Here is a 53,316-nt window from a genome sequence, read left to right as displayed (position 1 = left end):
AGCCCTGGGCGTTGCCGCAGCGGGATCCAGAGCAGCAGCACCACCGCGCCGACCGCGATGGTCACGGTGCCGAACGACAGGCCGGTCTGCCGGGACAGCCCCTGGTGGAAGACGTCCCACGGGTCCAGTCCGAGCCCGGAACGGATCATCATGGCCATGCTGACCCCGTAGAGGACCAGCCCGGCGTAGAGCTGGGTGAGCCGGCGGCCGGGTCGGTGCCGGAGATTGCCAATCGGAGCCATGCATGCCACCCTAGGGTCCAATATCGCCCACTGAAGAGCCAATTCCGAAGGGGTGGCCGTGACCAGCCAGGTGCGAGGGGTCCAATTGGCGCGGTTGCTCGGGCAGTGGCACGCCCTGCCCGGTCGCCGCCGCAGCCCCGACTACGCCGCGCTCGCCGCCGCCGTCCGGGGCCTGCTCGCCGACGGCCGGCTCCCCCTGGGGGTACGCCTGCCGGCCGAACGGGAGTTGGCCGAGGCGCTGCGGATCAGCCGTACCACGGTCACCGCCGCGTACCGGCAGTTGCGGGAGACCGGCCACCTGGCCAGCCGGCGCGGCGCGGGAAGCTGGACCATGCTCCCCGGCACCCACCGGGTCGCCAGCACCGGCCTGTGGACCCCGCTGGACGACCGCGACATGATCGACCTCGGGGTGGCCGCGCTGGCCGCGCCGCCCGAACTGGTCCCGGCCGCCCGGGCCGCGGTGGAGGACCTGCCCCGGTACCTGTCCGGCGCGGGCTACCACCCGACCGGCATCATCGAGCTGCGCGAGGCGGTCGCCCGGGCGTACACCGAGCGGGGGCTGCCGACCAGCGCCGAGCAGATCATGGTGACCAGCGGCACCCAGCACGCGTTGGACCTGGTGCTGCGGCTGGCCCTGGTGCCCGGCGGGAACGTCCTGGTCGAGTCGCCCACCTATCCGAACGCGCTCGCCGCGCTGGCCGCCCGGCGGGCCCGGATCACCACCCACGGCCTCGCCGTCGACGGGATCGGGTGGGACGCCGACCTGCTGCTGGGCAGCGTCCGGCAGACCCGGCCGAAACTGGCCTACCTGATCCCCGAGTTCCACAACCCGACCGGGCACCTGATGGCCGCCGAGCTGCGGGAGCGGCTGGTCGCCACCGCCCACGCCGCCGGCACCGACCTGGTCGTCGACGAGTCCTTCGTGGACCTGCCGCTGGACGGCACGCCGCTGCCCCCACCGATGGCCGTGTTCGACAGGCACTCCCGGGTGATCTCCATCGGCGGGATGAGCAAGCCGTACTGGGGCGGCCTGCGGATCGGCTGGGTCCGCGCCTCCGCCCCGCAGGTGCAGCGGCTCGCCGCCGCCCGGGTCGGGGTGGACATGGCCAGCCCGGTGCTCGACCAACTGGTGGCGGTGCACCTGCTCGCCCAGGCCCCGGCCATCGTCGCGGCCCGCCGGGCACAACTGGTCACCCAGCGCGACGCGCTGCTCGCCGTGCTCGCCGAACGGCTGCCGGACTGGCGTTTCGACGTCCCCCGGGGCGGCGTCACGCTCTGGGTCGAGCTGGACGGCCCGATCTCCAGCGCGCTGGCCCGCGCGGCCGAGGAGGTCGGCGTACGGCTGGCGCCCGGTCCCCGCTTCGGCCTGGACGGCACCCTGGAGCGGTTCCTCCGGCTGCCGTTCACGCTGCCCGTCGCCGACCTGGTGGAGGCGGTCGGCCGGCTGGCCGCGATCCGCTACGACCTCGACCGGGGCGCGGGTCGCCCGCGCTGGCGGGAACCAGCAGTCATCGCCTGACCCGGCCAGGACGGTCCCGACCGGGCCTGCGCCGCACGGGCGACGCGTCGCCGTCGGACGGCCGCGTCGCCGGTCGGGGCGAACCGGCCTGACCGGGCGGCCCCGGCTGGGAGACTGCCGGTGTGGGTGGCCCGGGACGGTGGCACGGGATCCGGCCCGGTGCGCCCGGCTCCCGGACCACCCGGCTGGAACTCTTCTACGACCTGGTCTTCGTCTTCGCGTTCTTCACCGTCACCGCGCTGACCTCGCAGGAGCCCACCGGGGCCAACCTGCTGCGCTGCCTGCTGGTGCTGGGCCTGCTGTGGTGGTGCTGGACCGGTTTCGCGGGTCTGGGCAACGCGGTCCGCGCCGACCAGGGGCCGCTGCCACTGCTCGGCTTCCTCACCGTCACCGCCACCTTCCTGCTGGCGCTGAGCATGCCGGGGGCGTTCGTCGACGAGCCGGGCGGGCTGAACGGCCCACTGGTCTTCGCCGGCTGCTACTTCCTCGTCCGGGCCTGCCAACTGGCCGTCTTCGGCGTGCTGGCCCGGGACGACCCGGCCCGGTGGCGGCAGTGGACCCGGCTCGCGCTGCTGCCGGTGGCCGCCACGGCGCTGCTGGTCGCCTCCGCTCTGCTGCCCCACCGGGTCGCCGCCGACGGCACCGCGACCGTCCTGCAACTCACCCTCTGGACGCTGGCCCTGCTGCTGGAGTACGTGGCCGGGATCCGCCTCGGCGGGACCTACTGGGCGGTGCTCTCCGCCGGGCACTGGGCCGAACGGCACGCCCTGATGGTGCTGATCGCGCTCGGCGAGTCGATCATCGCGCTCGGCGTCGGCCCGAAGTTCGTCACCGGCCTGCCGCTGACCTGGCCGGTGGTGATCGCCGCGGTGTTCGGCATCGCCGTCGCGTCGGTGCTGTGGTGGGCCTACTTCGACACCCTGGCGCTCGCCCTGGAACAGGCGTTGCACGGCAGCCGCGATCCGGTGGGCAGGGCCCGGCTGGCCCGCGACGCCTACACCTACCTGCACCTGCCGATCATCGCCGGGGTGATCTTCTTCGCCCTCGGCCTCAAGGACCTGCTGGCCGAGGTGGCCGACCCGGACACCCCGACCTGGGGGGTGCCGCTGGGGGGCTTCTGGGTGCTGGTGCTCTGGGGCGGGGTGGGCCTCTACCTGCTCAGCCTCGTGGCCTGCGAGCTGCGGGCGACCCGGGTGCTGCGCTGGCCGCCGGTGCTGGCGGTGCTGGCGCTGGCGGCGCTCGCCCCGGCCGGGGCCCGGGTGCCCGAGGTGGGGGCGCTGGCCCTGCTGGCGCTGGTCTGCGTGGCGTTGGCCGCGGTGCAGACCCGCAGCCAGGGCGGCCGTCGGCGGCAGGTGCGCCGGCTGGCCCTGGCGCAGGAGGAGGCCGTCGAGGAGGCACAGAGCCGGTGGCGTCACGAGCACCTGTGACCGGCCGGCGGCCGTGTCCCGGGACGGGAGGACACGGACGCCGGCCGGTCGGCGGGGATCAGATCTCGGCCAGGCTGCCCTCGTACATCCGGTCGATCTCGGCGGCGAAGTTGCTCTCCACACCGCGCCGCTTGATCTTCAGCGACGGGGTCATCTCGCCGTCCTCGATGGTCAGGTCGCGGGGCAGGACCGTCACCTTCTTGATCGTCTCCCAGCGGTTGAGCCTGGTGTTGAGCTGGGCGACGTGCTCCTCGACCATCGCGTGGGCCTCGGGCGAGGCGACGATCTCGGCGTAGTCACGCCCCTCCAACGGGCCACCCGCCGCCCAGCCCCGGATCGCGTCCGGGTCCAGACTGACCAGCATGGTGCAGTAGTTGCGGGCCTGGCCGATGACGATCGCCTGCGAGGTGTACGGGCAGATGGCCTTGAACATGCCCTCGATGTGCGACGGCGCGACGTACTTGCCGCCGGAGGTCTTGACCAGGTCCTTCTTGCGGTCGGTGATGCGCAGGTAGCCGTCGTCGTCGAGGCTGCCGATGTCACCGGTCCGGAAGAAGCCGTCCTCGGTGAACGCGGCGGCCGTCTCCTCGGGCAGGTTGTGGTAGCCGCGCATCACCGGCCGGCCGCGTACCAGGATCTCCCCGTCGGTGTCGATCCGGCACTCCAGGTCGCCCATCGCCCGGCCGACAGTGCCGATCCGCAGCCCGTCGGGCGGGTTGACGAAGTTGCCGGCGCTGGTCTCGGTCAGGCCGTACCCCTCGGAGATCGGCAGGTTGGCCGCGGCGAAGAAGGTGGCGATCTCGGCGCTCAGCGGGGCCGCGCCCGAGACGAGCACCCGGATCCGGCCGCCGAGGCGGGCCTGGAGCTTGCTGAACACGAGCTTCTCGGCCACCGCGTACTTGGCCTTCAGCATGCCCGGCACCGGTCGGCCGGCCTGCTCCAGGGCGACCTTCCGCTTACCGACCTCGACCCCCCAGGCGAAGATCTTCGCCTTGGCGCCCCCGGCGTCCTGCGCGGTGGTGACCGCCTTGTTGTAGACCTTCTCGTAGACCCGGGGCGCCCCGCACATCAGCGTCGGCCGGATCACCCCGAGCAGCTCGACGAGCTTGTCCACCCGGCCGTCGACGTAGGTGGGCAGGCCGACGTGCGTCGAGCCGCAGAGCAGCGTCTTGCCGAACGAGTGCGACAGCGGCAACCACAGGTACTGCACGTCGTCGTCGCGCAGCAGGCCCGTCTCGGCCTGCACCACCCCCTCCCAGCACCAGCCACCGTGCAGCAGCTCGACCCCCTTCGGCCGGCCGGTGGTGCCCGAGGTGTAGATCAGCGTGGCCAGGTGCTCGGGACCGACGGGGGCGATCAGCCGGTCCACCAGGCCGGGGTCGGCGGCGAGCGCCCGCGCGCCCTGCTCCTCCAGCTCGGCCAGGGTGAGCTGGGGCACGGCGGCGGTCGGGTCGGGGGTGCCGTCGAAGAGCACCACGTGGGTCAGCGCGGGCAGCTGCGCGCCGGACACCTTCGCCGCCTGGGCCGGGTTCTCGGCGAACAGCACCCGGGAGCCGGAGTCGGCGATGATGTACGTCGCGTCCTGCGGCTCGGTGGTGGGGTAGACGGTGGTGGTCGCGCCGCCCGCGCACATGATGCCGAAGTCGGCGATGATCCAGTCCAGTCGGGTGTTGGCCAGGATCGCCACCGGGTCCTCCAGCCCGACCCCGAGCCCGTGCAGGCCGGCGGCGACCGCGTCGGCCCGCCGGCCGACCTGCGCCCAGGTCAACCAGACCGGCCCGGAGTCGTCCGCCGCCGGGTGGGCGAAGGCGCGCTGGTCGGGGGTGGCGGCCACCCGCTTGCGGAACATATCGGGGATGGAACGGTATGGGACATCGAGAGCCATCGAGGTTGCCGCCTTCGGGGGTGGGTGACGTGACGGGGGTCACGTCGCTCTGCGGTTACCGAAGGGTATTGCCTGCACCCGGGCATCGGCTAGCCCTCGAACCTGTGAGGCGGCTGAGTCCCGCCGGGCGCGCCGGCCGGCCCGGCGTACCGGTCCGCCCGCCTCGACCAGTCGTAGGTGGCGCGCAGCCAGGCGCGGCGGGCTGCCAGGTAGGGCGTCACCGTCGGCCCGGCGTGCGCGACCAGGGCCGCCTCCCGCACCAGGTAGCCGGCCAGCCCGTCGTTGAACCATCCGGCGGCCAGTTGGAAAGCCGCCGCCTCGTCCCGCCCGTGCTGCACGGCGAGGACGGTCACCAGGTTGTGCGGGTCGGCCACCGCGTCCCGTTCCTTGCGGTAGGAGAACAGGTCGTTGCACCAGCAGACCAGGTCGACGGCGAGGTCGTCCAGGGCGAGCAGCGCCGGATCGGCCCGCCGCGCCGGGCCGGGCGGGCGGCCGTACGCCAGGTCGGTGAGGGTGAGGCTGGGGCGTACGCCGCCGGTGTGCCGGCGCATCTGGCGGTATTCGGCCAGCCCGGGGACCCGGCGGCGCTCCCGGTTGGCGGCCTCCCACAACAGTGCCAGCAGGTACTCCCGCAACTGGCTCACCAGGCGTAGCAGCAGCGTGGGCCGGCGCTGGTCGACCACCCGTCGACACAGGTCCGCCAGCGCGACGCCGAGCGCCCCGGCCGGCGTGTCCCGGTCGCCCGGGGGGACACCGTCGCCGACCGGCCGGCTCGGCCCGCCCCAGGCCCCGGTCGTTCCGCTCCGGCCGGTCCTTGCGCCGGCTGGTCCGCTCCGGCCGGTCCCCGCGCCGGCGTCGGTCGGCCCGCCGGGCCGGTCGAGCACGTCCAGCAGTGCGGCGACCGTCGGCGCGAGGGTGGCCGGCGCGCTGCCCAGGCCGTCGTCGTCGCAGACGTCGTCCATCACGAACAGCCAGGAGAGCAGGTCGGTGAGCAGTCGTAGCCGGGTCACCGGGGCCTGCGGGCAGGCGCGTCCGGCCAGTTCGGCCGCGCCGGCCCGGTGCAGCCGGGAGGTCGCCGGTCCGACCCCGACCAGACCCTGCCCCCGGGCCCACTCCAGGCTCTCCGCCGCCACCCGGTCGGTGGCGACGTGCCGGCGGCTGACGAACGGTGGCTCGTACAGTGCCGAGACGTCGAAGCTTCGCATGGCGTCCCCAGTCGGCCGCCCCCCACGAGCGGCGTCGCCGGAGAGTACGGCAAGGAGATCGACATCAGTCGTTGCGGAGGAGTCGGGGTGACCGAATCCACCCCTGTCGCGAACAGTGACGTCCTTCACTGCGCCAGGTGATCATCCGGCCGCGCAGGGTGTCCGCCGCAGCGGGGAGCCCGCCGACACCCCGGCCCGCGCGGCGGCGTCGCGGGGGCGGTGCCGGCGACCGGGCTCACAACCCCAGCGCTGCCGTCCGCAGCCGTTCGGTCAGCGCCGGTGGGCCGTCGAGCTGGACCCGGGCCACCCGCTGCCGGCCGGACAGGAAGAGCACCAGCTCACCGGGGGGCCCGACCAGCCGTACCCGGTCACCGCCCCGGCCGGCGGTCAACTCGCCGTGGCCGGGGGCCTGCACCAGCAGGTGCGCCGGGAAGCGTCGGGCCCGGGTCCGGGTCAGCAGGGACACCGGCTTCCACAGCCGGGCGGCCAGCCCCGCCGGGACGTCCCGGGGGTGCCAACCCGGGCGGGCCCGCCGGACGTCCTCGTGGTGGATGAAGAACTCCATCGTGTTGGCCAGCTCGTCGGTCAGCGGATTGCTGACCGGGCTCCATACCGGGGGCCGGCGCACCTGGTCGACCAGTTCCGGCCAGGGGCGGGCGGCGACCCGCAGCCGCACCCGCTCGGCGTACCCGTGAAGGGGCGGCAGCATGATGCCGCCGGCGGCGTCGGGGCGGCGCTCCCGCACCACCAGGTGGGCGGCGAGGTCCCGGGCGGTCCACCCCTCATTCAGCGTGGGGGCGTCCGGGCCCACTTCCAGCATCAGGTCGGCGAGCGCCTCGCGCTCCGCTCGGGCGTACCGCGGCATGCAGCGATCGTAGGTCGGCGGGGCGCCATCGGCGCGGCGGAGACCCGCCGCGACGGGCGCGGGCGGGACGTGACGGTGGACATACGTCGCCGGGCGGCGGCGGTGGCCGGGACCGGTAAGGATAAGGGAGATAATTGCGGCTTACGGCGGGGGAGAGCGTGGCGAGCGGGACGAGTCGGGACGTGATCCGCCGGGGGTTGTGGGTCCTCGGCCGGGCGATCCGGGAACAACCGCGCATCTTCGCGGTGGCGGTCGCCGGCAGCGTGCTCTTCGGCGGGTTGGTGATCGCCAGCGCGTACGTGGTCGGCGCGGTCGTCGGCGACGTGGTGGTGCCGGCGGTCGAGGCCGGTGAGGTCGGCACCGGCACGGTGGCCCTGGCCGCCGTGGCCCTGTTCGGGATCAGCGTGCTGCGGGTGGTCGGCATCTTCGGCCGGCGGCTCGGGGCCGGCTACATGCAGTTCCGCCTCCAGGCCGCCTACCGTCGCCGGGTCACCCGCCGCTACCTCGACCTGCCGCTGGCCTGGCACCACCGCAACGCCACCGGCACGCTGCTGTCCAACGCCAACTCCGACGTCGAGGCGGCCTGGTACCCGATCGCGCCGCTGCCGTTCGCGGTCGGCACGCTGGTGATGCTGGTCGGCGCGGTCGGCTCGCTGTTCGTCACGGACTGGGCGCTCGCCCTGGTCGGGCTGGCCGTGTTCCCCGCCCTGTTCGCACTCAACGTGGTCTACTCCCGCCGGATGGCCCCCCGCCAGGCCCGCGCCCAGCGGCTGCGGGCCGAGGTCAGCGGCATCGCCCACGAGAGCTTCGACGGCGCGCTGGTGGTCAAGACCATGGGCCGCGAGGCCCAGGAGACCGCCCGGTTCGCCGGCCGGGCCCGGGAGCTGCGGGACTCGCTGATCGCGGTCGGCCGGCTACGCGGCGTCTTCGACCCGCTGCTGGAGACGCTGCCCAGCCTCGGCACCCTGGCCGTGCTGGTGGTCGGCACGGTCCGGCTGCGGCAGGGCGCGATCACCGTCACCGAACTGGTCAGCGTCGCCTTCCTGTTCACCGTGCTGGCGTTCCCGGTGCGGGCGATCGGCTGGGTGCTCGCCGAGCTGCCGCGCAGCGTGGCCGGGTGGGACCGGGTCAGCCGGGTGCTCGACGCCACCGGCGAGATGCCCTACGGCGAGGTCACCCTCGACGAGGACGCCGGCCCGGCGACCCTCGCCTTCGACGGCGTCCACTTCGGCTACGAGCCCGCCGAGGCGCACCTGCCCGGGGCCCAGGTGCTCGGCGAGGTCGCCTTCACCGTGCCCGCCGGGCGGACGGTGGCGCTGGTCGGGCCGACCGGTGCCGGCAAGTCCACCATCGCCTCGCTGGCGGTCCGGCTGGTCGACCCGGACGCCGGCACGGTCACCCTCGACGGGGTGGACGTGCGCCGGCTCACCGCCGCGTCGCTCGCCTCGACCGCCGCGCTGGTCGCCCAGGTGCCGTTCGTCTTCGACGACACCGTCCGGGCCAACATCAGCCTGGACCGGCCGGGCATCGACGACGAGGACGTCTGGGCGGCGCTGCGGCTGGCCGAGGCGGACGGTTTCGTCGCCGCCCTCCCCGACGGGCTGGACACCATGGTCGGTGAGCGGGGCACCTCGCTCTCCGGGGGGCAGCGGCAGCGGCTCACCCTGGCCCGCGCCCTGGCCGGCCGGCCCCGGCTGCTGGTGCTCGACGACGCCACCAGCGCGGTCGACCCCCGGGTCGAGGCCGCCATCCTGGCCGGGCTGCGCGCCCCGGCCCCCGGGCAGCCGGCCGCCGCGTCGATCCTGGTGGTGGCGTACCGGCGGGCCACCATCGCGCTCGCCGACGAGGTGATCTACCTGGAGCAGGGCCGGGTGCTGGCCCGGGGCACCCACGCCGAGCTGCTGGCCACCGTGCCCGGCTACGTCGACCTGGTCACCGCCTACGAGCAGGCCGAGCAGGAACGCGCGGAGAACCGGACGTACGACGAGGTCGCCCCGCTGCCGACGGGCCTGGAGATCGAGGTGGACCGGTGAGCGCGAGGAGTGCAGCGCAGCGGAGCCCCGCAGCCGCGAGCGAGAGGTCGGCACCGGTGGGCGAGGGTGGCGGGGACGAGCCGGTCGAGCGGACCGAGGGGACCTGGCAGACGTTGCGGCGGGGGTTGGCGCTCTCGCCGGAGCTGCGTACCGGGCTGGCCGGCACGTTGGCGTTGGCACTGGTCTACATGGTCGGCCGGGTGGCCGTGCCGGTGGCGGTGCAGCGCGGCATCGACCAGGGGATCGCCGTCCCCGGCGGCCCGGATCTCGGGGTGATTCTCACGGTGGTCACCGCCACGGCGGCGGTGCTGGTGCTCACCACCGTCTGCGGTTACCTGATGATGCGGCGGCTGTTCACCGTCAGCGAGACCGCGCTGGCCAACGTCCGGACGAGGGCGTTCCGGCACGTGCACGACCTGTCGATGCTGCACCAGCAGTCGGAGCGGCGCGGGTCGCTGGTCTCCCGGGTGACCAGCGACGTCGACCAGATCACCCAGTTCCTCCAGTGGGGCGGGGTCATCCTCGTCGTCAACCTGGGTCAGCTCGCGGTCACCACGGCGGTGATGCTGGCGTACTCCTGGCAGTTGACGCTGGTGGTGCTGGTCGCCTTCGCGCCGGCGGTGCTGATCATCCGGTTGTTGCAGCGCCGGTTGGCCGGGGCGTACGGGGTGGTCCGGCAGCGGACGGGCACGCTGCTCGGCACGGTCGCCGAGAGCGTGGTGGGCGCGCCGGTGATCCGGGCGTACGGCGTCTCGGGGCGCACGGCCCGGCGGTTGGACGCGGCGATCGAGGGGCAGCGGTTGGCCCAGCAGCGGGCCATCCGGATCAGCATCATGGGCAGCTCGGTGGGGGAGCTGGCGGCCGGGGTGGCGTTGGCCGGGGTGGTGGTGGTCGGGGTGTCGCTGGGGGTGGACCGGACGCTGTCGGTCGGCCAGCTCACCGCGTTCCTGTTCCTGGTCACCCTGTTCATCCAGCCGGTGCAGATCGCCACCGAGGTGCTCAACGAGGCGCAGAACGCCATCGCCGGCTGGCGGCGGGTGCTCGACGTGCTGGACATCGCGCCGGACGTCGCCGATCCGGGGGAGCAGGGCCGGGACCTGCCGGCCGGCCCGCTGGACATCCGCTTCGCCGACGTGACGTTCGCCTATCCGGGTGGGCCGCCGGTGCTGCACGGCGTCACCCTGGACATCGCGGCGAAGAGCCGGGTGGCGGTGGTCGGTGAGACCGGCAGCGGCAAGACCACCTTCGCCAAGCTGCTCACCCGGCTGATGGACCCGACGCAGGGGCGGGTGCTGCTGTCCGGGGTGCCGCTTGATGAGGTGCGGTTCGACTCGCTGCGGTCCCGGGTGGTGATGGTGCCGCAGGACGGGTTCCTGTTCGACGCCACGGTCGGGGAGAACGTCCGCTTCGCCCGTCCCGAGCTGACCGATGCGGAGTTGACGGCCGCCTTCACCGAGCTGGGTCTGGCCGACTGGCTGGACGGCCTGCCGGCCGGACTGGCCACCCCGGTGGGGGAGCGGGGGGAGGCGTTGAGTGTCGGGGAGCGGCAGCTGGTGGCGCTGGCCCGGGCGTACGTGGCCGATCCGGACCTGCTGGTGCTGGACGAGGCGACCAGCGCGGTCGATCCGGCCACCGAGGTTCGTCTGCAGCGCACCCTGGACGCGGTGACCCGGGGGCGGACGACGCTGGCCATCGCGCACCGGTTGTCCACCGCGCAGGCCGCCGACGAGGTGGTGGTGGTGGACCGGGGTCGGATCGTCCAGCGGGGTCCGCACGAGGAACTGCTGCGTGATCCGGACTCGGTGTACGCCCTGCTCTACGCGTCGTGGTTGGAGCAGACCCGCTGATCCACGGGCTGCCCAACCGTGGGAATGGCGTCCGGTGGACGTGGTCGCCGCGGTGCTCTACTCTGCGGGTTAGGTAAGGCTAACCTTTTTCGGAGGTGCCCGTGGCTCCGACCCCTGCTGAGCTGATCCGTACCCTGGTGGCCGGTCGGTTACCCGGCCTGGTGCACCTCGCCCACCGCCCCGGTCCGTTCCACGTCCGGCACGCCACCGACGAGGAGGGACGGGTGCTGCTGCTCGTCCCGGTCTTCAGCGACCTCGCCGCCGAGTTGGACCCGGCCGCCGCGCGGGAGGTGGCCGTGGTGCTCGACGTGCTCGACCTGCCCCCGGCCGCCGGTGCGCCGTCGACCGGCCGGGCCTGGGTGTCCGGCTGGGCGGTGCCGCTGACCGGCGATCCGGCCCGCCGGGCGGCCGTCGAATTCGCCGCCGTGGACCCGACCGGCGACCTGCTCGACGTCGGGAGCCGGTTCCGGCTGCACCGCTTCGAGGTGGTCGAGGCCCGGCTGGAGACCGCCGGCGCGGTGCACCGGGTCGATCCGGGCGACTACGCCGCCGCCGAACCGGACCCGCTGCACGCCGCCGAGGCCGCCCTGCTGGCCGACCTCGCCGACCACCACGGGCCGCAGGTGACGGCGTACCTGCGCCGTCGGCTCGGCCTGACCGGCGGCGAGCCCCGGGTGGTCCGACTCGACCGGTACGGACTGGTCGTGGCGCTCGGCGGTCCCGGTGACAGGCGTCGCGCCCGCCTGCCGTTCCCGCAACCGGTGACCGACCTGTCGGAGCTGTCCCGGGCGCTGCACCCGCTGCTCTGCACCCGTTCCGCCGCCCACCCCCGCACCCCCCGCCACCCCGCCAACACCCGAACCGACCGCGACTAGCCCCGCCGCAACCCGTGGCCCCCCCAGCCACGGGCTGTCGCGCGCCCCACCCCGCGCACCCCACCCGTCCCGTCCCGGTCCCACCTTGCCCCGGTCCCGTCTCGCCCCGGTCCCGTCTCGCCTCGGTGATCAAGAGGTTCGCGTCAGGGCAGGCGATCGGCATGACGCGAACCTCTTGATCACCGAGCCGGAGCAGCGGGGGGTGGAGCGGCGGGCGGTGGGGTGGCGGGGGAGTGGGGGAGGGGGGCGGTGAGGTAGCGGTGGATGGTGGGGCCGAGGGTGGCGGCCAGGGTGTCGGCGGTGGCGGAGGCGACCGGCTCCAGCCGGATGACGTAGCGCGTCATGGCCAGCCCGATCATCTGGGTGGCGACCAGCCCGCCGCGCAGCGGCAGCTCCGCCGGGTCCAGGTCGAGGTGGTCGAGCACCCGGCGCAGCACCTGGGTGGTCAGGAACTCGCGCATCAGCCGGGCCCTCCACTCGCTGTTGGTCGCCGAGCGCAGCAGCGCCACCGCCGCCCCACCGGCCGGCGAGTCCCACACCCCGAGGAACGTGCGCACGAGCCGCTCCCCGATCCCGTCCGGGTCGCCGGCCAGCACGGCGGGCAGCAGCACGGCCGGGTCGATCGGGATGTCGACGGTGGCCCGGAACAGCTCCTCCTTGCTGCCGAAGTAGTGGTGCACCAGGGCCGGATCGACCCCGGCGGCGGTGGCGATCTGCCGGATCGAGGCCGTGTCGAAGCCCCGTTCGGCGAACGCCGACCGGGCGGCGGCGAGGATCGCCTCCCGGGTGTCCTGGTTGCCGGGGCGGCGGCCGGTGCGTCGGGCCACCGGGCTCACCCGCTGCGCCGGCGCAGGGTCGCCGCCGCCAGCACCAGGGCCAGCACCGCCGCGCCGGCCACGATCGACACGTCCCGCCACATCAGGCCGGTCGGTGCGGAATGCGCGCCGACCTCCTGCAGGGCCTCCACCGCGTACGACAGGGGCAGCGCGTCGCTGACCGCCTGGAGCCAGCCGGCCATCTGGTCGCGGGGTACGAACAGCCCGCACAGCAGCAGTTGCGGGGCGACCACGACCGGCATGAACTGCACCGCCTGGAACTCGGTGCGGGCGAAGGCGCTGCAGAACAGCCCCAGCGCGACGGCCAGCACCGCGTTGACCGCGGCGATCAGCACGACCAGCCCGGCGGACCCGGCGGTGGTCAACCCGAGCAGCCGGTACGCCGCCGCGGCGGCGACTGTCGACTGCACCACCCCGGCCAGCCCGAACGCGATGCCGTAGCCGAACAGCAGGTCGAGCTTGCCCAGCGGGGTGGTGAGCAGCCGCTCCAGCGTTCCGCTGGTGCGTTCCCGCAGCATCGCGATGCTCGTCACCAGGAACATGATGATGAACGGGAAGAAGCCCAGCATCACCAGGGCCACCCGGTCGAAGGGGGACGGCGCACCGGGCGGGGCCGGCTGGTCGGCGTACATGAAGTAGACCAGGGTGAGCAGCACCGTCGGCACCACCACCAGCAGCGCCACCGTACGCCGGTCGTGCCGTAGCTGACGCAGGATGCGCCCGGTGGTGGCGGCCAGGATCGTCGGGTTCACGCCGCCTCCCCGGTGCCCGTCGGCTCCGCCCCGGCGGCCCGGATCAGCCGTAGGAACGCCTCCTCCAGGTCGTCCACCCCGGTGTCGGCGCGGACCGCGTCCGGGGTGTCGTCGGCGATCAGCCGGCCGTGGCGGATCAGCAGCAGCCGGTCGCAGCGGGCCGCCTCGTCCATCACGTGGCTGGACACCAGCAGGGTGGTGCCGGCGGCGGCCAGGGCGTGGAACCGGGCCCACAGGTCGGCCCGCAGCACCGGGTCCTGCCCGACGGTGGGCTCGTCGAGGACGACCAGTTCCGGCTCGCCGACCAGCGCGCAGGCCAGCGATGCCCGGCTGCGTTGCCCGCCGGAGAGGGTGCCGACCAGTTGGCCGGCGGCGGCGGCCAGGCCGACGTCGGTGACCGCCGCGTCGGCGTCGGCGGCGCTGCGCCCCTGCAGGGTGGCGAAGTAGCGGGCGTTCTCCCGGACGGTCAGGTCGGCGTAGACGCTGGGCGCCTGGGTCAGGTAGCCGACCCGGTGGCGCAGTTCGGCAGTGCCGGCCGGGTGGCCGAGCACGGTGACCGTGCCGGAGCTGATCGTCTGCACCCCGACGACGGCCCGCATCAGGGTGGTCTTGCCGCTGCCGCTCGGGCCGAGCAGCCCGGTGACCGTGCCGCGCGGCACCGTGCAACCGATGCCGTCCAGCACCCGTCGTCGACCCCGGTCGACGACGAGGTCGCGGACGGCGATGGCGTCGTCCATCGCACCTCCCCCAAAAACTCATCACTTGTTGAAATCAACGCTAGATGAATTACCCGTCGGCGCGCAACGGTTGACTTCGAGCGCGCTCGAACTGAGAACCTGGGGCGCGTGGACATCAGCACGCGGGAGAGAGTCCTGTCGGTCGGCGAGGCGGCGGCCCGGGTCGGCCTGACCACCTACACACTGCGCTGGTACGAGCAGGAGGGGCTGGTCGCTCCGGTCGGCCGCGACTCGGCCGGCCGCCGCCGCTACACCGAGGACGACCTGAACTGGCTGGTGCTGCTCACCCGGCTGCGCCGCACCGGGATGCCGGTGCGCGACATGCGCCGGTACGCCGAACTGGCCCGCCAGGGCGACCGGACGCGGGCCGCCCGACGGGCGCTGTTCGAGGCCCACCGGGTCCGGGTACTGGCCCGGATGGCCGAACTGGAGGAGGACCTCAAGGTGCTCAACTACAAGATCGAAACCTACCGCTGCACGGAGGAGGAACGATGATCCGTCGACGGATCGGGGCCGGCGGTCCGGAGGTCTCCGCCATCGGACTGGGCTGCATGGGCATGAGCTTCGCCTACGGCGGGCAGGACGACGCCGAGTCGACGCGTACCCTGCACCGCGCCCTCGACCTGGGCGTGAACCATCTCGACACCGCCGACATGTACGGCTTCGGCGCCAACGAGCGGCTGCTCGCCCCGGTGGTGCGGGCCCGCCGCGACGAGGTCTTCCTGGCCACCAAGTTCGGCAACCGGCCCCACGCCGACGGCTCCGGAGCGTACGTCGACAGCAGCGCCGCCTGGGCCCGCGAGGCCTGCGACGCCTCCCTCGGCCGGCTCGGCGTGGACACCGTCGACCTGTACTACCTGCACCGGCGCGACCCGGGCACCCCGATCGAGGAGACCGTCACGGCGATGGCCGAACTGGTCGGGGCGGGCAAGGTGCGCCTGCTCGGCCTGTCCGAGGTCAGCCCGGCGACGCTGCGTACGGCCCACGCGGTGCACCCGATCGCGGCCGTGCAGATGGAGTACTCCCTGTTCACCCGGGACGTCGAGGGGGAGATGCTGGACACCTGCCGGGAACTGGGGGTGGCGCTGGTGGCGTACTCGCCGGTCGGGCGGGGACTGCTCACCGGGGCGATCACCGGCCGGGACCAGCTCACCGAGGGTGACTGGCGGGCGGCGGCACCCCGCTTCGCGGCGGACAGCCTCGACGCCAACCTGCGGCTGGTGGCCGCCGTGCGGGCGGTGGCCGAGGAGATCGGCTGCACGCCGGCCCAGGCCGCCCTGGCCTGGCTGCTCGCCCAGGGCGAGGACGTGCTGCCGATCCCCGGCACCAAGCGGGTCCGCTACCTGGAGGAGAACGCCGCCGCCGCCGACCTGCGGCTCACCGCCGACCAGCAGGCACGGCTGCGGGAGGCGGTCCCCGTCGACGCGGTGGCCGGCGACCGGTATCCGGCAGCCGGGATGCGGACGGTCGGGCACTAGCCGATCGATCGACATCTTCGGACACTTGGCTTCGGACCGGGCGTCAGCCTTCGGACCGGACAGGAAGTCCGCCTTCGGGCATTGCGCCCCGATCGGACCTACGGCACGATGGCGCGGTGGATCACGCTCCGTTGCCGGAGGCCGCCTTCCTGGCCGACTGGACCGACCGGCTGCGCGCGTCCGCCGAGCACCCGGTGGTCGGGATCCTGCTGCGTGGCAGCCACGCCCGGCGGGCCGCCACCGCGTACAGCGACGTCGACCTCGACGTCCTGGTGAGCACGACCGGGCCCATCCCGGCGACACCGCCGGACGGGCCCGGTCCGGGCCGCGCGTCGACCGCGCCCGTCGCACCCGGGCAGCCCCGTGCGGCGGGCCGGTCCGCGCCGGTGGGACCGCCGGGCCGGGCGGGCGGCACACGGCGCGGCGCGGCGACCGACCCGGTGGACCCACCGGGCGGGTCCGCGCGTGGCCGGTGGCCGACCGGCACGCCGTACGACGCCCGCCGGGCCTACCTCGCCGAGGTCGACGGGCGGATCGTGCACGTGTCGGTGGCCGCCCGGGACGTCCGCACCTGGGTCGACCGGCTCGGTGAACCCGCCGACTGGGCGTTCGGGCTGCCGGTGACCACCCCCACCCGGCTGCTCTGGGCCGACCCGACCTGGCGTCGCCGCATCGACCTGCCGGTGCTCTGCCAGCCCGCCGACCAGCCCCGCCTGGAGGAGCTGGTGGCCACCCTCGGCAAGGTGGCCGGGGCGCTGGCTGCCGACGACCCGCCCGGCGTCCGGCTGGCCGCCGCCGACCTGGCCCGGCTCTGCCCGTCCGTGCTGCGCCCGGCCAACCCGGGGGTACGGGTGGCGTCCCGCCGGGCCGCCTTCGCCGCCGCCCTGGACCTGCCGGTCGCACCGCCCGGCTACCGCGACGACATGCTGCTCTGCCTGGGGGCACGCCCCGGCGGCACCGTCGAGGTCGGTGTCGCCGCCGCCCGCCTGGTCAGCGGGGTGCTCCCGCTGGTGCGCCCGTACGCCGAACGGGTCGCCGAGACCGCCGGCCCGGACCTCGCCCGTGCCCTGTGCGACGGCCGGCTGGAGCGGTACGTCGCCCAGCTGTCCCGGGTGGTCGGGGACGGCCCGCAGGTGCCCGCGCCGCGTGCGGGACAATCGGTAACTGTGCCCGTACCTGACTCTTCCCCCCGCGACGGCGGACCCGGTGGCGCGGTCCGCCCCTCCCGTCTCGACCCGGCCGTCGCCGCCCGGCTGCGCCGCACCCCGGACGGCCTGGTCGCCGCGGTCGTGCGCCAGCACGACACCGGCGAGGTGCTGATGGTCGCCTGGATGGACGACGAGGCGCTGCACCGCACCCTCACCACCGGCCGGGCCACCTACTGGTCGCGCAGCCGGCAGGAGTACTGGGTCAAGGGCGCCACCTCCGGCCACCACCAGTACGTCCGCTCGGTGGCGCTGGACTGCGACGGCGACGCGCTGCTGGTCGGCGTGGACCAGGTCGGCGCGGCCTGCCACACCGGCGAGCGCACCTGCTTCTTCACCGAACTCCCGGTGGTGCAGGGGGTCCGACCGTGACCGACGGAGCGCTCAGCCCGGACCTGGCGGGCTTCGTCGAGGCGGCGGCCCGGTGGCGGGTGGTGCCGGTGACCCGGCGGTTGCTGGCCGACGCGGAGACCCCGGTGGGGGTCTACCGCAAGCTGGCCGGTGGGCCGGGCACCTTCCTGCTGGAGTCCGCCGAGCAGGGCGTCGGCTCGGCCGGCATGGCCTGGTCGCGCTACTCGTTCATCGGGGTGCGCAGCAGCGCCACTTTGGTCGAACGGGACGGCGTCGCGCAGTGGACCGGCACCCCGCCGGCCGGCGTACCGGTCTCCGGCGACCCGGTGCACGTGCTGCGGGAGACCGTCGCGGCGCTCGCCGGTGGGACGCCCGACCCGGCCGCCGGCCTGCCGCCGCTGACCGGCGGCATGGTGGGCTACCTGGGGTACGACCTGATCCGCCGGTTCGAGCGGCTGCCCGAGCTGACCGAGGACGACCTCGGCCTGCCGGAGCTGGGCATGATGCTCGCCACCGACCTGGTGGTGCTGGACCACTACGACGGGTCGGCGATCCTGGTCGCCAACGCGGTGCTGCCGCCGCTGGATGACCCGGACCGGGCCGAGCGGGTCACCGCCGCCTACCACCACGCGGTGGGACGGCTCGACGCGATGACCACCGCGCTGTCCCGACCGATTCCGCCCATGATCTCGACGGTGGGCCGGCCACCGGCCGGTGACGTGGTCAGCCGGACCCCGCACGGCGGGTACCCGAAGGCGGTCGAGGCGGCGAAGGAGGCGATCCGGGCCGGCGAGTGCTTCCAGATCGTGCTGGCCCAGCGGTTCGAGCGGGCCACCGACGCCGACCCGCTGGACGTCTACCGGGTGCTGCGCACGACCAACCCGAGCCCGTACATGTACCTGCTCCGCTTCGACGGGTTCGACATCGTCGGCTCGTCCCCGGAGGCGCACCTCAAGGTCAACACCGACACCGACGGGCAGCGCCGGGCGATGCTGCACCCGATCGCCGGGACCCGGCCGCGCGGGGCCACCCCGGTCGCCGACGCCCGGCTCGCCACCGAGCTGCTGGCCGACCCGAAGGAACGCGCCGAGCACGTGATGCTGGTCGACCTGGGCCGCAACGACCTGGGCCGGGTGTGCCGGCCGGGCACCGTGCAGGTGCCGGAGTTCGCCACCATCGAGCGCTACAGCCACGTGATGCACATCGTCTCCACGGTGGTGGGCACCCTGCGCGAGGACCGGACGGCGTTCGACGCGCTGGCCGCCACCTTCCCCGCCGGCACCCTGTCCGGGGCGCCGAAGGTGCGGGCCATGGAGATCATCGAAGGGTTGGAGCCGGTGCGCCGGGGCCTCTACGGCGGCACCGTGGGCTACTTCGGGTTCGGCGGCGACCTCGACATGGCGATCGCGATCCGGACCGCGCTGATCCGCGACGGCCGGGCGTACGTGCAGGCCGGGGCGGGGGTGGTGGCCGATTCCGATCCGGCCGCCGAGGACCAGGAGACCCGGAACAAGGCCGCCGCCGTGCTGGCCGCCATCGCCGCCGCCGAGACCCTGCGACCGGCGCGGTGAGCGGCACCCGGGCCACCGCGACGACGGCGGCCGACGGCCCGTCGACCGGTCGGCGCGAGCTGACGTACGCGGTGCTGCTCTGTCTGGCCGGCGCTGGTCTGGCGGCCTGGGCGGCGACCCGGACCTGGTCGGTGGAGGTGCTCGCCCGGGGGACGCTGCCGCCGAGCCGGCAGGAGCGGTCCGGGGCGGACCTGCTGCCGTGGCTGTCGGCGTTGGCGCTCGTCGCGTTGGCCGGCGGCGGCGCGGTGCTGGCCACCCGGGGGCTGCTCCGGCGACTGCTGGGTGGCCTGGTCGCCCTGCTCGGCCTGGCGGTGGCCGCCGGGGGCGGTTACGGGCTGGTCGCCACCGACGGCGTCGAGGTGCACCGGCAGTGGCCGGCGCTCTGCCTGCTCGGCGGACTGGTGGCGGCCGGCGGAGGGCTGCTCACCGCGCGGCGCGGCGCGGCCTGGCCGGCGATGGGCGCGCGTTACGAGCGGACGGTCCGCTCCGACGGGCCGGCCCGGCCGGGTGGCCGGTCGATCGCCGAGGGTGGCAACCGGGAGGCGTGGGACGCGCTCGACCGGGGTGAGGACCCGACGGTCAGCTGACCGGCTGCGGCGCGCGGGCGGCCTGCCGGTCCCGGGTCGCGGCCCGGCCGGCGGCCAGCTCGGCGACCAGGCGGTCCAGGGCGGCACGCTGGTCGGCGCGGGCCCGGTCGGCGCAGACCGCCTCCCAGGCGTTGCCCCGCGCGGTACGCACCCGGCCCTCGCCCACCACGACGCGTTCGACGGTGTGCACCACCTCGACGGCCAGCGCGGCGACGGTCCGGGAGATGGTGGTGAGTCCGATGCCGGCGTTCGGCCCCGCAGTGCTCATAGGTCACCCCGCACGATGAGATCCGATGGTGGGCAGGCGCATCGTCGAGTCTGCCCGACACCGATGCTGCCGGGCTCACGTTTCGCCCGGGTGACGGCCCGGTCAACGGCCCCCACCTGCGTCGCAGGGCCACCCTTGAGCTTGGTCACAGCCGTCGGGCCGGACCGGTCGAGCTGCGCGCCGGGCCCGGACGTGATCTCATAGCGTATGGGCATCGATCGATGGTCCGGGGTGGCTCGGACGACGGGTGTCGATGACACCCACCGACGGGCCCGGTGGCGCTGCGTGACATTCCGTTCACCGGAGGTCCGGCATCATGCCACAGCCCATCTCGTGAGGAGCGCCATACCCCCGGCGTCTGTCGCCAGGTGGCGCCCCCTAGCATCGGCCCATGACACCCGGAGAGGGGAGTCCGTTGGTGACTGCTGAGCATGCGCACGCAGAGGGGGACGGGGCCGGTTCGGCGGCGTCCGCAAGCGTGCTCGACGAGATCCTGGCCGGCGTCCGCGAGGACGTGGCCCGGCGGCAGGAGCAGCTTCCGCTGGAGCGGCTGCGCGAACTTGCCGCCGCCGCGCCGCCACCGCTGGACGCGTACGCGGCCCTGCGCAAGCCCGGCGTGGCCGTGATCGCCGAGGTGAAGCGTTCCTCGCCGAGCCGGGGACGGCTGGCCGAGATCGCCGATCCGGCCGAGCTGGCCGGCGAGTACGCCTCCGGCGGCGCCCGGGCGATCAGTGTGCTGACCGAGGGGCGCTGGTTCGGTGGTTCCCTCGACGACCTGGCGGCCGTCCGGGCCGCCGTGCAGGTGCCGGTCCTGCGCAAGGACTTCGTGGTCTCCAGCTACCAGGTGCACGAGGCGCGCGCGCACGGCGCCGACCTGGTGCTGCTGATCGTCGCCGCGCTGGAGCAGAACGCCCTGGTCGGGCTGCTGGAGCGGATCGAGTCGCTGGGCATGTGCGCGCTGGTCGAGGTGCACACCGAGGAGGAGGCCGACCGGGCCCTGGAGGCCGGCGCGCAGGTGATCGGGGTCAACGCCCGTGACCTGCGTACCCTGGAGGTCGACCGGTCGGTGTTCGAGCGGATCGCCCCCGGCCTGCCCAGCAGCGTCGTCAAGATCGCCGAGTCGGGGGTGCGGGGGCCGCACGACCTGATCCGGTACGCCTCGGCCGGCGCCGACGCCGTCCTGGTGGGCGAGGGGCTGGTCACCCAGAAGAGCCCCCGCGAGGCGGTCGCCGAGCTGGTCAACGCCGGGAACCACCCGGCCACGCCCCGCCCGGCGCGCTGACCCGACGGGCAGATCCGCGCAGCGAGAGGACATCGCGATGAGCGAGCGATTCGTCACCGGCGACGCGACGGTGCGTCGACGCGCGACCGGCCGGGGAGCGACGGCATGAGCGCCGGGGAAGCGGCCGAGCGGTTCCCCGACTCCGCCGGCCACTTCGGCCGCTTCGGCGGCCGGTTCGTCCCCGAGGCGCTGGTCGCGGCGCTCGACGAGCTGGACGCCGCGTACCGCAAGGCGATGACCGACGAGGAGTTCCGCGCCGAGTTCGACGCCCTGCTGCGCGACTACGCCGGCACCCCCTCGCTGCTCTACCCCGCCGAGCGGTTCTCCGCCAAGGTCGGCGCCCGGGTGCTGCTCAAGCGGGAGGACCTCAACCACACCGGCGCGCACAAGGTGCGCAACGTGCTGGGCCAGGCGCTGCTCACCCGGCGGATGGGCAAGCGCCGGGTGATCGCCGAGACCGGCGCCGGCCAGCACGGGGTGGCCACCGCCACCGCCGCCGCCCTGTTCGACCTCGAGTGCGTGGTCTACATGGGCGAGGTGGACACCGAGCGGCAGGCGCTCAACGTGGCCCGGATGCGGATGCTGGGGGCCACCGTGATCCCGGTGACCACCGGCTCGCGCACCCTCAAGGACGCGATGAACGAGGCGATGCGGGACTGGGTCGCCAACGTCGACGACACCCACTACCTGATCGGCACCGCCGCCGGGCCGCACCCGTTCCCGGAGCTGGTGCGGGACTTCGTGCGCGGCATCGGCGACGAGGCCCGCCGGCAGTGCATCGACCTGACCGGCGCGCTGCCCGACGCGGTGCTGGCCTGCGTCGGCGGCGGCTCCAACGCGCTGGGCATCTTCCACGCGTTCGTCCCCGACACCGACGTGCGGCTGTACGGCTTCGAGGCCGGCGGCGAGGGCGTGGAGACCGGCCGGCACGCGGCCAGCATCACCGGCGGCACCTCCGGGGTGCTGCACGGCACCCGCACCTACGTGCTGCAGAACGCCGACGGCCAGACCATCGAGTCGCACTCCATCTCCGCCGGCCTGGACTACCCCGGGGTCGGCCCGGAGCACGCCTGGCTGCACGACACCGGCCGGGCCCGCTACCGGCCGGTGACCGACGCCGAGGCGATGGCCGCGTTCGAGCTGCTCTGCCGTACCGAGGGGATCATCCCGGCGATCGAGAGCGCGCACGCCCTGGCCGGCGCGGTGCAGATCGCCCCGCAGCTCGCCGCCGAACTGGGCCGGGAACCGGTCCTGGTGGTCAACCTCTCCGGTCGGGGCGACAAGGACGTGCACACCGCCGGTGAATACTTCGGCATCCTCGACAAGGAGCAGTGAGACCGTGAGCCGGATCGGGGTGGCCTTCGACAAGGCCCGCGCCGACGGGCGGGCCGTCCTGGTCGGCTGCATGCCGGCCGGGTTCCCCACCGTCGACGGCAGCATCGCCGCGATGACCGCGATGGTCGAGGCCGGGGTGGACGTCATCGAGGTGGAGATCCCCTACTCCGATCCGGTGATGGACGGTCCGGTGATCCAGAAGGCCAGCGACATCGCCCTGGCCGGTGGCGTCCGCACCGCCGACACGCTGCGCATCATCGAGGCGGTCGCGGCCACCGGCGCCCCGGTGGTCACCATGACCTACTGGAACCCGATCGAGCAGTACGGGGTGGACGCGTTCGCCCGGGACCTGGCCGCCGCCGGGGGCACCGGCCTGATCACCCCGGACCTGATCCCCGAGGAGGCCGGCGAGTGGCTGGCCGCCTCGGACGCGTACGGCCTGGACCGGACGTTCCTGGTCTCCCCGTCGTCGACCGACGCCCGGCTGCGGATGACCGTCGAGCACTGCCGGGGCTTCGTCTACGCCACCGCCATCATGGGGGTCACCGGGGCCCGGTCGCAGACCTCCGACGCCGCACCGGTGCTGGTCTCCCGGGTGCGGGAGGCCAGCGAGCTGCCCGTCGGGGTGGGGCTCGGCGTCGGCACCGGTGCGCAGGCGGCCACCGTCGCCGGGTACGCCGACGGGGTGATCGTGGGCAGCGCGCTGATCCGCCGGCTGCTGGACGCGCCGGACCTCGACGCGGGACTGGCCGCCCTGCGTGCCCTCTCCGCCGAACTCGCCGAGGGCGTCCGCAACCCGGCCCGCTGACCCGCCCGCCCCGACGCCGCACGATCGCACCGGCGTGCCGACCGCTCTCCCGACGGCGGCGCACCGGCGTGCCGTGGGCCGCGACGACGCACGCGGATCACCGGGCCGGACGTGGCGGGGCCGGCTGGGCGGGGGCCCGACCGGACCGGGGTGCCACGGCGGGCGTCCGCAGCGGTAGCCTGTTCCCCCGTGACCCTCGTCTCGATGACGCCCCTGGCGGCGCTGCCCAGCCCGACCACCGCCGTCTGGCAGCTCGGGCCGGTCCCGCTGCGGGCGTACGCCCTCTGCATCGTCGCCGGCATCGTGATCGCCTGCCTGGTGACCGAGCATCGGCTGCGCCAGCGGGGCGTCGCGCCCGGCGCGGTGCTCGACATCGCGGTGTGGGCGGTCCCGACCGGCATCATCGGCGCCCGGATCTACCACGTCGTCACCTCACCCGAGAAGTACTTCGGCACCGGCGGCGACCCGTGGAAGGCGTTCGCCATCTGGGAGGGCGGTCTCGGCATCTGGGGGGCCGTGGCCGGTGGCGCGGTCGGCGCGTGGATCGCCGCCCGGCAGCTCGGCATCCCGCTGACGGTGGTGGCCGACGCCCTGGCCCCCGGCCTGCCGCTGGCCCAGGCGGTGGGCCGGCTCGGCAACTGGTTCAACAACGAGCTGTACGGCGGGCGGACCACCCTGCCGTGGGGCCTGGAGATCCACCGGATGGACCCGGACAACCCCGGGCACGCACTGCGCGACGACGCCAACCAGCCCATCCTGGAACCCGGCCTCTACCATCCGACGTTCGCCTACGAGGCGCTGTGGAACCTCGGCGTCGCCGGCCTGGTGTTCGCCCTGGACCGGCGGTTCAGGTTCGGGCGTGGCCGGGCCTTCGCGCTCTACGTGATGGGCTACACCGCCGGCCGGTTCTGGATCGAGCTGATGCGCACCGACGAGGCGAACCGCATCCTCGGCCTGCGGCTCAACGTGTGGACCGCCGGGTTGGTCTTCGTCGGCGCGTTGATCTACTTCCTGCGGGTACGGGGGCCCCGCGAGTACCTGATCCCGGTCCCCACCCCCGCCTCCGGACCCGCCGGGGACGGTGGCGACGTCTCCCAGGTCGACCTCTCCGCCACCGGGAAGGGGGCTCCGACGGCCACCCCGGCCGGGTACCGGGTGGTCGACGAGGAACAGTTCACCGCGTACCGGGAACGCGGGGTGCTGCCCGGCGCACCGGGCGCGCCGGCAGCCGACGACCGGTCAACCGGGCCGCAGGACGGTGACACCGACGACCGGACCACCGACACCGACGCCGACGACCGGCCTTCCGGGGCCGACAGCGGCGACGGGCCCGCCGGAGCCGACCGGTCTGCCGGTGCCGCCGGCCGGTCCACCGACCGGGACAGCTGAGCGGGCGCGGCGTGCGCAGCGCGGTGGTGGTCGGCGCGGGCCTCGGCGGTCTGGCGGTGGCCGGCGCGCTGGCCCGCTCCGGGTGGCGGGTCACCCTGCTGGAACGGGCCGACCGGGTGCGCCCCGAACCCACCGCCGTGGTGCTGTGGCCCAACGGGGTACGCGCGTTGCAGGTGCTCGGCGTCGGTGCCGGCCTGGACGCCATCGCGACCCCGCTGCCCGACGGCGGTATCCGCCGCCCCGACGGCCACTGGCTGGTGCAGCCCCGACCCACCCCGGCCGACCGGATGCCGGTGGTGGTGCACCGGGAGGATCTGCACGACGCGCTGATCGCCGGCCTCGGTGACCGGGTCGAGCTGCGTACCGGGGTCGCCGTGGACCACGTCCGGGCCGATGCCGCCGAGCGGCCCGGGGTGGGGTGGAACGGCCAGTTCGTCGAGGCGGACCTGGTCGTCGCCGCCGACGGCACGGACAGCGTGCTGCGCCGCCAGCTCGCCCCCGAGGCCACCGTGGTCAGCTCCGGCTGTGCCTCCTGGCGGGCGGTGATCCCCTGGTACCGGGCCCCCGTGCCGGCCGACCAGCCGGTCGGGGGTGAGGTGCTGGGCGCCGGCTACCGGTTCGTGGCCGCCTCGCTGGGGGAGCGCGGCTCCTCCGGGGCTTCCCGCCGGGGTGGCGTCTACTGGGTGGCCACCGCCGCCGGTGCGCCCCGGCCGGAGCCCCCGCAGACCCAGCTCGCCCTGCTGCAACGCTGGTACGCCGGCTGGCCCGCGCCGATCGGTGAGCTGCTGGCCGCCACCGAACCCGCCGACCTGGTGCAGCAGGAGATCCGGGAGCTGCGCCCGCTGCCCCGGGCGTACGGCTTCCCGGCCGGGCCGGGCGGGGTGGTGCTGCTCGGTGACGCCGCCCACGCCATGCCACCGCACCTCGGGCAGGGCGCCTGCCTGGCGTTCGAGGACGCGGCCACCCTGTCGTCGTTGCTGCGCGAGTCCCGGCTCCCCGACGCGGTGCTGGCGTACGACCGGGTGCGGCGGCCCCGCACGGCCACCGTGGTCCGGCAGACCCGGCGGATGTCGGCGGTGCTCCAGACCCGGGGTCGGCTGGCCCTGCGCGCCCGTGACGCGGCCCTCGGCACGATCACGCCCCGCCTGCTCTCCGGCGCCGCCGCCACCGCCGCCACCTGGCGTCCCCCCACCCCCTGACCCCCTCCCCCCGCGCCCCCGCCGCGCCCCCCGCCGCCCTTCGGGCGGTGGCCGCCTTCGGCCGGTGATCAAGAGGTTTGCGTCACGGTGAGCGGGCGGGGTGACGCAAACCTCTTGATCAACCCGCAAACCTCTTGATCACCGGGGGGCAGCGCCGGGTGGGGGCGGTGCCGGGGTGGGGTCAGATGAGGGCGGTGGGTTCGGCTATGCAGGCGGTGCCGATGCGGCGGAAGCCGACGCGTAGGTACACCCGGGCGACGTCCTCGCTGCCGGCGGAGAGGAAGACCAGGTCGGTGCCGGCGGCGCGCAGGGTGCGGGCCAGGGTGGCGGTGACCGCGGCGGCGAGCCCCCGGCGGCGGGCGGCCGGCAGGGTGGCCACTCCGGCGATCTCGGCGACGTCGTCGACCCGCATCGCCATCCCGCTGGCCAGCACCCCGTCCTGCGGCGTCCCGGCGACCGCCGACAGCCGGCGGCCGGCGGCGATCGCGGCCCGCTCCTCGTCCAGCGCGGCCACGTCCAGTTCGGTCATCGCGGCGTCCCGTTCGGCCGGGCCGGCGTCGCCGGGGACGGTGCCGGCGGCGGAGAACCCGACCGCGGCGACCGCGCGCCGGGCCGCCACGTCGAGCGCGAAGCCGGGCGCGTCCGGGTCCAGCACCCGCACCGGTACGTCGGTCAGCGTCGCCGCCTCGGGCGGGTCGGCCTGCGGGTCGAGGACCATCAGCGGGGCCTCCAGCACGCTCAGGCCGGCGGCCCGGGCGGTGGCGAGCAGGTCCGGGGTGGTCTCGTGCACCCACTCGAACGCCTCGGGCAGGCCCAGCTCCCGCTGCCGTTCCCGGACGGTGTGCAGGTCGGCCAGCGACGGTGGGGTGTCGGCGTCGAGGCGGGGACGGGCATAGAACGGCCAACCGGCCCCTTCCCGCGCGAACAGCACCAGACCGCCGTGTTCCTCGGCGCGGGCGGCGTCCCGGGGCACCGCGTCGTAGAAGCGTTCCAACCGGTCGAACAGGTCGCGGTGCGCAGGATCCACCGCGCGAGACTACACGTCCCAGAGTCTGGAAGGTGTGATCAATCCGCACTGGCCCTGCCCGGGTCGCCCTAACGTAGACTCAACAGACCGCCCAGGGCCGACGTCGTCCCGACCATGAAACAACCTGAGTGACGACAGGAGACCCGGTGGCCCTTCCGTACCCGCACAGCCCGCAGCCGGTCCCTTCCGCGACCGGTCTGTACGACCCGGCGCACGAGCACGACGCGTGCGGGGTGGCCTTCGTGGCCGACCTCTACGGGCGGCGCTCCCACGCGGTGGTGGCGAACGGCCTCGGCGCGCTCTGCCGGCTCGACCATCGTGGCGCCCGGGGCGCCGAGCAGAACACCGGCGACGGCGCGGGCATCATGATCCAGGTGCCGGACGCGTTCCTGCGCGCGGTGGTGGACTTCCCGCTGCCCCCGGCCGGCCAGTACGCCACCGGCCTGGTCTTCCTGCCCGACGACGACGGCGGCGAGGCCCGCGCCCGTCAGGTGGTGGAGAAGTACGCCCTCGTCGAGGGTGCCGAGGTGCTCGGCTGGCGCGACGTGCCGACCGACCCGAGCGGGCTGGGCGAGACCGCGCTGGCGGCGATGCCCCGCATCCGGCAGCTCTTCCTGGCCGCGCACCGGCTCACCGACACCCCGGCCGGCCCGGCCGGCTCCCCGCTGTCCGGCATCGACCTGGACCGGGTGGCGTTCTGCGTGCGCAAGCAGGCCGAGCGGGAGACCGCCGAGCGGGGGGTGACCGCCTACTTCCCGTCGCTGTCGGCGCGGACGATGACCTGGAAGGGCATGCTCACCCCCGACCAGCTGCCGGAGTACTTCCCGGAGCTGACCGACGAGCGGGTCGACAGCGCGATCGCGCTGGTGCACTCCCGGTTCTCCACCAACACGTTCCCGTCCTGGCCGCTGGCCCACCCGTACCGGTTCATCGCGCACAACGGCGAGATCAACACGATCCGCGGCAACCGGAACTGGATGCAGGCCCGTGAGGCGCTGCTGCGCAGCCCGCACCTGCCCGGCAACATCCGCCGGGTGTTCCCGGTCTGCACCCCGGCCGCCTCCGACTCGGCCAACTTCGACGAGGTGCTGGAGCTGCTGCACCTGGCCGGCCGGAGCCTGCCGCACGCGGTGCTGATGATGATCCCGGAGGCCTGGGAGAACGACCCGGCGATGCGCCCGGACAAGCGCGCGTTCTACCGGTTCCACGCCAGCCTGATGGAGCCGTGGGACGGGCCGGCGTCGGTCGCCTTCACCGACGGTGAGATCGTCGGGGCGGTGCTGGACCGCAACGGCCTGCGGCCGGGTCGCTGGTGGCGGACGGCCGACGGGCTGGTGGTGCTGGGCAGCGAGGCGGGCGTGCTCGACCTCGACCCGGCCACGGTGGTCGCCAAGGGTCGCCTCCAGCCGGGCCGGATGTTCCTGGTCGACACGGTCAACGGCCGGATCGTCTCGGACGACGAGATCAAGACCGAGCTGGCCGCCGCCCAGCCGTACGACGAGTGGCTGCACGCCGGCCTGATCGACCTCGGTGACCTGCCCGCCCGGGAGCACGTGGTCTACACCCACGACTCGGTGCGCCGCCGGCAGCAGACCTTCGGCTACACCGAGGAGGAGCTGAAGATCCTGCTCGCCCCGATGGCCCGTACCGGGGCGGAGCCACTGGGCTCGATGGGCACCGACACCCCGATCGCGCCGCTGTCGACCCGGCCCCGGCTGCTCTACGACTACTTCCACCAGCTTTTCGCCCAGGTCACCAACCCGCCGCTGGACGCGATCCGGGAGGAGTTGGTGACCAGCCTGGCGTCGACCATCGGCCCGGAGGGCAACCTGCTGGACCCGGGTGCGGCGAGCTGCCGGCAGATCGTGCTGCCCTACCCGGTGATCGACAACGACGAGCTGGCGAAGATCCTCTCCGTCGACGAGGACGGCGACCTGCCCGGCTTCAAGGCGGTCCGGGTCTCCGGGCTCTACCGCCTCCGTGACGGCGGGGCCGGCATCAAGGCCCGGCTGACCGAGATCTGCCGGCACGTCTCCGAGGCGATCGAGGACGGCGTCCGCATCCTGGTGCTGTCGGACCGGGACTCCAACGCCGACCTGGCGCCGATCCCGTCGCTGCTGTTGACCGCGGCGGTGCACCAGCACCTGGTGCGGGAGCAGACCCGGACCCAGGTCGCGCTGGTCGTGGAGTCCGGTGACTGCCGCGAGGTGCACCACGCGGCGGTGCTCATCGGGTACGGCGCGGCGGCGGTCAACCCCTACCTGGCCTTCGAGTCGGTGGAGGACATGATCGCCACCGGGGCGCTGGTCGGGGTGGAGCCGGCCAAGGCGGTCCGCAACTACGTCAAGGCGCTCGGCAAGGGCGTCCTCAAGATCATGTCGAAGATGGGCATCTCGACGGTGTCGTCGTACTGCGGCGCGCAGGTCTTCGAGGCCGTCGGCCTGGACACCCGCCTGGTCGACAGGTATTTCCGGGGCACCCCCAGCACCATCGGCGGGATCGGACTGGCCGAGATCCACACCGAGGTCGCCGCCCGGCACGGGCAGGCGTGGCCGACGCCCGGCACCGCCGGTTCCGCCCGGCTGGAGGTGGGTGGCGAGTACCAGTGGCGGCGCGAGGGTGAGCTGCACCTGTTCAACCCGGAGACGGTCTTCCTGCTCCAGCACGCCACCCGCAGCCGGCAGTACGACGTGTTCCGCCAGTACACCGCCAAGGTCGACGAGCTGGCCGCGCAGGCCGGTTCGCTGCGCGGGCTGTTCACCCTGCGCACCGGGCTGCGCCCGGCGGTGCCGATCGAGGAGGTCGAGCCGGCCACCGAGATCGTCAAGCGGTTCGCCACCGGCGCCATGTCGTACGGGTCGATCTCGGCGGAGGCGCACGAGACCCTCGCCATCGCGATGAACCGCCTCGGCGGCAAGTCCAACACCGGCGAGGGCGGCGAGGACGTCGACCGGCTGCACGACCCGGCCCGTCGCTCGGCGGTCAAGCAGATCGCCAGCGGACGCTTCGGGGTGACCAGCGAATACCTGGTCAACGCCGACGACCTCCAGATCAAGATGGCGCAGGGCGCGAAGCCCGGCGAGGGTGGGCAGCTGCCCGGCAACAAGGTGTGGCCGTGGATCGCCCGCACCCGGCACGCCACCCCCGGCGTCGGCCTGATCTCCCCGCCGCCGCACCACGACATCTACTCCATCGAGGACCTCGCCCAGCTCGTGCACGATCTCAAGTGCGTCAACCCGGCCGCCCGGGTGCACGTCAAGCTGGTCAGCGAGGTCGGCGTGGGCACCGTGGCGGCCGGGGTCGCCAAGCTCAAGGCCGACGTCATCCTGATCTCCGGGCACGACGGCGGCACCGGCGCGTCCCCGCTCAACTCGCTCAAGCACGCCGGCACCCCCTGGGAGCTGGGCCTGGCCGAGGCACAGCAGACGCTGCTGCTCAACAAGCTGCGCGACCGGGTCACCGTGCAGGTCGACGGGCAGCTCAAGACCGGCCGGGACGTGCTGGTCGCGGCGCTGCTCGGCGCGGAGGAGTTCGGCTTCGCCACCGCCCCGCTGATCGTCGAGGGCTGCGTGATGATGCGGGTCTGCCACCTCGACACCTGCCCGGTCGGCATCGCCACCCAGAACCCGGTGCTGCGCGAGCGTTTCACCGGCCGGCCGGAGTTCGTGGAGAACTTCTTCCTCTTCCTCGCCGAGGAGGTCCGGGGCTACCTGGCAGAGCTGGGCTTCCGCAGCATCGAAGAGGCGATCGGGCAGACCGAGGTGCTCGACGTCGTACCGGCGATCGACCACTGGAAGGGCCACGGCCTCGACCTGACCCGCGTGCTGCACACTCCGGAGCTGCCGGAGGGTGCCGCCCGGCGGGGCATCCGCGCCCAGGACCACGGCTTGGAGCAGGCCCTGGACAACGAGCTGATCGCACTGGCCGAGCCGGCGTTGCGCGACGGCAGCCCGGTCCGGGTGGAGGTGGCGGTGCGCAACGAGCACCGCAGCGTCGGCGCGATGCTCGGCGGCGAGGTGACCCGCCGGCACGGGGGCGCGGGCCTGCCCGACGACACCGTCGAGTTCGTGCTGCGCGGCACCGCCGGGCAGTCCTTCGGCGCGTTCCTGCCGCGCGGGGTGACCCTGCGACTGCACGGCGACGCCAACGACTACGTCGGCAAGGGGCTCTCCGGCGGCCGGATCGTGGTCCGCCCGGACGCCGCCGCGCCGTTCGTCGATCCCGAGGCCGCCACCGGGCAGCGCGCCGAGGACCAGATCATCGCCGGCAACACCATCCTGTACGGGGCCACCGGCGGCGAGTTGTTCCTGCGCGGCCGGGTGGGGGAGCGGTTCGCGGTCCGCAACTCCGGCGCGGTGACCGTCGTCGAGGGCGTCGGTGACCACGGCTGCGAGTACATGACCGGTGGCACGGTGGTGGTGCTCGGCGAGACCGGCCGCAACTTCGCCGCCGGCATGTCCGGCGGTACGGCGTACGTGCACCGGCTCGACACCGGGCGGGTCAACACGGAGCTGGTCGACCTGTCCCCGCTGCGTGACGCCGAGCGGGAGCTGCTGCACGACCTGGTGCAGCGGCACGTCGCCGAGACCGACTCGGCGGTCGGCGCGGAACTGCTCAAGCGCTGGCCGGAGGCGGTTCAGGAGTTCACGGCCGTGGTCCCGAGGGACTACCGCCGGGTGATGGAGATCATGAAGGCCGCCGAAGCCGCCGGCCGCGACGTCGACGACGCGGTCATGTCTGCGCTGACCGCGTCGGTGCCGCCCGTCCCGCGGGTGGTCGCCCAGGAGGTGGCTCGTGCCTGACCCGAACGGTTTCCTGCGCTACGAACGGCGGCTGCCGGCCCGTCGACCGGTGGCGGTGCGGATCACCGACTGGCGGGAGGTCTACCCGCCCGCCGGGGAGGAACTGATCCGCGAGCAGGCCACCAGGTGCATGGACTGCGGCATCCCGTTCTGCCACGACGGCTGTCCGCTGGGCAACCGCATCCCGGACTGGAACGACCTGGTCCGCACCGGCAGTTGGGACGCGGCGGTCGAGTCGTTGCACGCCACCAACAACTTCCCCGAGTTCACCGGCCGGCTCTGCCCGGCTCCGTGCGAGGCGGCCTGCGTGCTGGGCCTGGGCGGGCAGCAGCCGGTCACCATCAAGCAGGTCGAGGTGGAGATCGCCGACGCGGCGGTGGCCCGGGGCGGACTGAACCCCCGCCCGGTGCCGGCGTCGACCGGGCGGTCGGTCGCCGTGGTCGGCTCCGGGCCCGCCGGGCTCGCCGCCGCCCAGCAACTCGCCCGCGCCGGTCACGCCGTCACCGTGTACGAGCGGGACGACGCGATCGGCGGTCTGCTCCGCTACGGCATCCCCGACTTCAAGCTGGAGAAGCAGCACATCGACAGGCGGCTGGCCCAGCTCGCCGCCGAGGGGGTGCAGTTCCGCACCGGGGTGAACGTCGGCGTCGACGTGACCGCCGAGGAGCTGCGGGCCCGGCACGACGCGGTGCTGCTGGCGTGTGGCGCGCTCCAAGGGCGGGACACCCCGGAGACGCCAGGTCGGCCGCTGCGCGGCGTCCACCAGGCGATGACCCACCTGGTCGCGGCGAACCGGGTGGTGGCGGCGGCCGGGGACGGCCGGCCCGCCCCGGCGGTGCTGCCCGACGGTACGCCGATCGACGCGGCCGGCAAGCACGTGGTGATCATCGGTGGCGGCGACACCGCCGCCGACTGCCTGGGCGTGGCCCACCGGCAGGGTGCGGCCGGCGTCCACCAGCTCGACCTCTACCCCGAGCCGCCGCACGGCCGCGACGCCGAGCGGGACCCGTGGCCGACCTGGCCGTGGGTGCTGCGCAACTACCCGGCGCACGAGGAGGGCGGCGAGCGGGTCTTCGCGGTGGCCGTGCAGGAGTTCGTGGACGACGGGACCGGCCAGGTCAAGGGCGTCCGGATCGCCGAGGTGACGGTGGAGCGGCGCGACGGTCGACGGATCGTCACCGCGCTGCCCGGCTCCGAGCGGGAGCTCCCGGCCGACCTGGTGCTGCTGGCCATCGGCTTCGAGGGCACCGAGGAGCAGCCGCTGCTGGCCCAGTTCGGGGTGACCCGCAACGCCCGGGGCGCGGTCGACGCCCGCCCCGACTGGCAGACCGACGCCGACGGCGTCTTCGTCGCCGGGGACATGCACCGGGGGGCGTCGCTGATCGTCTGGGCGATCGCCGAGGGGCGGGCCGCCGCCGCGGCGATCCACTCCTACCTGGGTGGGGTGGGTGACCTGCCGGCTCCGGTCGATCCGGCCCGCCAGCCCCTCGCCGCCCGCTGACCCGCGCCCCTCGAACGGTGGCCGTCAGCCGACCTGGTTTCCGGGTCGGCTGACGGCTCGACCTTGTGGCCCGGCCACCGTTTCGCCCGCTGCGCCCTGCCGGCGCACACCCCTTCTGCGGCACCACCTGTCCCGGCCCTGCCGTCGTGGGTTACGGGGCGTCGGAGCCAGCCATCGAGAGCACATATCATCACGGAGAGTGATATGCCTGACGGGCATATTTATGACTGTCAGGCATATCGCTCTCCGGAACCATCGTTCCGGTCGGCTCGACGCTGCCCTGACCGGCGCCGACCCGGCCCAGAGCCGACGCCGGCCCGGACCAGCCCCCGAGCAGACCAGACCCGACCTCGGGCCGGGACCGAGTTCCGCCGGGACCGGCCCGGGTGCCGGAAGGTCACGGTCGCGGGCCGGTCCGGGCTGCCCGCGCCGGTGCCGGGGGCGGGCAGCCCGAACCGGGGTCGGTCAGCGCGCCAGCAACTGGTGCGCCGCCCGGATCTGGGTCCACGACTTCGGCTGGGCCGGTGCGGTCGTGGTGCGGGTGGCGGTGGCCGGAGCCGGCCGGCCGGGGGTGAACAGCCAGGTGGTGAAGACCGGGTCCAGGTCGAGGCCGGAGATCTGCTCGGCGAGGGCCTGGAACTCGGCGATGGTGCCGTTGCCGTACCGGTGGGCGGCGGTCCAGGCGGGCAGGATGCGGAAGAAGGCGTCGTCGCCGACGGCCAGCCGGAGCTGGTGCAGCGCCATCGCGCCCCGGTCGTAGACCGCGCCGTCGAACACCGCGCCGGCGCCCGGGTTGCCCGGCAGCACCTGCCAGAACGGGTCGTCGGCCGGGTAGTCGGCGTAGGTGAAGTCGAACAGTTCCTGCGCGGTGCCCTCACCCTGCGCCTCCGACCAGAGCCACTCGGCGTACGAGGCGAAGCCCTCGTTCAGCCAGATGTTGCTCCAGTTCGCCACCGAGACCGAGTCGCCGAACCACTGGTGGGCGTTCTCGTGCACCACCACGTACGCGTTGCTGCCGCGTCGCCAGAAGCCGGGCCCGTACACCGGGCGGGTCTGGGTCTCCAGGGCGAAGCCGAGGCTGTCGATCGGCGCGGCCACGCCCCCCTGCGCCTCGAACGGGTACGGCCCGAAGATGCCGCCGGCCCAGTCGACGATCTCGGCGGTGCGTTCGATGCTGGCCCGGGCGGCCGGCTTCCGGTCGCCCAGGGTGGTGCTGTAGGCGTTGATCACCGGCTGCCCGTTCGGGGCGGTGTCGGTGACGATGTCGTACTGGCCGATCGCCAGGAACGCCAGGTAGGTGGCACCGGGCCTGGTGCTGCGCCAGCCCCACCGCATCCGGTTGCCGGCCTCGGCCAGCGGGGGCCGGGGCTGCACGCCGTTGCTGATCACCTCGACGCCGTCGGGCACCGACACCGAGACGTCCCAGGTGGCCTTGTCCAGCGGGTGGTCGTTGGAGGGGAACCACCACCAGGCCGACTCGGGCTCGTTGACGGCGAGCGCGCCGTCGGCGGTGCGGGTCCACCCGGAGTAGCCGTTGACCAGGGTCTCCGACGGCACACCGGCGTAGGTGACCACGACGGTCATCGCCTGACCGGTGGTGAGGCCACGCGGCGCGGTCACCACCAGCTCGTGGTCGCCCTCCCGGGCGAACCGGGCGGTCCACCCGTTGACCCGCACCGACTCCACGTCGAGCAGGAAGTCGAGGTTGAACCGGGAGAGCTCCTGGGTGGCCGTGGCCAGGATGGTGGTGGTGCCGCTGAGCCGGTCGGTGGCCGGCTCGTAACGCAGCCTCACGTCGTAGTGGTCGACGTCGTAGCCGCCGTTGCCGTAGTCGGGGAAGTAGGGGTCGCCGAGGCCGGGGCTGCCGGGTTTCGGGGCGGCCGAGACCGCGACCGACCGGCTCTTGCCCGGTCGGGCGTCGGCCTGGCCGGGGGCACCGGTCACCAGGGTGCCGGCGGTGGTGACGGTCAGGGCGGCGATGGCCGCCGTGAAAACACGTCGCACGGGGTGGACTCCCTCCATCGGGGTGTTCGCACCGACAACCTAATCGACGGCGGTGGAAACGTGCGCCCCGGATGGCAGGGATCGACTGTTCTCATCCCGTCGATGTTTCGCTAGCATTACCGACTAGTAACAACGCCTCACCCCCCTGGCCACGCGCGCGGTCCAGAGGCTTCCCCCGTTGCTGCCCCTGGAGGATCCGTCATGCCCCACCGCGCCCTGCCGCGCCGCGCCCTGGTCCGGGCCGTCACCGCCCTGGCCGCCGTCCTCGCCACCGTCACCGGTGCCCTGCTCGTCCCGACCGCCGCCCAGGCCGCCACCGTCCACTACGTCGCGTTGGGCGACTCGTACTCCTCCGGTGTCGGCGCCGGCCCGTACGACCTGTCCACCTGCCTGCGCAGCCAGAAGTCGTACGCCCCGCTGTGGGCCGCCGCCAACGCGGTGACCAGCTTCGCCTTCCCCGCCTGTGGCGGCGCGGTGACCGCCGATGTGATCAACAAGCAGGTCGGCTCGCTGAGCGCCACCACCACCCTGGTCACCATCACCATCGGCGGCAACGACGCCGGCTTCGCCGACGTCATCACCAGCTGCCGGTTCGGCAGCACGGCGACCTGCACCGCCGCGGTCGACAAGGCCAAGAGCTTCGCCACCTCGACGCTGCCCGGCCGGCTCGACGCCACCTACACCGCGATCCGCGACCGGGCCCCGAACGCCCGGCTGGTGGTGCTCGGCTACCCCCGGCTCTTCGAGACCGGCTCCTGCGGCGTGCTCGCGATGAGCAGCTACAAGCGGACCATCCTCAACGAGGCCGCCGACGTGCTCGCCACGGTCACCGCCGCCCGGGCCGCCGCGGCCGGGGCCACCTTCGCCGACGCCCGCCCGTTCTTCACCGGGCACGGCGTCTGCGCCGCCGCCCCGTGGATCCGCGACGTCAGCGGCGTCATCGAGGCGTACCACCCGAACGCCGACGGCTACCGGTACGGCTACCTGCCGACGCTGACCGCCGCGCTGCGCTGACCCGCCCGGCCGGGTGACCGGCAGCAGCCCACCGGACACCCTCGGTTGCCTCCGTCGTCGACAATGGGAGCCCTTCCTGGTTCCCTGTCGGCGGCGGAGGTGCCCGTATGCGTGAACCGGTGACCCCGCCGCTGCCCCGGCCACCCACCGTGGACGGCAACCCGGTCGGCGGCACCGAACTGCTCGCCCTGCTCACCCGCCTGCTGCGCCGCCCGCGTCGGGGCGACCGCCGGCTGCCGGTGCTCTGGCTGGTCCGGGCCGCCACCGGCGGCGACCCGGGGGCCCTGTTGCGCCGCTCCGTCGGGCGGGGCGCGGGGCGTCGGGTCCCGCACGCCGTGCTCGACCTGGCCGCCCGCCCCGACCTCGCCGACGTCCCGGCGGTGCTGCGGGAACTGCACAGGCAGTTGTCGCTGGAGGCGTTCGGGACGGCCCGGCTGCGGTTCCGCCACCACCCGCTGGCCGACTGGCTGATGCAGCAGACCCTCGACGTGGGCGTCGACGCCGCCGACAGCGGCCGGGCCACCCTGGTCCGCCGGCTGCGCGACTGGCGGGGCCGCCGTCCCGTCGAGGAGCCGCAGGTCAGCGGGGAGTCGGGGGTCGGCACGGCGCTGCAGGTGCTGCTCTGGCTGCTGCGTCGGGCGGTGCCCAGCGCGGTGTTCCGGATCGCCGTCTCCGGCCGGGTGCCGGGCGTCGGCGGCCACTACCGGTGGTTCATGCGGCAGCAGTACCTGGCCCCCCGCCAGTCGGTGACCTTCCTCGGGTTCGCCGAACGGCTCACCGCCGGCTGGCGCGACGGCGAACAACCCGCCCAGGTGGACAAGCTGCTGCTGCACGCGTTCCTGGAGGATCTGCGGCAGGCGTACCGGCGACGGGTGTGGCGGCCCGGGGACTGGCGGCGCACCGCGTACCCGGTGCTGCTGCTCGACGGCGTGGAGGTCGACGGCGTCGGGCACACCCTGGTCCGGCTGCTCACCGACGTGCGCAACGAGACCGGCCGCAACGACCCGCTGCTGGTGGTGGCCCTGGCCACCGCGCCGCCGCCCGAACTGCCCGGCACCCGACCGCTGCGCGAGGCGGACGACGCCTACGACGAGTGGGCCGAGGCGTTGCCCGAGACCCGACGGCTGCGCCGCGCCGCCGCCTGGCTGGTGGCGCTGCGCCCCGACGACGAGGACGCCACCCCGCCACCGGGGGTCGTCCCGCCCACGCTGGTCGCCCCCGACCCGCCGTGGTGGGCACGGCGGTTCCTGCCGGCGGCGGTGGCCGTGGTCCTGCTGGCCGGGACGCTCGTGTGGGCGGACAGCCGGTGGGCGCTGGACTGCCATCCGACGCCGACCGGCCAGGTGCGGGTGCAGGTGCTCGCCGAGGAGTGCGTCGGCTACAGCGACACCGCCGCGCAGGTGTTCAACAGCGAACCCGGCCAGGAGCGGCTACGTGCGGTGCAGCGGCGGATCTTCGCGCAGAACCGGGCCGCCGAACAGGTGTGGCGGCGCAGCGACCAGCGCCGGCCCTACCTCACCCTGGTCTACCTGGGCACCCTCACCGGCAACCGGACCCGGGTCGACGAGGAGTCCTACGTCTCCGAACGCGAGGAACTGGAGGGCCTGGCCACCGCCCAGTACGCCCTGCTCAAGGAGTCCGCGGCGGCCGACGGGGCGGCCCTGCTGCACGTGGTGGTCGCCAACGGGGGCCGGCAGATGCGCCACGCCGGGCCGGCGGTGGCGATGCTGGAACAGTTGGCCCACGACGACCCGACCGTGCTCGGGGTGGTCGGGCTGGTGGAGAGCCGCACCAGCACCGCCGCAGCGTTGCGGGAACTCAACCGGGTCGGCCTGCCGGTGCTCGCCCCCACCCTGTCGGCCGACCGGATGGACGGGAACTCCAGCCTCTACCTGCAGGTCTCCGCGCCGAACTCGGCGCAGGCCGCGATGATCGAGACGTACGCCCGGCAGGTGCTGCGGGTGACCGAGGCGCACGCCTACTACACCACCGGCGAGGACAGCTCACTCGCCGAGGACCTCTACGTCGGTACCCTGGTCGACGGGCTGCGCCAGCGGTTCGGCAGCCGGCTCACCCGGCTCGACGGGTGGAGTACCGGGCGTCGGTTGACCGCCGAGTGCGGCTACCGGGGGGTGCTGGTGTTCGCCGGGCGCTGGTCGGAGTTCGACGGGTTCCTGCGGGCGTTGAAGGAGTGTGGCAACGACCCGCCCCGGCACCTCGTCGCCGACGACTCGGTCAACCGCTACATGGCCAACCCGGGGCTGCGGGTCAGCGCTCCGGGCAACCTGCCGGTGACGTACGTGTCGAAGGCGGCGCTGGCCACCTGTGCCGCGCTGCGGGCCGCGCAGGCCGCCCGGGACGACGCCCGGGGCAGCTTCCTGACCTGGGTCGGCGCCGACGATCTGCTCGACCCGCCGCGCTGCCGCGACGGTGCCGGCGCACCCGTCGGTGAGCGGGTCAGCCTCGCCTACGACGCGGCGATGATGATGGTGCGGGCGCTGGAGAGCCTCGCCGCCCGGCTGCGCCACGCCGACACCGGCCGGCGCTGGGAGCCCCGCTCGGTCAACCCGGTCGGCGTGCACGCCGAGGTGCTGCGGCAGAACGCCGCCGCCGGCTACCCGGGGGTCGCCGGGGTGATCCGGTACGCGCCCGACTCGGGCGAGCCGGTCGCCAAGCGGCTGGCGTTGCTGCGGGTGGCGCGGGTGCCGGACGTGGCCGCCGAACCGGTCGAGGTGTTCCACTGTGGGGCGGCCGACAGCGGGCCGGACCCGGGCTGCCGGCCCGGCTGACCCGTGGGCGGGTCGTGCGTCCCGACCCGCCGGGGCGCTAGGGTTCCCTCGATTCGTCCGCACGTGGGTGGGGAGCAGTGGGTGGGCAGGCTCGCATCGGCGTACGGGCAGGCGGTCGCCGCGCACCGGCAGGCCCGGCAGCGGTGGACGGTGGCCCGTGCCCTGCTGGACCGGCTGGCCGGGCAGCCCGTCCCGGAGCGCACCGCCGATGTGGTGGCCCGGCTGGCCCGGCTGGCCGACGCGCTGGCCGCCCCGCTGCCCGGCAGCACCGACCGGGCCGACCCGACCGTCGCCGCCGGCCCGCCCTCCGGCGGGGTGCCCGGTGGTCCGCCGCCGGGGCACGTCGTCGTATCGCCGGGCGGTCCGGCCCGTGGTCTCCGCGCGACGCCCTCCGACGACGGGCCGGCGGCGGTGCGTATCGGCGAGGCGTCCACGGCGGACGGCCGGTTTCCGCTGCTGCTGCCGCTGGGCGCCGGCCGGCACCTGGCGGTCGACGGCGACGCCCGCGATCCCCGGGTGGCGGTGCTGCTGCGGGTGCTGGTGCTGCGGCTGCTCACCACGGCCGCCCCGGGCAGCGTCCGGGTGGTCGGCATCGACCCGGCCGCCTGGGGGGCCACCTTCATCCCGCTGCGTCCGCTGCGCGACGCCGGGGTGCTCGGCGGCGTCGCCACCACCGAGGCCGAGATCGGCGCGCTGCTGGACGCCGCCGAGGCGCACGCCCGCGCGGGGGAGGCCGAACTGCTGCTGGTGGTGGCCGCGTCCGCGCCCGGCCCGCGCGAGCTGGCCCGGCTCGCCGCGCTCACCCACGCCGGGCCGTCCGCCGGGGTGTGCGTGCTGTTCGCCGGGCGCGCGGTGACCACGCCCGGCCAGGCCCCACCCACGCTGGGCGGCACCACCGAGGTACGTCTCGACGAACGGTACGCCCGGGTCGGCGACCCGCCGGGGTACCCGTTCAGCGCCGACGGCACCGGCCTGCCCGTGCCGGTGCTGCTCGACGGTGACCCGCCCGCCGCGGCCGTCCAGGCGCTGGCCGACCGGCTGGGCGCCCAGGTACGCCGGGACACCGCCCTGCACCTGGCCGACCTGCTGCCCGAGCGACGCTGGACCGGCTCCGCCCGGGGCGGCCTGACGACGGTGGTCGGCCGCTGCGGGCGTACCCCGGTCAGCCTGGCCTTCGACGACGCGACGCCGCACTGGCTGGTCGGTGGCCGCACCGGCGCGGGCAAGACGGTCTTCCTGCTCGACGTGCTGTACGGCCTGGCGGCCCGCTACTCCCCGGCCGAGCTGCACCTGTGGCTGCTCGACTTCAAGGAGGGGGTGAGCTTCACCGAGTTCGTCCCGACCGACCGGGACCCGTCGTTCCTGCCGCACGCGCGGGCCGTCGGCGTCGAGTCCGACCGGGAGTACGGCCTGGCCGTGCTCCGCGAACTGCGCCGGGAGCTGGGCCGGCGGGCCGGGCTGTTCAAGCGGCACGGGGTGAGCAAACTCGCCGACCTGCCGGACACCGAACCGGTGCCCCGCACGGTCGCCGTGATCGACGAGTTCCACGTGCTGTTCGCCGGCAACGACCGGCTGGCCCGGGAGGCCGTCGACCTGCTGGAGGAGCTGGCCCGCAAGGGCCGCTCGTACGGTGTGCACCTGGTACTGGCCAGCCAGAGCACCAGCGGCGTGGAAGCCCTGTACGGCCGGGCCGAGTCGCTGTTCGGGCAGTTCGCGTTGCGGGTGGCGTTGCCCGGCGGTGAGGCGGTGCTCGGCCCCCGGGCGACCGTCACCGGCCCGACCCGGATCGGCACGGCGCTGGTCAACACCGCCGCCGGGGCGGCCGGCGCGGACACCCTGCTGCGGTTCCCCGACGCGCACGCCGACGCCCGCCAGCTCGCCCGGCTGCGCTACGAGCTGTGGGACGCCCGCCCCGACGACACCGGCCCGCCCGAGGTCTTCCGGGGGTACGCCACCGCCCACCTGGAGGACGAGCCGTCCCCTGCCGCCACCCGCCGCCCGGCGGTGCTGGTGGGCCGGACTGTCGACGTGGCCGGCAGCACCGCCCGGTTCGACCTCGACGCCTCCCCGGGCCGGCACCTGGCCGTGGTGGGCACCTCGACCACCGGCGCGCACGTGCTGCGGGCCGCCGCGCTGAGCCTGGCCGGGCAGCACCGGCCCGGGGAGGCCGAATTCGTGCTGGCCGTGCTGGTGGCCGCCGCCGACGAGCTGGCCGACGACACCGCGGCCGGGCTGAAGGCCGCCGGGCACCCGGTGACCCAGGTCGACGCCGCCGGGCTGCGCGCCCGCATCGCCGGGCTGGCCGCCGACCCCGGGGAGCGTGCCCGGACGTATCTGGTGGTCTTCGGGGTGGACGCGGCCCACGCGGTGCTCGCCGCCGCCGACCCCGACACCTACCGCACGGGCCACGACGACCTGCGGGCGCTGCTGCGGGCGGGGCCGGGGCACGGGGTGCACCTGCTCGGCTGGTGGCGGGGCCTGCGCCGGCTCGCCGACGACCTCGGCGGCAGCCAGAACCGCGACGACGTGGCCTGCCTGGTGGCGCTGAACGTGCCCGCCGACGACCTCGGGCTGCACCTCGGGGTGACCGACCTGGTGTGGACCCCCCGCCCCAACCGGGCCCTGCTCGTCGACCGGCACGTCCCGCGCACCGCGCTGATCGTGCCGTTCGTCCGCCCCGGACACCACCCCGACGAGGAGCACTGAGTGGCCCGCTACGACGAGTACGCGGCGGCCGTCCGGCAGCTCTCCGCCCGGATCAGGGAGGGGGAGCGCGGCGCCGTCGCCGAGGCGGAACGCCGCCGTACCCTGCACGCCGGGGTGACCCGGCTCGGTCAGCGGCTGGCCGCCCAGGAACAGCGCCTCGCCCAGCTTGCCGCAGCCGCCGGTCTCCCTGCCGTGGCCGACCCGGCTTCCGGGCCGCCCGCCGTTGCGGAGCTGGCTCCCGGGCCGGGGCCCGCCCCCGGGTCGGACACGGGTCCCGGCGGGCCCGGGATGGACGGCGACCCGGCGGTGGTGCTGGCGGAGACCGGGCGGCTGGTCGACGAGGTCGACCGGCTGGGCCAGCAGGCCGAGGCACTGGCCCAGCGGCCCGCTCTGCTGCCCACCTGGTCGCCGACCGCCCGCGCGGTCGCCGTCTACGCCGGCTGCGCCGCCGTCGGGGCGCTGGTCATGCTGGTGCTGGTGGTCGCCAACGGCATCGGCGTGGTCGACGGGGTCACCCTGGGCGCGCTGACCTGCGCCGGGCTGCCGCTGATCTCCTTCGTGGCCGGTTGGCTGGTCCTCGGCCGGTGGGGGCGGCCGGCCCTGGCGACCACCGACCCGCCCCGCTACGCCCCGCTCGGCTTCTTCATCTGCGCCCTGGCGGTGCCCCTCGCGTACTGCGTCACCCTGGTGGTGTTCCGCCTCGTCCGCTGACCGTGATCGACCCACATGATCGATCCGTTCGCTTGATCGACTCATGTGGGTCGATAATGCGGGGTCCGGCCCGTTCCAATGCCGCTACGTCGGCCCACATGATGCGGACGCGGGGTGGCCGCGTCGGGAGCGGAGCCGGGCGCACCCGGCCACGGGCAGGCCGAACGGGTGCACCCGGCGGCTGTTCCGACGACGTCCGTCGGCCATCCGATGTCGGGTGGCCGACACCGGCGAACGATTGTGGCGCGGCCGGGGACCAACCAGGCATGACAATCTTGTTGCGGGCATCCGCCGCGCGCCGCGGGACCGTGCCGCTGTGCCTCCACCGCCCGATCGCCGCCGCCGGTCTGGCCCTGCTCGCCGGCCTCGCCGGCCCCGCAGCCGCCTCCGCCGCCGTCCCCGCGCCCGCCACCTCCTCCGTCGGCATCGGCCCCGCCGCCGCAACGCCGGCCACCACCCGGATCAGCGTGGACAGCACCGGCGGCCAGGCTGTCGGCTCCAACAGCGAGCCCTTCGGGGTGAGCGCGGACGGCCGGTACGTCGCCTTCACCTCCTACGCGGACAACCTGGTGCCCGGCGACACCAACAACAACGCGGACGTGTTCGTCCGCGACCGCCGGACCGGCACCACGAGCCTGGTCAGCCGGTCGACCACGGGAACTCCCGGCAACAGTGCCAGCCTGGGCCAGTCGCTGAGCCCGGACGGCCGGTACGTCGCCTTCGCCTCCGACGCGGACAACCTGGTGCCCGGCGACACCAACGGGGTGTACGACGGCTTCGTCCACGACCGCCGGACCGGCACCACCACCCGGGTCACCCTGACCGACGGCGACACCCAGGCCAACGCCCACAGCTACGCACCGGCGATCAGCGCCGACGGGCGGTTCGTGGCGTTCGCCTCCCAGGCGACCAACCTCGTGCCGGGTGACCCCAGCGGTCTGACCGACATCTTCCTGCGGGACCGGCAGGCGGGCACGACCGTCCAGGTCAGCGGCGAGAACGCCGACGCGCCGTCGGAAGGGCCGGTGATCAGCGCGGACGGCAGGTTCGTGGCGTTCGTCACCGATGCGGCGCTGGTCCCGAACGACATCAGCGGCACGTACGACGTGTATGTCCGTGATGTGCGCACCGGCAGCCTCCAGCGGGTCAACGTGTCCACCACCGGTGACTACGTGGAGGGAATCACCGTCGCACCGACGCTGAGCGCGGACGGCCGGTTCGTCGCGTTCAACACCGATGCGGCCCTGGCCCCCGACGACACCAACTGGGTGAACGACGTGTACGTCCGCGACCTGCGCGCCGGCACCACCGTCTGGGTCAGCTCGGCGGCCGACGGCGGCCCGGCCACCGGTGGCGGCAGCTTCGGCCCGGCGTTGAGCGCCGACGGCCGGTACGTCGTCTTCGGCTCCGATGCCACCGACCTGGTGGCGCGCGACACCAACGGCGTGCCCGACGTGTTCCGGCGGGACCTGCGCGCCGGCACGACGGTCCGGGTCAGCCTGTCGGCCGGCGGCAGGCAGGCCAACAACCACAGTTACCAGGGGGTGGTCACCCCGGACGGCCGCCAGGTCGCCTTCGCCTCGGGGGCCACCAACCTGGTCCCCGGCGACACCAACGGCGTGATCGACGTGTTCCTGCGCCGGTTGGCCGGCTGACCCGGTCCGACACCGCGCCAGCGGCCCCGACCACCCGGGGGCCGCTGGCGCTGCGGACCGCGCTGTCGTCGTCCGACGCCTTCGCCGCACCCTCTATCGTGGACGGCGGTGAGAAGCCTACTCAGGCTCCGGGGACACGAGCCGCTTGACGTCAGGACGTACGTTCCGACGATGATCTATCCGCCTGGCGACGCCTCGACGGCGGTGTCCGGCCCGAGGGGTGCCAGGCAGAGCGACGCCTCCTGAGCGGCGTACCGACCGGACAGGGTGGAGGAGATGCTGTGACGGGGATGACCGGGCCGGGTGGGCGCGACGGTGGCGAGCTGGACGGGTTCCACGTCGGGTGGGTGCCGGCCGCGGCGGGCGACCTGGTGTCGGACTTCGCGTCCGAGTGGGAGGACGTCACCTTCGCCAGCCGGGTCTGGGAACGTGCGGTCGAGGACGGTTACCAGGTCGACCTGCGGGTGCACGTGCTACGCGGGGACCGGCTGGCCGACCTGGCGGCGCTGCGCGACTACCTGGCCGAATACCACGAACGCGATCCCGCCGACTGGCCGCTGACCGGGTTCGACCACGCTCAGGGGAGTGGCCTCGTCGGCGGCGGTGAGGCGTTCTGGCTGGTGGGACCGGGTCTGGCGGTCGACGTACTGGTGGATGTGGAGCGGTTCGGTGCGGACGCCGCACGTGCCGTCGCCGAATCGGTCGTCACTGCCGGCTGAAGGGCGAGCGTGGCGCTGGCCCTCCGGGTACGGTCACCAACGCACCCTGGCGGCCGGCCGGTGCGCGGTAGCCGTCACCTGCCGTCTTCCCGGTACCAGCTCGCCGCTCTTCCGAAGTCGTCGTGCTCAGCAGGAGCCGGAGGTTCCACCATGACCGAAAAGACCTATCAGGTCATCGTGCGCGGCAAGTTCGCGCCGCTAGGGGACGTGCAGCGTGCCGCGCTGCTCGCCAGGGCGGATGAGCATGAGGTGTTCGGAGCGAAGTTCACCGAAGAGGGCACGGTGACCTACGAGCGGTCCCTGCTCGCGTTCACCTTCCGCTGCCTGATCCCGGCCACCGAAGACGACGGGGAAGCGGTCGTGATCGGTCGGGCGGAAGCGATGGCCGCAGCCGCCGTCGCCGAACTCGGTGCCGACCACCGTGACCTCCGGTCGGTGGCGACCGACCTCGACGACATCAAGATCCGCCGCCGGGCACGCCCGTAAGGGGCGCTTCCGTCACCGCCAATCGTTGGTCGTGGCGCTGGTCCGAAAGCCGCCCTTATTGGGGAGAGTTGTTGTCGTCTTGGGCGCAACAGATCTCCACAAACATTGCCTGCTTGTCGGTGTGGGGACACGGCTCCTCGAAAGGAACTCGAAACCGTCCGTGCGCCCAAGGGCGCACGGTGCCGGTAACGGTAGCTGCCACGTCTGACGACTCCAGCTAACGGCGTTTCAGGACGGCTCTGGATCCCTGGAGCTGGAGCCATCGTGGTCGGCGCCAGCAATGCGGCTCAGGTCGTCCAGGGTCTGTCTGGCTACTTGACGGCGTTCCTCGAATACCGCTGGTTCCGCCGTAGCAAGCTCGTCGAAGTACTGAACGCCCTCGGCGGTCAAGGCGATGACCAGCTCATCCACGCGGCCGAACAGGAGCGCAATGAACCCAACGTTCCGTAGGGCCAGGGCGAGGTTGGGGAGGTAGGCGTCGCGGTTGGTGCTGGCGAGCTGTCGGTAGAGGTTGACGGCCTCGTGGCTGGTGGTGAGGGCTTCGGTGTGTTGTCCTGCTTCCGCGAGGATGACCGCGTGGTTGATGAGTGACGCGGCGAGGTCGGGGAGGTGGGTGTCGCGGTTGGTGGTGGTCAGTTCTTGGTGGAGGTTGACGGCTTCGTGGCTGGTGGTGAGGGCTGAGGTTCCCCCGGCAGCTCGGAGGCTTTCGATCATGCTCTGATGGAGCTGAAGGGAGTCATCCGTGGCAGCACCGAAGAAGTACCCCGATGAGCTGCGTGAACGTGCGGTGCGCTTGTATCGGGAGTCGGACCCGAAGCCCGTGATCCGGCAGCTGGCACGCCAGCTTGGTGTGCATCACGAAGCGTTGCGCAACTGGATCCGCCAGGACGAGGCCGACCGCGGTCAGCGTGACGACCGGCCGACGACCTCGGAGGTTGAGGAGCTGCGCCGGCTACGGCGGGAGAATGCCGAGCTGAAGCGGGCCAACGAGATCCTGAAAGCCGCGTCGGCTTTTTTCGCCTCGGAACTCGACCCGACCCGGCGACGGTCGTGACGCTCGTCAACGAGCTACGCGATCGCTTCGGGGTCGAGCCCGTCCTCCGGGTCCTCAACGTCGCCCCGTCGACCTACTACGGCTGGCTCGCCCAGGCCGCCAACCCGTGTGTTCGGCGGCGGGAGGATGCGGAACTGGCGGTGGAGATCGCGGAGATCCACGACGTATCGGGTGGCACCTACGGCAGTCCAAGGGTGCACGCCATGCTGCGCCGGCAGGGCCGCCAGGTGGGTCGCAAGCGGGTGGAGCGGTTGATGCGGACCGCCGGCCTGCAAGGGGCGTTCCTGCGCAAGAAGTGGCGCATCCCGTCGACCCGGTCGAACCCGAAGGCGACACCGGCTCCCGATCTGGTGAACCGGCAGTTCACGGCTGCGGCGCCGAACCGGTTGTGGGTCGCCGACGCCACCCGCATCCCCTGCGGTGAGGGCGTGTTCTGGCTGGCCGCAGTGCGGGACGTGTTCTCCAACCGCATCGTGGGCTGGCGCTGCTCTGACCGCTGCGACACCGACCTGATCCTCGGCGCCCTCGAATACGGCATCTGGTCCCGCGACGTCCGCGACGGCCAACTGATCCACCACTCAGACCGCGGGTCGAACTACACGTCGTTCCGCTTCGCCCAACGCCTGGCCGACAACGGCATCCTGCCCTCCATGGGGTCGGTCGGCGACAGCTACGACAACGCCCTGATGGAGAACTTCTGGTCGACGTTGAAGATCGAACTGGTCTACCGCAACTCGTGGCGCACCCGCGACGAGGCCGAGAACGCGATCTTCACCTACATCGACGGCTGGTACAACACCCGCCGCATCCAGAAAGACCTCGGCTGGCGATCCCCAGACGAGTACGAAACCGCCTGGCACACCCACCAGGCCCGACACGACCAGACGGCTATCGTTCAGCCTGAGCCCACCGGCGCCAGGTAACTAACCCTCCGGCAAACCGGGGGAACCTCACCGGCCCGGTCCCGCGTCTCGGCGTAGTCGACCACCACGAGCAACCGCGACGGTACGCCGCCCGAGGCGATCAGGGTGGCCGTCTGCTCCTCGGCCCCGGCGTGGATCCACTCGCACCGCCAACCGGGCAACCGGCCGGCGAACTCCCGGGCCAACCGGGTCTTGCCCACCCCGCCCGCGCCGGTCAGCAGCCGTACCGCCACCGCGTCGGGGTCGGCCGCCCAGGACTCCAACTGGCGCAGCACCCAGCCGCGACCGAGGAAGTCGACCACCTCCCGGCCCGGGTGCAGCAGCCAGGCCACCGACGCCGGCAGCTCGGCCGACGTCACCACGCGCAGCGCGTCCTCGCCGTGCCGCCGGGCCTCCCGCTGCGCCGCGAGCCGGTCGGCCACCGTCGGCCCGAAGCCCCCGACCATCCCGGCGGCGGCAGCGGAGACGACCGTCCAGCCGGTCTTGTCGTCGGCGACGGCCGCCCACGCGCCGAATCCGGCGACCACGCTCGGGAGGCCCACCCACCACGCATGCCGACGCCAGGCACCCCGGTCCATGCGCGACACCCTACCGAGGGTCACCAACAGGACACGAAACGATCTTCACGGGCGTCGGGGTCGGTCCGCCGTCCGGTCGACACCGGGAATCGAGAAGCATCGATTGACAGAAGTTTGTCCGATCGGGACACTCGATGAAACATAACCGTGCGTGCAAGGGCCGCTCCGGGAGGACCAGATGAGGCTCGTACACCGGCGGCCCCTGCTCGCGGGAGCGCTCGCCGCCACCACCCTGGCCGGCGTCGTCGGCGTCGCCACCGCGGCCTCCGCCGCCACCGGCTGCCGGGTGACCTACACCGTCACCAGCCAGTGGAGCGGCGGCTTCGGGGCCAACGTCGCGGTCACCAATCTCGGCGACCCGATCAACGGCTGGCAGCTCACCTGGTCGTTCACCGCCGGTCAGCAGGTCACCCAGTACTGGAACGGCACCGCCAGCCAGAACGGCGGCCGGGTCACCGTCGGCAACACCACCTGGAACGCCGCACTCGGCACCGGGGCGAGCACGTCGTTCGGCTTCAACGGCTCGTGGAACAACGCCAGCAACCCGGCACCTACCGACTTCGCGCTCAACGGCACCCCCTGCACCGGCAGCACCACGCCCACGACGCCGACCACGCCCACCCCGGGCACCCCGCCCCCCACCACGCCGCCGCCCACCCCGACCACCCCACCGCCGACCACCCCGGCACCGACCACCCCACCGCCACCCACCCCGAGCACCACCCCGAGCGGCGCGGAGGCGACCATCGTGCCCGACCCGTCCTGGACCTGCGGCCGGTCCGCCGGCCTCGTGCCCCCGACCCGTGGCCGGCTGGTGTTCCGGGCCACCGCCCAGCTCGGCGCGATCCGCGACGTCGGCGTCACCCAGTACGGCCACCGCCGCATCCTCGACATCCGGGGCGGCACGGTCACCGGCGACCGGATCAACGGCACCATCCTCACCGGCGGCCTCGACCTCGAACTCACCCTCGGCACCGGCGCGACCGAGCTGGAACAGGTCGCCATCCTGCGCACCGGCGACGGCACCCCGATCTACCTGCGCACCTGCGGGGTCGCGCCGGCCGGTGACTCCACCGTGCGGATCGTGCCCGACTTCGAGGCCCCGAACTCCAGCGCGTACGCCTGGTTGAACACCGGCACCTACGTCGGCACCCGGACCGTCGACACCGCGACGAACACCCTGAACCTGGCCGTGTACGACGTCGCCGGGGTGTCCCCGGCCGACCCGCGCGTGCAGCTACGGGACCCGGCCGGGACGGCCAACCAGTCGTGGGACTGCCTGACCGGCAGCGGCACCCGGGGCGCGGCGGTGTTCACCGAGACCGTCACGCTCGGGGCCAGCGTCTCGGTCGGGGCCAGCAAGCGCGGCACCCGCAACATCATCCCCATCACCGGCGGCACCATGACCGGCCGGGTGACCGGGACCGTTCTGCCCGGCGGAGCGGACTACCAGCTCATCGGCGCGACCAGCACGCTCGACGCCCGGTACGTGCTGTCCACCAACGACCGGGAGCTGATCCTGGTCCGCAACTGCGGGGCGTTCGGCCGGCTGGTGCCGACGTTCGAGGCCCGCGCCGCCGGCCCGTACGCCTTCCTCAACGCCAACACCTGGCTCAGTTCCGACCCGGGTTCCGCCCCGGGCGGCGTGAGCATCACCTTCTACGAACGCCGATAGCGTGGGGGAGGGGGCCCGCCCTCCACCCCGGCACCCGGCCCCGCCCCACGGTCCCGATGGGTCGGGGTCGGGGCGCGTCCGGCCCGGCCGGTCAGCCGTCGAGCGCCAGCCCGGCCACCTCGTCGGCGCAGCCCCAGGACAGCGTCACCCCGGCGCCCCCGTGGCCGTAGGCGTGCACCAGCCGCTGCCCCGGCGCCGGCCCGGCCTGCGTCGCCACCCGGGGCCCGCCGTGTCGGGCCGGCCGCAGCCCGACCCGCACCCCGAGCACGGGGGCGTCGGCCAACTCCGGCACCAGCACCACGCACCGGGCCCGGACCGCCGCCGCGGTGGCCGGGTCGGGGCCGGTGTCCCAGGCGTCCGGTTCGGCGGTGCCGCCGAGCACCACGTCGTGCCGGCGCGGGTGCACGTAGGTGATGCCGGCCGGGTTCTCCTCGTCGCGTACCGAGGTGGTCAGGCCCGGGTTCGCGACCAGCACCAACCGGCCGCGTACCGGGTGCACCGCCGGGTCGTCGGCGAGCCGCCCGGCGGCCAGTCCGGTGGCGTTGACCACCGTCGGGGCCAGCGCGAAGCCGTCGTCGAGCCGCGCGAGCCGGCCGGTCACGACCCGGCCGCCGGCCGCCGTGAACCGGTCGGCCAGCCAGTCCAGGTACGGCGACATCTCCACCGTCGGCGCGGTGAACCGCAACTCGGTGGCGTACGGCCCGGAGCCGGGGTGGGCGACCAGGTCACCGGCCGCCGCCGCCCACCACGGCGGTCCGGTCCACGGGCGGCGCAGCAGCATCCGGGTCGGCCGGGCCACCACCCCGGGCACCCCGGCGTCGGCCTGCCGGCCCAGTTCCGTGTACGTCCCGGCGGCCCAGCGCAGCACCCGGGGGTCGGCGTCGGTGTGGCTGGGGTACCAGACGGCGGCGGCGACCGCCGACACCGTGTCGCCGGGCGGGTCGGCGGTCAGCAGGGTCACCCGCGCGCCGCGCTCGCGCAGCCGTACCGCCGCCGTCAGCCCGATGATCCCGCCCCCGACCACCAGCACGTCCGTGTCCATCGTCGACCTCCCCGCCGGTGCCGCCCGCCGGTACGGGTGGCCGGACCCGGATCGTCTCCCCGACCGGCCCGACGGGTCCACGACGGAAATGGCACCGGAGCCGTTGACGGACAGATATCCGACAGTTATTCGGAAAGCCGATCTCCGATGGGAAACGGGATCGCGGACGGTATTCGTCATCGGTAATGTCCAGCGGCGTCGAATTCCGCCACCTGCGGAGTCGACCGACAGCATTGGTGTCATTCGTCGCCGGTGGCGACCGGTCAGGCGGTCCTGTCGATCTGCCGACCCGTTCGGCCCGCGGGCCGAACGGGTCCGCCGACCGACAGGTCCGCCGGTGGCCCGGTCCGCCGGGCCCGCGCCACGGCCGGCGACATCCGTAGTCGAGGAGCCTCCCGTGCCCGACCTGGACCCCCAGCCGCAGCCCGATCCCCGCGCGGCCCAGCCCGGCCCCACCACCGACCGGCAATCCGACCCGCCGGCCGGCACACCCCTGCGACCTGCGGGCGGATCGGCGTCGCCTGGCGGACCGGCGTCGCCTGGCGGATCGGCGTCGCCCGGCGGACCGGCGTCGCCTGGCGGACCGGCGTCGCCCGGCGGCGACCCGCCGGCCGGGGCGACGGCGTCGTTCGGGGCGACGGCGTCGGTCGGTGCCGCGCAGGCGCAGGAGTCCCCGGCCGCCGGGGACCGGTTCGCCCACCGCCCGCCCGGCTACCCGAGCGCCCTGGTCTGGCTGCGCGCCGGCATCGTGCGGGACTGGCGGGGCGTGCTCGGCGCCTTCCTCGCCACCTGGTTCTACGTGCCGTTGGCGCTGGTCGCGGCGGTCTGGGGTGGCCTCGCCCTCGGCCTGTACGGGCTGGTCGCCGGAGGCACCCAGTCCGACGAGACGGTGCCCGCGCTGCTGCGGGACGCCCCGCTGGTCGGGCCGCTGCTGGAGGCGTTCGTGGCGCGTTCCGGCGGGGTGGTCGGCGGGTTCGCCGGGTTCGCGCTCGGCGCGCTTGTCGGTTTCCTGGCCGTGCTGGTGCTGCCCTGGCGCAACGCCGTCGACGAACCGGCGAACCTGTTCACCGGCCTGGCCGGGATGGTGATCGCCGCCGGCCTGGTCGGGGTGCTCTACACCGTTGGGCGGGTGCTGCTGGAACCGTGGCTGCTGGGTGTCTCGGGGGCACGGCAGCTCAGCCGGCGGGAGGCCGAACGGCTGCGTCCGCTGCTGAGCGACTGCGCGGCCCGGCTCGGCCTGCCCGGGGAACCCCGGCTGCTGATCGAGGACGATCCGGTGCTCGCCAACGCCCGCGCGTACGCCCGGCACGTCGTGGTGAGCACCGCCGTGCTCGACTGCACCGACGAGGAGATCGCCGCGCTGCTCAGCCACGAACTGGTGCACTGGCGCACCGGCGACGAGGTGACCAGCGCGTTCATCAGGGGTGTCGGCCTGCCGCTGGTGCTGGTGCACGCCCTGCCGGCCTGGCTGATGCGCCGGTTCCCGCACCCGGCCACCGACTTCGTGGTGTTCCTGTTCTTCTGGCCGGTGCTGCTCACCATGCGGTACGTGGTCCTGCCCTGCCACCGCCGGGACGTCCGGGCCGCCGAGTACCGGGCCGACGCGGGCGCGGTGCTCGCCGGACACCGGGAGGGGATGCGGTCCATGCTGGAGCGGCGACGCTCCTTCGAGACCGGGCGCAGCGGCTGGGACGAGGCGGTCTGCGCCACCCACCCCCCGTCCGAGCTGCGGCTGGACCGGCTGGACCGGCTGGACCGGCCCGTCCCCGACCCGGTGACCGACCGCGCGGCCACCGCACGCGGCCTCGACGAGCTGTTCGGCGGTACGACGACGACGGCGGTCGGTTCCCGGCGCGCCCTGCTGGTCGTCGGCGCGCTGGTGCTGGTGAGCTGCCTGGGCGGTGGGCTGACCACGGCCCAGTGGGCGTTCTTCCGCCCCCAGGCGGCCGTCGGCGACTACTTCGGGGCCCTGGCCGACCACGACGGCCCGGAGGCGCTCGACCAGCTCACCCCCGACGTGCGGGCGGCGCTGGGCGACAGCGGGCAGCTCGCCCGGATGGTGGCGGCGAAGGACTACCGCCCGCCCACCGACGTGTCCGTGACGGGGGTGGAACGCGACGGCGACGAGGCGGTCGCCACGGTCGCCTACACCCTCGCCGGGCAGAAGCTGACCGCTGAGCTGCCGTTGCGCCGCGACGACTCCGCCGTGCTCGGGCTGTTCCACCGCTGGCACATCGACGCCGCCCCGGCGACCCTGACCCTGCCCGGCGGCCCGGCCCCGCTGACCGTCAACGGGGTACCCGCACCGACCGGCGCGGAGGAGGCGGGGGTGGCGGTGCCGCTGCTGCCGGGGGCGTACACGGTGGCGGGGGAGAGCACCGCGCTCAGCGAGACGGCACCCCGGGTGGTCTACGTCGTACCCGGGCAGCAGAGCGTGAGCGGCGCGGAGCTGACGCCCACCCTGCGTCCCGAGGCGCAGGCGGCGGCGGAACAGAGCGTACGGTCCTATCTGGACGGCTGCGCGGCGCAGGCGGTGGCCACCCCGCAGGGGTGCCCGTTCCGCTACTACACCGGCGGCTCGCCGGTGAAGAAGATCGCCTGGAAGATCACCCGGTACCCGACCATCGAACTGACCCTGACCGGCCCGGCCACCGCCCGGGTCTCCACCTCGTACGAGGCGCAGGGCTCGGCGCAGGCCACCGGCAGCACCGTCGGCTACTTCGGGACCACGCCGTTCACCGAGAACGAGACGTTCGGGGTCAGCGGCGTGCTGTCGGTGGTCGACGGCAAGCTGACCTTCCAACCCGGTGACGACTGATCCGCCGGCCGGACCGCATGACTGAGAGGCAGACCGAGATGACCGTGCCCCGCTCCACCGCACCGGCCCGGCTGGTGCTGGCCCCCCGTGCCGCCGGCCCGCAGCGTACGACGCTG

At 74.2% G+C, this 53,316-nt stretch carries 42 protein-coding genes and 1 pseudogene (1 of these 43 only partly in view); 30 read left to right on the top strand and 13 right to left on the bottom strand.

Annotation, left to right across the window (positions count from 1 at the left end):
- On the bottom strand, positions 1 to 242 hold a 242-nt coding region (locus tag ACN261_RS31365), incomplete at its 3' end, for a YczE/YyaS/YitT family protein (protein ID WP_425853534.1).
- 58 nt (positions 243 to 300) lie between these two features.
- Here ACN261_RS31365 and ACN261_RS31360 point away from each other — a divergent pair.
- Together ACN261_RS31360 and ACN261_RS31355 are read left to right on the top strand one after the other, a co-directional pair.
- Complete coding sequence (locus ACN261_RS31360; protein ID WP_088643138.1) at positions 301 to 1,761, top strand: PLP-dependent aminotransferase family protein; 1,461 nt, start codon at positions 301 to 303, stop codon at positions 1,759 to 1,761.
- 122 nt (positions 1,762 to 1,883) lie between these two features.
- Complete coding sequence (locus ACN261_RS31355; protein WP_425847693.1) at positions 1,884 to 3,188, top strand: low temperature requirement protein A; 1,305 nt, start codon at positions 1,884 to 1,886, stop codon at positions 3,186 to 3,188.
- A 58-nt stretch (positions 3,189 to 3,246) separates the two neighbouring features.
- On the opposite strand, the gene ACN261_RS31350 is transcribed toward ACN261_RS31355, so the two are convergent.
- The 3 genes from ACN261_RS31350 to ACN261_RS31340 form a co-directional block, all read right to left on the bottom strand.
- On the bottom strand, positions 3,247 to 5,073 hold the full coding sequence (locus ACN261_RS31350; protein WP_425847690.1) for an AMP-dependent synthetase/ligase: 1,827 nt from the start codon (positions 5,071 to 5,073) through the stop codon (positions 3,247 to 3,249).
- An 89-nt stretch (positions 5,074 to 5,162) separates the two neighbouring features.
- The gene (locus ACN261_RS31345; protein WP_421483427.1) at positions 5,163 to 6,278 is read right to left on the bottom strand and encodes a terpene synthase family protein; all 1,116 of its coding nucleotides are present in this window, start codon (positions 6,276 to 6,278) and stop codon (positions 5,163 to 5,165) included.
- Positions 6,279 to 6,513: 235 nt separating this feature from the next.
- Positions 6,514 to 7,143 (bottom strand): TIGR03085 family metal-binding protein, encoded by a 630-nt coding sequence (locus ACN261_RS31340; RefSeq protein ID WP_421483426.1) that lies wholly within the window; start codon positions 7,141 to 7,143, stop codon positions 6,514 to 6,516.
- A 158-nt stretch (positions 7,144 to 7,301) separates the two neighbouring features.
- Between ACN261_RS31340 and ACN261_RS31335 the strand changes: the two genes are divergently transcribed.
- From ACN261_RS31335 to ACN261_RS31325, 3 genes are all read left to right on the top strand, one after another.
- Positions 7,302 to 9,176 (top strand): ABC transporter ATP-binding protein, encoded by a 1,875-nt coding sequence (locus ACN261_RS31335; RefSeq protein WP_425847687.1) that lies wholly within the window; start codon positions 7,302 to 7,304, stop codon positions 9,174 to 9,176.
- A gap of 56 nt (positions 9,177 to 9,232) precedes the next feature.
- On the top strand, positions 9,233 to 11,023 hold the full coding sequence (locus ACN261_RS31330) for an ABC transporter ATP-binding protein (RefSeq protein WP_421486876.1): 1,791 nt from the start codon (positions 9,233 to 9,235) through the stop codon (positions 11,021 to 11,023).
- Positions 11,024 to 11,124: 101 nt separating this feature from the next.
- Positions 11,125 to 11,898, top strand: coding sequence for a DUF2470 domain-containing protein (locus ACN261_RS31325; RefSeq protein ID WP_425853533.1), 774 nt, complete (start codon positions 11,125 to 11,127; stop codon positions 11,896 to 11,898).
- A gap of 179 nt (positions 11,899 to 12,077) precedes the next feature.
- On the opposite strand, the gene ACN261_RS31320 is transcribed toward ACN261_RS31325, so the two are convergent.
- Genes ACN261_RS31320 through ACN261_RS31310 form a run of 3 tightly spaced genes read right to left on the bottom strand, consistent with a single transcriptional unit; the run spans position 12,078 to position 14,223 of the window.
- Positions 12,078 to 12,725 carry a TetR family transcriptional regulator gene (locus tag ACN261_RS31320; protein WP_425853532.1) on the bottom strand — a complete coding sequence of 216 codons (648 nt, stop codon included), beginning with the start codon at positions 12,723 to 12,725 and terminating at the stop codon, positions 12,078 to 12,080.
- Between the two features lie 5 nt (positions 12,726 to 12,730).
- Positions 12,731 to 13,486, bottom strand: a complete 756-nt coding sequence (locus ACN261_RS31315; RefSeq protein WP_088643074.1) for an ABC transporter permease — start codon at positions 13,484 to 13,486, stop codon at positions 12,731 to 12,733.
- A complete protein-coding gene (locus ACN261_RS31310; RefSeq protein WP_421483422.1) occupies positions 13,483 to 14,223 on the bottom strand; it encodes an ABC transporter ATP-binding protein in 741 nt (246 codons plus the stop codon). The genes ACN261_RS31315 and ACN261_RS31310 overlap by 4 nt, the downstream gene beginning before the upstream one ends.
- 108 nt (positions 14,224 to 14,331) lie before the next feature.
- Between ACN261_RS31310 and ACN261_RS31305 the strand changes: the two genes are divergently transcribed.
- The 6 genes and pseudogenes from ACN261_RS31305 to ACN261_RS31280 all read left to right on the top strand — a co-directional run bounded on the left by ACN261_RS31305 (position 14,332) and on the right by ACN261_RS31280 (position 19,415).
- The gene (locus ACN261_RS31305; RefSeq protein WP_421483421.1) at positions 14,332 to 14,718 is read left to right on the top strand and encodes a MerR family transcriptional regulator; all 387 of its coding nucleotides are present in this window, start codon (positions 14,332 to 14,334) and stop codon (positions 14,716 to 14,718) included.
- Positions 14,715 to 15,701 carry an aldo/keto reductase gene (locus tag ACN261_RS31300; RefSeq protein ID WP_421483420.1) on the top strand — a complete coding sequence of 329 codons (987 nt, stop codon included), beginning with the start codon at positions 14,715 to 14,717 and terminating at the stop codon, positions 15,699 to 15,701. Before ACN261_RS31305 ends, ACN261_RS31300 begins: the two co-directional genes overlap by 4 nt.
- A 116-nt stretch (positions 15,702 to 15,817) precedes the next feature.
- A pseudogene (locus tag ACN261_RS31295) lies at positions 15,818 to 16,708 on the top strand (hypothetical protein); the annotation flags it as partial.
- Positions 16,709 to 16,834: 126 nt separating this feature from the next.
- Entirely contained in the window at positions 16,835 to 17,278 is a 444-nt protein-coding gene (gene hisI / locus ACN261_RS31290; protein ID WP_421486875.1) for a phosphoribosyl-AMP cyclohydrolase, read from the top strand.
- Positions 17,275 to 18,828, top strand: a complete 1,554-nt coding sequence (locus ACN261_RS31285; RefSeq protein WP_421483419.1) for an anthranilate synthase component I — start codon at positions 17,275 to 17,277, stop codon at positions 18,826 to 18,828. Before hisI ends, ACN261_RS31285 begins: the two co-directional genes overlap by 4 nt.
- Positions 18,825 to 19,415, top strand: a complete 591-nt coding sequence (locus ACN261_RS31280; RefSeq protein WP_425853531.1) for a Trp biosynthesis-associated membrane protein — start codon at positions 18,825 to 18,827, stop codon at positions 19,413 to 19,415. The genes ACN261_RS31285 and ACN261_RS31280 overlap by 4 nt, the downstream gene beginning before the upstream one ends.
- Here ACN261_RS31280 and ACN261_RS31275 read toward each other — a convergent pair.
- On the bottom strand, positions 19,408 to 19,683 hold the full coding sequence (locus tag ACN261_RS31275) for a hypothetical protein (RefSeq protein ID WP_421483417.1): 276 nt from the start codon (positions 19,681 to 19,683) through the stop codon (positions 19,408 to 19,410). The two genes, ACN261_RS31280 and ACN261_RS31275, sit on opposite strands and share 8 nt — an antisense overlap.
- A gap of 478 nt (positions 19,684 to 20,161) precedes the next feature.
- Between ACN261_RS31275 and trpC the strand changes: the two genes are divergently transcribed.
- The 5 genes from trpC to ACN261_RS31250 all read left to right on the top strand — a co-directional run bounded on the left by trpC (position 20,162) and on the right by ACN261_RS31250 (position 25,696).
- Complete coding sequence (gene trpC, locus ACN261_RS31270) at positions 20,162 to 20,965, top strand: indole-3-glycerol phosphate synthase TrpC (protein WP_176738808.1); 804 nt, start codon at positions 20,162 to 20,164, stop codon at positions 20,963 to 20,965.
- A gap of 105 nt (positions 20,966 to 21,070) precedes the next feature.
- Positions 21,071 to 22,300: a tryptophan synthase subunit beta gene (gene trpB / locus ACN261_RS31265; RefSeq protein WP_421483416.1), complete on the top strand. Its 1,230-nt coding sequence runs from the start codon at positions 21,071 to 21,073 to the stop codon at positions 22,298 to 22,300.
- 4 nt (positions 22,301 to 22,304) lie between these two features.
- Positions 22,305 to 23,108, top strand: a complete 804-nt coding sequence (trpA, locus tag ACN261_RS31260) for a tryptophan synthase subunit alpha (RefSeq protein ID WP_421483415.1) — start codon at positions 22,305 to 22,307, stop codon at positions 23,106 to 23,108.
- Positions 23,109 to 23,297: 189 nt separating this feature from the next.
- On the top strand, positions 23,298 to 24,497 hold the full coding sequence (lgt, locus tag ACN261_RS31255; protein WP_425853530.1) for a prolipoprotein diacylglyceryl transferase: 1,200 nt from the start codon (positions 23,298 to 23,300) through the stop codon (positions 24,495 to 24,497).
- An 11-nt stretch (positions 24,498 to 24,508) separates the two neighbouring features.
- Positions 24,509 to 25,696 carry an FAD-dependent oxidoreductase gene (locus tag ACN261_RS31250; protein WP_421483413.1) on the top strand — a complete coding sequence of 396 codons (1,188 nt, stop codon included), beginning with the start codon at positions 24,509 to 24,511 and terminating at the stop codon, positions 25,694 to 25,696.
- Between the two features lie 181 nt (positions 25,697 to 25,877).
- On the opposite strand, the gene ACN261_RS31245 is transcribed toward ACN261_RS31250, so the two are convergent.
- Complete coding sequence (locus tag ACN261_RS31245; protein WP_421483412.1) at positions 25,878 to 26,723, bottom strand: GNAT family N-acetyltransferase; 846 nt, start codon at positions 26,721 to 26,723, stop codon at positions 25,878 to 25,880.
- A 146-nt stretch (positions 26,724 to 26,869) separates the two neighbouring features.
- Here ACN261_RS31245 and gltB point away from each other — a divergent pair, with 146 nt between their 5' ends.
- Both gltB and ACN261_RS31235 read left to right on the top strand, forming a co-directional pair.
- Positions 26,870 to 31,525 carry a glutamate synthase large subunit gene (gene gltB / locus ACN261_RS31240; protein ID WP_421483411.1) on the top strand — a complete coding sequence of 1,552 codons (4,656 nt, stop codon included), beginning with the start codon at positions 26,870 to 26,872 and terminating at the stop codon, positions 31,523 to 31,525.
- Positions 31,518 to 33,026 carry a glutamate synthase subunit beta gene (locus ACN261_RS31235; protein ID WP_363651947.1) on the top strand — a complete coding sequence of 503 codons (1,509 nt, stop codon included), beginning with the start codon at positions 31,518 to 31,520 and terminating at the stop codon, positions 33,024 to 33,026. Before gltB ends, ACN261_RS31235 begins: the two co-directional genes overlap by 8 nt.
- Positions 33,027 to 33,491: 465 nt before the next feature.
- Here the strand turns inward: ACN261_RS31235 and ACN261_RS31230 are convergent, their stop codons facing one another.
- A complete protein-coding gene (locus tag ACN261_RS31230) occupies positions 33,492 to 35,030 on the bottom strand; it encodes a M1 family metallopeptidase (RefSeq protein WP_421483409.1) in 1,539 nt (512 codons plus the stop codon).
- A 216-nt stretch (positions 35,031 to 35,246) separates the two neighbouring features.
- On the opposite strand from ACN261_RS31230, the gene ACN261_RS31225 reads away from it, so the two are divergent.
- The 7 genes from ACN261_RS31225 to ACN261_RS31195 all read left to right on the top strand — a co-directional run bounded on the left by ACN261_RS31225 (position 35,247) and on the right by ACN261_RS31195 (position 45,110).
- Entirely contained in the window at positions 35,247 to 36,044 is a 798-nt protein-coding gene (locus ACN261_RS31225) for an SGNH/GDSL hydrolase family protein (protein WP_421486874.1), read from the top strand.
- A 107-nt stretch (positions 36,045 to 36,151) separates the two neighbouring features.
- Entirely contained in the window at positions 36,152 to 38,833 is a 2,682-nt protein-coding gene (locus ACN261_RS31220; RefSeq protein ID WP_421483407.1) for a hypothetical protein, read from the top strand.
- Positions 38,834 to 38,914: 81 nt separating this feature from the next.
- Entirely contained in the window at positions 38,915 to 41,539 is a 2,625-nt protein-coding gene (locus ACN261_RS31215) for an FtsK/SpoIIIE domain-containing protein (RefSeq protein ID WP_425853529.1), read from the top strand.
- The gene (locus ACN261_RS31210) at positions 41,540 to 42,250 is read left to right on the top strand and encodes a hypothetical protein (RefSeq protein WP_421483405.1); all 711 of its coding nucleotides are present in this window, start codon (positions 41,540 to 41,542) and stop codon (positions 42,248 to 42,250) included. It begins immediately after the preceding gene.
- 266 nt (positions 42,251 to 42,516) lie between these two features.
- A complete protein-coding gene (locus tag ACN261_RS31205) occupies positions 42,517 to 43,905 on the top strand; it encodes a TolB family protein (protein ID WP_425853528.1) in 1,389 nt (462 codons plus the stop codon).
- 290 nt (positions 43,906 to 44,195) lie between these two features.
- On the top strand, positions 44,196 to 44,624 hold the full coding sequence (locus tag ACN261_RS31200) for a hypothetical protein (RefSeq protein WP_421486873.1): 429 nt from the start codon (positions 44,196 to 44,198) through the stop codon (positions 44,622 to 44,624).
- Positions 44,625 to 44,774: 150 nt separating this feature from the next.
- Positions 44,775 to 45,110: a DUF6204 family protein gene (locus tag ACN261_RS31195; RefSeq protein WP_421483403.1), complete on the top strand. Its 336-nt coding sequence runs from the start codon at positions 44,775 to 44,777 to the stop codon at positions 45,108 to 45,110.
- 228 nt (positions 45,111 to 45,338) lie between these two features.
- Here the strand turns inward: ACN261_RS31195 and ACN261_RS31190 are convergent, their stop codons facing one another.
- On the bottom strand, positions 45,339 to 45,824 hold the full coding sequence (locus ACN261_RS31190) for a tetratricopeptide repeat protein (protein WP_425853527.1): 486 nt from the start codon (positions 45,822 to 45,824) through the stop codon (positions 45,339 to 45,341).
- A 28-nt stretch (positions 45,825 to 45,852) separates the two neighbouring features.
- Between ACN261_RS31190 and ACN261_RS31185 the strand changes: the two genes are divergently transcribed.
- Positions 45,853 to 46,164 carry a transposase gene (locus ACN261_RS31185; RefSeq protein ID WP_204924187.1) on the top strand — a complete coding sequence of 104 codons (312 nt, stop codon included), beginning with the start codon at positions 45,853 to 45,855 and terminating at the stop codon, positions 46,162 to 46,164.
- Positions 46,161 to 47,087 carry an IS3 family transposase gene (locus ACN261_RS31180; protein WP_421482997.1) on the top strand — a complete coding sequence of 309 codons (927 nt, stop codon included), beginning with the start codon at positions 46,161 to 46,163 and terminating at the stop codon, positions 47,085 to 47,087. Before ACN261_RS31185 ends, ACN261_RS31180 begins: the two co-directional genes overlap by 4 nt.
- On the opposite strand, the gene ACN261_RS31175 is transcribed toward ACN261_RS31180, so the two are convergent.
- A complete protein-coding gene (locus ACN261_RS31175) occupies positions 47,060 to 47,665 on the bottom strand; it encodes a hypothetical protein (protein ID WP_425853526.1) in 606 nt (201 codons plus the stop codon). The two genes, ACN261_RS31180 and ACN261_RS31175, sit on opposite strands and share 28 nt — an antisense overlap.
- A gap of 178 nt (positions 47,666 to 47,843) precedes the next feature.
- On the opposite strand from ACN261_RS31175, the gene ACN261_RS31170 reads away from it, so the two are divergent.
- The gene (locus tag ACN261_RS31170; RefSeq protein WP_425853525.1) at positions 47,844 to 49,340 is read left to right on the top strand and encodes a DUF3237 family protein; all 1,497 of its coding nucleotides are present in this window, start codon (positions 47,844 to 47,846) and stop codon (positions 49,338 to 49,340) included.
- A gap of 91 nt (positions 49,341 to 49,431) precedes the next feature.
- Here ACN261_RS31170 and ACN261_RS31165 read toward each other — a convergent pair whose 3' ends face one another.
- Positions 49,432 to 50,382, bottom strand: a complete 951-nt coding sequence (locus tag ACN261_RS31165) for an FAD-dependent oxidoreductase (protein ID WP_425853524.1) — start codon at positions 50,380 to 50,382, stop codon at positions 49,432 to 49,434.
- 397 nt (positions 50,383 to 50,779) lie between these two features.
- On the opposite strand from ACN261_RS31165, the gene ACN261_RS31160 reads away from it, so the two are divergent.
- Both ACN261_RS31160 and ACN261_RS31155 read left to right on the top strand, forming a co-directional pair.
- Positions 50,780 to 53,200 carry a M48 family metalloprotease gene (locus ACN261_RS31160; RefSeq protein WP_425853523.1) on the top strand — a complete coding sequence of 807 codons (2,421 nt, stop codon included), beginning with the start codon at positions 50,780 to 50,782 and terminating at the stop codon, positions 53,198 to 53,200.
- Positions 53,201 to 53,217: 17 nt separating this feature from the next.
- Positions 53,218 to 53,316, top strand: partial view of an effector-associated constant component EACC1 gene (locus ACN261_RS31155; RefSeq protein ID WP_425853522.1) — the 5' portion only. 321 nt of this gene lie beyond the right edge of the window; 99 of the gene's 420 nt are visible here — the first part of the coding sequence; it begins with the start codon at positions 53,218 to 53,220; its stop codon lies off the right edge, out of view.

This window comes from Micromonospora sp. WMMD723, from assembly GCF_049863385.1.
Taxonomy (GTDB): domain Bacteria; phylum Actinomycetota; class Actinomycetes; order Mycobacteriales; family Micromonosporaceae; genus Micromonospora; species Micromonospora wenchangensis.
The sequence above is the reverse complement of the archived record's forward strand: the minus strand, read 5'-3'. Positions and strand labels throughout refer to the sequence as shown.

What these genes read in the sequence shown, in the direction of transcription:
- ACN261_RS31350 (WP_425847690.1), bottom strand. Translation starts at nt 5,073, where the DNA reads ATGGCTCTCGATGTCCCATACCGTTCCATCCCCGATATGTTCCGCAAG.
- ACN261_RS31345 (WP_421483427.1), bottom strand. Translation starts at nt 6,278, where the DNA reads ATGCGAAGCTTCGACGTCTCGGCACTGTACGAGCCACCGTTCGTCAGC.
- ACN261_RS31340 (WP_421483426.1), bottom strand. Translation starts at nt 7,143, where the DNA reads ATGCCGCGGTACGCCCGAGCGGAGCGCGAGGCGCTCGCCGACCTGATG.
- ACN261_RS31310 (WP_421483422.1), bottom strand. Translation starts at nt 14,223, where the DNA reads ATGGACGACGCCATCGCCGTCCGCGACCTCGTCGTCGACCGGGGTCGA.
- ACN261_RS31300 (WP_421483420.1), top strand. Translation starts at nt 14,715, where the DNA reads ATGATCCGTCGACGGATCGGGGCCGGCGGTCCGGAGGTCTCCGCCATC.
- ACN261_RS31275 (WP_421483417.1), bottom strand. Translation starts at nt 19,683, where the DNA reads ATGAGCACTGCGGGGCCGAACGCCGGCATCGGACTCACCACCATCTCC.
- trpB (WP_421483416.1), top strand. Translation starts at nt 21,071, where the DNA reads ATGAGCGCCGGGGAAGCGGCCGAGCGGTTCCCCGACTCCGCCGGCCAC.
- ACN261_RS31220 (WP_421483407.1), top strand. Translation starts at nt 36,152, where the DNA reads ATGCGTGAACCGGTGACCCCGCCGCTGCCCCGGCCACCCACCGTGGAC.
- ACN261_RS31205 (WP_425853528.1), top strand. Translation starts at nt 42,517, where the DNA reads ATGACAATCTTGTTGCGGGCATCCGCCGCGCGCCGCGGGACCGTGCCG.
- ACN261_RS31200 (WP_421486873.1), top strand. Translation starts at nt 44,196, where the DNA reads ATGACCGGGCCGGGTGGGCGCGACGGTGGCGAGCTGGACGGGTTCCAC.
- ACN261_RS31195 (WP_421483403.1), top strand. Translation starts at nt 44,775, where the DNA reads ATGACCGAAAAGACCTATCAGGTCATCGTGCGCGGCAAGTTCGCGCCG.
- ACN261_RS31190 (WP_425853527.1), bottom strand. Translation starts at nt 45,824, where the DNA reads ATGATCGAAAGCCTCCGAGCTGCCGGGGGAACCTCAGCCCTCACCACC.
- ACN261_RS31175 (WP_425853526.1), bottom strand. Translation starts at nt 47,665, where the DNA reads ATGGACCGGGGTGCCTGGCGTCGGCATGCGTGGTGGGTGGGCCTCCCG.
- ACN261_RS31170 (WP_425853525.1), top strand. Translation starts at nt 47,844, where the DNA reads ATGAGGCTCGTACACCGGCGGCCCCTGCTCGCGGGAGCGCTCGCCGCC.
- ACN261_RS31165 (WP_425853524.1), bottom strand. Translation starts at nt 50,382, where the DNA reads ATGGACACGGACGTGCTGGTGGTCGGGGGCGGGATCATCGGGCTGACG.